At 37.0% G+C, this 55,828-nt stretch carries 70 protein-coding genes and 1 riboswitch (1 of these 71 cut by a window edge); of the genes, 21 read left to right on the forward strand and 49 right to left on the reverse strand.

Annotated features, from left to right (window positions below; all coding sequences use genetic code 11):
* Nucleotides 1-210: 210 nt before the first annotated feature.
* Nucleotides 211-552, forward strand: coding sequence for a hypothetical protein (locus PI85_RS07670; protein ID WP_036126457.1), 342 nt, complete (start codon nt 211-213; stop codon nt 550-552).
* An 84-nt stretch (nt 553-636) separates the two neighbouring features.
* Here PI85_RS07670 and PI85_RS07675 read toward each other — a convergent pair whose 3' ends face one another.
* Nucleotides 637-1,005 carry a DUF6713 family protein gene (locus tag PI85_RS07675; protein WP_036126459.1) on the reverse strand — a complete coding sequence of 123 codons (369 nt, stop codon included), beginning with the start codon at nt 1,003-1,005 and terminating at the stop codon, nt 637-639.
* Nucleotides 1,006-1,183: 178 nt separating this feature from the next.
* Here PI85_RS07675 and PI85_RS07680 point away from each other — a divergent pair, with 178 nt between their 5' ends.
* Complete coding sequence (locus PI85_RS07680) at nt 1,184-1,384, forward strand: hypothetical protein (RefSeq protein ID WP_036126461.1); 201 nt, start codon at nt 1,184-1,186, stop codon at nt 1,382-1,384.
* Between the two features lie 109 nt (nt 1,385-1,493).
* Here the strand turns inward: PI85_RS07680 and PI85_RS07685 are convergent, their stop codons facing one another.
* Nucleotides 1,494-2,576, reverse strand: coding sequence for a DNA alkylation repair protein (locus PI85_RS07685; protein ID WP_036126462.1), 1,083 nt, complete (start codon nt 2,574-2,576; stop codon nt 1,494-1,496).
* Between the two features lie 203 nt (nt 2,577-2,779).
* On the opposite strand from PI85_RS07685, the gene PI85_RS07690 reads away from it, so the two are divergent.
* Nucleotides 2,780-3,727, forward strand: a complete 948-nt coding sequence (locus PI85_RS07690) for a YafY family protein (protein WP_036126463.1) — start codon at nt 2,780-2,782, stop codon at nt 3,725-3,727.
* A 69-nt stretch (nt 3,728-3,796) separates the two neighbouring features.
* Here PI85_RS07690 and PI85_RS07695 read toward each other — a convergent pair whose 3' ends face one another.
* The 5 genes from PI85_RS07695 to PI85_RS07715 all read right to left on the reverse strand — a co-directional run bounded on the left by PI85_RS07695 (nt 3,797) and on the right by PI85_RS07715 (nt 6,495).
* Nucleotides 3,797-4,270: an N-acetyltransferase gene (locus PI85_RS07695; RefSeq protein WP_036126464.1), complete on the reverse strand. Its 474-nt coding sequence runs from the start codon at nt 4,268-4,270 to the stop codon at nt 3,797-3,799.
* A gap of 64 nt (nt 4,271-4,334) precedes the next feature.
* Nucleotides 4,335-4,676, reverse strand: a complete 342-nt coding sequence (locus tag PI85_RS07700) for a hypothetical protein (RefSeq protein ID WP_008177296.1) — start codon at nt 4,674-4,676, stop codon at nt 4,335-4,337.
* The gene (locus tag PI85_RS07705; protein WP_036126466.1) at nt 4,669-5,007 is read right to left on the reverse strand and encodes a YolD-like family protein; all 339 of its coding nucleotides are present in this window, start codon (nt 5,005-5,007) and stop codon (nt 4,669-4,671) included. Before PI85_RS07705 ends, PI85_RS07700 begins: the two co-directional genes overlap by 8 nt.
* A gap of 10 nt (nt 5,008-5,017) precedes the next feature.
* The gene (locus PI85_RS07710) at nt 5,018-6,277 is read right to left on the reverse strand and encodes a UV damage repair protein UvrX (RefSeq protein ID WP_036126469.1); all 1,260 of its coding nucleotides are present in this window, start codon (nt 6,275-6,277) and stop codon (nt 5,018-5,020) included.
* Nucleotides 6,274-6,495 carry a transcriptional regulator gene (locus PI85_RS07715; RefSeq protein ID WP_036126472.1) on the reverse strand — a complete coding sequence of 74 codons (222 nt, stop codon included), beginning with the start codon at nt 6,493-6,495 and terminating at the stop codon, nt 6,274-6,276. The genes PI85_RS07710 and PI85_RS07715 overlap by 4 nt, the downstream gene beginning before the upstream one ends.
* 294 nt (nt 6,496-6,789) lie before the next feature.
* On the opposite strand from PI85_RS07715, the gene PI85_RS24405 reads away from it, so the two are divergent.
* The gene (locus PI85_RS24405; protein ID WP_158499486.1) at nt 6,790-6,963 is read left to right on the forward strand and encodes a hypothetical protein; all 174 of its coding nucleotides are present in this window, start codon (nt 6,790-6,792) and stop codon (nt 6,961-6,963) included.
* Nucleotides 6,964-6,977: 14 nt separating this feature from the next.
* Here the strand turns inward: PI85_RS24405 and PI85_RS07725 are convergent, their stop codons facing one another.
* The gene (locus PI85_RS07725) at nt 6,978-7,415 is read right to left on the reverse strand and encodes a carboxymuconolactone decarboxylase family protein (protein ID WP_036126476.1); all 438 of its coding nucleotides are present in this window, start codon (nt 7,413-7,415) and stop codon (nt 6,978-6,980) included.
* Between the two features lie 324 nt (nt 7,416-7,739).
* On the opposite strand from PI85_RS07725, the gene PI85_RS07730 reads away from it, so the two are divergent.
* Nucleotides 7,740-8,240: an Rrf2 family transcriptional regulator gene (locus tag PI85_RS07730; RefSeq protein WP_036126478.1), complete on the forward strand. Its 501-nt coding sequence runs from the start codon at nt 7,740-7,742 to the stop codon at nt 8,238-8,240.
* A 93-nt stretch (nt 8,241-8,333) separates the two neighbouring features.
* On the opposite strand, the gene PI85_RS07735 is transcribed toward PI85_RS07730, so the two are convergent.
* Together PI85_RS07735 and PI85_RS07740 are read right to left on the reverse strand one after the other, a co-directional pair.
* The gene (locus PI85_RS07735) at nt 8,334-8,960 is read right to left on the reverse strand and encodes a nitroreductase family protein (protein WP_036126480.1); all 627 of its coding nucleotides are present in this window, start codon (nt 8,958-8,960) and stop codon (nt 8,334-8,336) included.
* 24 nt (nt 8,961-8,984) lie between these two features.
* Nucleotides 8,985-9,389, reverse strand: a complete 405-nt coding sequence (locus PI85_RS07740; protein ID WP_036126482.1) for an Ohr family peroxiredoxin — start codon at nt 9,387-9,389, stop codon at nt 8,985-8,987.
* Nucleotides 9,390-9,507: 118 nt separating this feature from the next.
* Between PI85_RS07740 and PI85_RS07745 the strand changes: the two genes are divergently transcribed.
* The 4 genes from PI85_RS07745 to PI85_RS07760 all read left to right on the forward strand — a co-directional run bounded on the left by PI85_RS07745 (nt 9,508) and on the right by PI85_RS07760 (nt 13,483).
* Nucleotides 9,508-9,984, forward strand: coding sequence for a MarR family winged helix-turn-helix transcriptional regulator (locus PI85_RS07745; protein WP_196244017.1), 477 nt, complete (start codon nt 9,508-9,510; stop codon nt 9,982-9,984).
* A gap of 287 nt (nt 9,985-10,271) precedes the next feature.
* A complete protein-coding gene (locus PI85_RS07750; RefSeq protein WP_036126485.1) occupies nt 10,272-11,090 on the forward strand; it encodes a MerR family transcriptional regulator in 819 nt (272 codons plus the stop codon).
* 62 nt (nt 11,091-11,152) lie between these two features.
* A complete protein-coding gene (locus PI85_RS07755; RefSeq protein WP_008177274.1) occupies nt 11,153-11,824 on the forward strand; it encodes a DUF554 domain-containing protein in 672 nt (223 codons plus the stop codon).
* A 258-nt stretch (nt 11,825-12,082) separates the two neighbouring features.
* The gene (locus PI85_RS07760; protein ID WP_235318467.1) at nt 12,083-13,483 is read left to right on the forward strand and encodes a VanZ family protein; all 1,401 of its coding nucleotides are present in this window, start codon (nt 12,083-12,085) and stop codon (nt 13,481-13,483) included.
* A gap of 429 nt (nt 13,484-13,912) precedes the next feature.
* Here PI85_RS07760 and PI85_RS07765 read toward each other — a convergent pair whose 3' ends face one another.
* From PI85_RS07765 to PI85_RS24410, 4 genes are all read right to left on the reverse strand, one after another.
* Nucleotides 13,913-15,193 (reverse strand): Na+/H+ antiporter NhaC family protein, encoded by a 1,281-nt coding sequence (locus PI85_RS07765; RefSeq protein ID WP_036126489.1) that lies wholly within the window; start codon nt 15,191-15,193, stop codon nt 13,913-13,915.
* 104 nt (nt 15,194-15,297) lie between these two features.
* Nucleotides 15,298-15,401: riboswitch (SAM riboswitch) on the reverse strand.
* A gap of 119 nt (nt 15,402-15,520) precedes the next feature.
* A complete protein-coding gene (locus PI85_RS07770; RefSeq protein WP_036126491.1) occupies nt 15,521-15,754 on the reverse strand; it encodes a DUF3953 domain-containing protein in 234 nt (77 codons plus the stop codon).
* Between the two features lie 37 nt (nt 15,755-15,791).
* Nucleotides 15,792-16,292: a hypothetical protein gene (locus PI85_RS07775; protein ID WP_235318468.1), complete on the reverse strand. Its 501-nt coding sequence runs from the start codon at nt 16,290-16,292 to the stop codon at nt 15,792-15,794.
* 33 nt (nt 16,293-16,325) lie between these two features.
* Nucleotides 16,326-16,496: a hypothetical protein gene (locus tag PI85_RS24410; RefSeq protein ID WP_161792553.1), complete on the reverse strand. Its 171-nt coding sequence runs from the start codon at nt 16,494-16,496 to the stop codon at nt 16,326-16,328.
* 221 nt (nt 16,497-16,717) lie between these two features.
* On the opposite strand from PI85_RS24410, the gene PI85_RS07780 reads away from it, so the two are divergent.
* Nucleotides 16,718-17,452 carry a bifunctional 2-polyprenyl-6-hydroxyphenol methylase/3-demethylubiquinol 3-O-methyltransferase UbiG gene (locus tag PI85_RS07780; RefSeq protein ID WP_036126493.1) on the forward strand — a complete coding sequence of 245 codons (735 nt, stop codon included), beginning with the start codon at nt 16,718-16,720 and terminating at the stop codon, nt 17,450-17,452.
* Between the two features lie 686 nt (nt 17,453-18,138).
* Here PI85_RS07780 and PI85_RS07785 read toward each other — a convergent pair.
* Nucleotides 18,139-18,645, reverse strand: coding sequence for a hypothetical protein (locus PI85_RS07785; RefSeq protein WP_036126496.1), 507 nt, complete (start codon nt 18,643-18,645; stop codon nt 18,139-18,141).
* Nucleotides 18,646-18,830: 185 nt separating this feature from the next.
* On the opposite strand from PI85_RS07785, the gene PI85_RS07790 reads away from it, so the two are divergent.
* Nucleotides 18,831-19,745 (forward strand): class I SAM-dependent methyltransferase, encoded by a 915-nt coding sequence (locus PI85_RS07790; protein ID WP_036126497.1) that lies wholly within the window; start codon nt 18,831-18,833, stop codon nt 19,743-19,745.
* A 164-nt stretch (nt 19,746-19,909) separates the two neighbouring features.
* On the opposite strand, the gene PI85_RS07795 is transcribed toward PI85_RS07790, so the two are convergent.
* Nucleotides 19,910-20,287, reverse strand: coding sequence for a VOC family protein (locus PI85_RS07795; protein ID WP_036126500.1), 378 nt, complete (start codon nt 20,285-20,287; stop codon nt 19,910-19,912).
* A gap of 181 nt (nt 20,288-20,468) precedes the next feature.
* Here PI85_RS07795 and PI85_RS07800 point away from each other — a divergent pair, with 181 nt between their 5' ends.
* A complete protein-coding gene (locus PI85_RS07800) occupies nt 20,469-21,641 on the forward strand; it encodes a Ger(x)C family spore germination protein (RefSeq protein ID WP_036126502.1) in 1,173 nt (390 codons plus the stop codon).
* Between the two features lie 48 nt (nt 21,642-21,689).
* On the opposite strand, the gene PI85_RS07805 is transcribed toward PI85_RS07800, so the two are convergent.
* Nucleotides 21,690-22,445, reverse strand: a complete 756-nt coding sequence (locus PI85_RS07805; RefSeq protein ID WP_036126504.1) for a class I SAM-dependent methyltransferase — start codon at nt 22,443-22,445, stop codon at nt 21,690-21,692.
* 263 nt (nt 22,446-22,708) lie between these two features.
* On the opposite strand from PI85_RS07805, the gene PI85_RS07810 reads away from it, so the two are divergent.
* The 3 genes from PI85_RS07810 (at nt 22,709) to PI85_RS07820 (ending at nt 24,762) form a co-directional block, all read left to right on the forward strand.
* Nucleotides 22,709-23,575 (forward strand): effector binding domain-containing protein, encoded by an 867-nt coding sequence (locus tag PI85_RS07810; protein WP_036126506.1) that lies wholly within the window; start codon nt 22,709-22,711, stop codon nt 23,573-23,575.
* Between the two features lie 16 nt (nt 23,576-23,591).
* Nucleotides 23,592-24,182 carry a GNAT family N-acetyltransferase gene (locus PI85_RS07815; RefSeq protein ID WP_036126508.1) on the forward strand — a complete coding sequence of 197 codons (591 nt, stop codon included), beginning with the start codon at nt 23,592-23,594 and terminating at the stop codon, nt 24,180-24,182.
* 142 nt (nt 24,183-24,324) lie between these two features.
* Nucleotides 24,325-24,762: a hypothetical protein gene (locus PI85_RS07820; protein ID WP_036126511.1), complete on the forward strand. Its 438-nt coding sequence runs from the start codon at nt 24,325-24,327 to the stop codon at nt 24,760-24,762.
* A 227-nt stretch (nt 24,763-24,989) separates the two neighbouring features.
* Here the strand turns inward: PI85_RS07820 and PI85_RS07825 are convergent, their stop codons facing one another.
* Entirely contained in the window at nt 24,990-25,835 is an 846-nt protein-coding gene (locus PI85_RS07825) for an alpha/beta fold hydrolase (RefSeq protein WP_036126513.1), read from the reverse strand.
* 596 nt (nt 25,836-26,431) lie between these two features.
* Between PI85_RS07825 and PI85_RS07830 the strand changes: the two genes are divergently transcribed.
* The gene (locus PI85_RS07830; protein ID WP_036126515.1) at nt 26,432-26,917 is read left to right on the forward strand and encodes a M48 family metallopeptidase; all 486 of its coding nucleotides are present in this window, start codon (nt 26,432-26,434) and stop codon (nt 26,915-26,917) included.
* 38 nt (nt 26,918-26,955) lie between these two features.
* Here PI85_RS07830 and PI85_RS07835 read toward each other — a convergent pair whose 3' ends face one another.
* The 5 genes from PI85_RS07835 to PI85_RS07855 form a co-directional block, all read right to left on the reverse strand.
* Nucleotides 26,956-27,168, reverse strand: a complete 213-nt coding sequence (locus PI85_RS07835) for a DUF3955 domain-containing protein (RefSeq protein WP_036126517.1) — start codon at nt 27,166-27,168, stop codon at nt 26,956-26,958.
* Between the two features lie 331 nt (nt 27,169-27,499).
* Entirely contained in the window at nt 27,500-28,543 is a 1,044-nt protein-coding gene (locus tag PI85_RS07840) for a phosphotransferase family protein (RefSeq protein ID WP_036126520.1), read from the reverse strand.
* 12 nt (nt 28,544-28,555) lie between these two features.
* Complete coding sequence (locus tag PI85_RS07845; protein WP_036126522.1) at nt 28,556-29,332, reverse strand: SDR family oxidoreductase; 777 nt, start codon at nt 29,330-29,332, stop codon at nt 28,556-28,558.
* A complete protein-coding gene (locus PI85_RS07850; RefSeq protein WP_036126523.1) occupies nt 29,329-30,564 on the reverse strand; it encodes an acyl-CoA dehydrogenase family protein in 1,236 nt (411 codons plus the stop codon). The genes PI85_RS07845 and PI85_RS07850 overlap by 4 nt, the downstream gene beginning before the upstream one ends.
* 158 nt (nt 30,565-30,722) lie before the next feature.
* Complete coding sequence (locus PI85_RS07855; protein ID WP_036126525.1) at nt 30,723-31,616, reverse strand: LysR family transcriptional regulator; 894 nt, start codon at nt 31,614-31,616, stop codon at nt 30,723-30,725.
* A 140-nt stretch (nt 31,617-31,756) separates the two neighbouring features.
* Here PI85_RS07855 and hutG point away from each other — a divergent pair, with 140 nt between their 5' ends.
* Both hutG and gltS read left to right on the forward strand, forming a co-directional pair.
* Nucleotides 31,757-32,725 (forward strand): formimidoylglutamase, encoded by a 969-nt coding sequence (gene hutG, locus PI85_RS07860; protein WP_036126527.1) that lies wholly within the window; start codon nt 31,757-31,759, stop codon nt 32,723-32,725.
* Nucleotides 32,722-33,906, forward strand: a complete 1,185-nt coding sequence (gltS, locus tag PI85_RS07865) for a sodium/glutamate symporter (protein ID WP_036126528.1) — start codon at nt 32,722-32,724, stop codon at nt 33,904-33,906. Before hutG ends, gltS begins: the two co-directional genes overlap by 4 nt.
* 204 nt (nt 33,907-34,110) lie before the next feature.
* Here the strand turns inward: gltS and PI85_RS07870 are convergent, their stop codons facing one another.
* From PI85_RS07870 to PI85_RS07910, 9 genes are all read right to left on the reverse strand, one after another.
* Nucleotides 34,111-35,379: a polysaccharide deacetylase family protein gene (locus PI85_RS07870; RefSeq protein WP_036126529.1), complete on the reverse strand. Its 1,269-nt coding sequence runs from the start codon at nt 35,377-35,379 to the stop codon at nt 34,111-34,113.
* Nucleotides 35,380-35,653: 274 nt separating this feature from the next.
* Nucleotides 35,654-36,049 carry a VOC family protein gene (locus PI85_RS07875; RefSeq protein ID WP_036126531.1) on the reverse strand — a complete coding sequence of 132 codons (396 nt, stop codon included), beginning with the start codon at nt 36,047-36,049 and terminating at the stop codon, nt 35,654-35,656.
* 43 nt (nt 36,050-36,092) lie between these two features.
* Nucleotides 36,093-36,542, reverse strand: a complete 450-nt coding sequence (locus PI85_RS07880; protein ID WP_036126532.1) for an N-acetyltransferase — start codon at nt 36,540-36,542, stop codon at nt 36,093-36,095.
* Nucleotides 36,543-36,650: 108 nt separating this feature from the next.
* On the reverse strand, nt 36,651-37,487 hold the full coding sequence (locus tag PI85_RS07885; protein WP_036126533.1) for a D-alanyl-D-alanine carboxypeptidase family protein: 837 nt from the start codon (nt 37,485-37,487) through the stop codon (nt 36,651-36,653).
* Nucleotides 37,488-37,587: 100 nt separating this feature from the next.
* Nucleotides 37,588-38,199: a histidine phosphatase family protein gene (locus PI85_RS07890; protein WP_036126535.1), complete on the reverse strand. Its 612-nt coding sequence runs from the start codon at nt 38,197-38,199 to the stop codon at nt 37,588-37,590.
* A 56-nt stretch (nt 38,200-38,255) separates the two neighbouring features.
* Entirely contained in the window at nt 38,256-38,675 is a 420-nt protein-coding gene (locus PI85_RS07895; protein WP_036126537.1) for a DUF3995 domain-containing protein, read from the reverse strand.
* A 105-nt stretch (nt 38,676-38,780) separates the two neighbouring features.
* Nucleotides 38,781-39,287 (reverse strand): TetR/AcrR family transcriptional regulator, encoded by a 507-nt coding sequence (locus PI85_RS07900; RefSeq protein ID WP_036126539.1) that lies wholly within the window; start codon nt 39,285-39,287, stop codon nt 38,781-38,783.
* Nucleotides 39,288-39,559: 272 nt separating this feature from the next.
* Complete coding sequence (locus PI85_RS07905) at nt 39,560-40,051, reverse strand: DinB family protein (protein ID WP_036126542.1); 492 nt, start codon at nt 40,049-40,051, stop codon at nt 39,560-39,562.
* Nucleotides 40,052-40,201: 150 nt separating this feature from the next.
* Entirely contained in the window at nt 40,202-41,890 is a 1,689-nt protein-coding gene (locus PI85_RS07910) for an AAA family ATPase (protein WP_036126543.1), read from the reverse strand.
* Nucleotides 41,891-41,983: 93 nt separating this feature from the next.
* Here PI85_RS07910 and PI85_RS07915 point away from each other — a divergent pair, with 93 nt between their 5' ends.
* Complete coding sequence (locus tag PI85_RS07915; RefSeq protein ID WP_036126544.1) at nt 41,984-42,415, forward strand: hypothetical protein; 432 nt, start codon at nt 41,984-41,986, stop codon at nt 42,413-42,415.
* 179 nt (nt 42,416-42,594) lie between these two features.
* On the opposite strand, the gene PI85_RS07920 is transcribed toward PI85_RS07915, so the two are convergent.
* From PI85_RS07920 to PI85_RS07930, 3 genes are read right to left on the reverse strand one after another with little or no spacing between them, the layout of a single operon-like run.
* Nucleotides 42,595-42,909 (reverse strand): YbjQ family protein, encoded by a 315-nt coding sequence (locus PI85_RS07920; protein ID WP_036126547.1) that lies wholly within the window; start codon nt 42,907-42,909, stop codon nt 42,595-42,597.
* A gap of 17 nt (nt 42,910-42,926) precedes the next feature.
* Nucleotides 42,927-43,400: a nucleoside 2-deoxyribosyltransferase gene (locus PI85_RS07925; RefSeq protein WP_036126549.1), complete on the reverse strand. Its 474-nt coding sequence runs from the start codon at nt 43,398-43,400 to the stop codon at nt 42,927-42,929.
* A gap of 10 nt (nt 43,401-43,410) precedes the next feature.
* Nucleotides 43,411-43,845, reverse strand: a complete 435-nt coding sequence (locus PI85_RS07930; protein WP_036126551.1) for a GNAT family N-acetyltransferase — start codon at nt 43,843-43,845, stop codon at nt 43,411-43,413.
* 244 nt (nt 43,846-44,089) lie between these two features.
* Between PI85_RS07930 and PI85_RS07935 the strand changes: the two genes are divergently transcribed.
* A complete protein-coding gene (locus PI85_RS07935; RefSeq protein ID WP_036126553.1) occupies nt 44,090-45,124 on the forward strand; it encodes a YdcF family protein in 1,035 nt (344 codons plus the stop codon).
* Nucleotides 45,125-45,221: 97 nt separating this feature from the next.
* On the opposite strand, the gene PI85_RS07940 is transcribed toward PI85_RS07935, so the two are convergent.
* From PI85_RS07940 to PI85_RS07965, 6 genes are all read right to left on the reverse strand, one after another.
* A complete protein-coding gene (locus PI85_RS07940) occupies nt 45,222-45,698 on the reverse strand; it encodes a DUF4259 domain-containing protein (RefSeq protein WP_036126555.1) in 477 nt (158 codons plus the stop codon).
* A 128-nt stretch (nt 45,699-45,826) separates the two neighbouring features.
* Nucleotides 45,827-46,627 carry a hypothetical protein gene (locus tag PI85_RS07945; protein WP_036126557.1) on the reverse strand — a complete coding sequence of 267 codons (801 nt, stop codon included), beginning with the start codon at nt 46,625-46,627 and terminating at the stop codon, nt 45,827-45,829.
* A gap of 16 nt (nt 46,628-46,643) precedes the next feature.
* The gene (locus tag PI85_RS07950; RefSeq protein WP_036126559.1) at nt 46,644-47,339 is read right to left on the reverse strand and encodes a DUF4274 domain-containing protein; all 696 of its coding nucleotides are present in this window, start codon (nt 47,337-47,339) and stop codon (nt 46,644-46,646) included.
* Nucleotides 47,340-47,352: 13 nt separating this feature from the next.
* Nucleotides 47,353-49,020, reverse strand: coding sequence for a DUF6138 family protein (locus PI85_RS07955; RefSeq protein ID WP_369794240.1), 1,668 nt, complete (start codon nt 49,018-49,020; stop codon nt 47,353-47,355).
* Between the two features lie 51 nt (nt 49,021-49,071).
* Nucleotides 49,072-50,133, reverse strand: coding sequence for a suppressor of fused domain protein (locus PI85_RS07960; protein ID WP_036126563.1), 1,062 nt, complete (start codon nt 50,131-50,133; stop codon nt 49,072-49,074).
* 250 nt (nt 50,134-50,383) lie between these two features.
* Complete coding sequence (locus tag PI85_RS07965; protein ID WP_036126564.1) at nt 50,384-50,932, reverse strand: hypothetical protein; 549 nt, start codon at nt 50,930-50,932, stop codon at nt 50,384-50,386.
* A 473-nt stretch (nt 50,933-51,405) separates the two neighbouring features.
* Here PI85_RS07965 and PI85_RS07970 point away from each other — a divergent pair, with 473 nt between their 5' ends.
* Nucleotides 51,406-51,849, forward strand: coding sequence for a hypothetical protein (locus PI85_RS07970; RefSeq protein WP_036126566.1), 444 nt, complete (start codon nt 51,406-51,408; stop codon nt 51,847-51,849).
* A gap of 116 nt (nt 51,850-51,965) precedes the next feature.
* On the opposite strand, the gene PI85_RS07975 is transcribed toward PI85_RS07970, so the two are convergent.
* From PI85_RS07975 to PI85_RS08005, 8 genes are all read right to left on the reverse strand, one after another.
* Complete coding sequence (locus tag PI85_RS07975) at nt 51,966-52,256, reverse strand: cation:proton antiporter regulatory subunit (protein WP_191967679.1); 291 nt, start codon at nt 52,254-52,256, stop codon at nt 51,966-51,968.
* Nucleotides 52,257-52,346: 90 nt separating this feature from the next.
* Nucleotides 52,347-52,784: a hypothetical protein gene (locus PI85_RS07980; RefSeq protein ID WP_036126569.1), complete on the reverse strand. Its 438-nt coding sequence runs from the start codon at nt 52,782-52,784 to the stop codon at nt 52,347-52,349.
* A gap of 21 nt (nt 52,785-52,805) precedes the next feature.
* Nucleotides 52,806-53,483 carry a hypothetical protein gene (locus PI85_RS24850; protein ID WP_225316151.1) on the reverse strand — a complete coding sequence of 226 codons (678 nt, stop codon included), beginning with the start codon at nt 53,481-53,483 and terminating at the stop codon, nt 52,806-52,808.
* Between the two features lie 454 nt (nt 53,484-53,937).
* On the reverse strand, nt 53,938-54,969 hold the full coding sequence (locus PI85_RS23560; RefSeq protein ID WP_052323494.1) for an Ig-like domain-containing protein: 1,032 nt from the start codon (nt 54,967-54,969) through the stop codon (nt 53,938-53,940).
* 123 nt (nt 54,970-55,092) lie between these two features.
* Nucleotides 55,093-55,374 (reverse strand): hypothetical protein, encoded by a 282-nt coding sequence (locus PI85_RS24520; RefSeq protein WP_144422577.1) that lies wholly within the window; start codon nt 55,372-55,374, stop codon nt 55,093-55,095.
* Nucleotides 55,375-55,420: 46 nt separating this feature from the next.
* The gene (locus tag PI85_RS24215) at nt 55,421-55,549 is read right to left on the reverse strand and encodes an N-acetylmuramoyl-L-alanine amidase (protein WP_144422576.1); all 129 of its coding nucleotides are present in this window, start codon (nt 55,547-55,549) and stop codon (nt 55,421-55,423) included.
* Nucleotides 55,550-55,588: 39 nt separating this feature from the next.
* Nucleotides 55,589-55,735 carry a hypothetical protein gene (locus PI85_RS24415; RefSeq protein WP_161792554.1) on the reverse strand — a complete coding sequence of 49 codons (147 nt, stop codon included), beginning with the start codon at nt 55,733-55,735 and terminating at the stop codon, nt 55,589-55,591.
* Nucleotides 55,735-55,828 carry the 3' end of a phage holin gene (locus tag PI85_RS08005; RefSeq protein ID WP_235318469.1) on the reverse strand. It continues 113 nt past the right edge of the window, so only the last 94 of its 207 coding nucleotides appear in the window; its start codon lies off the right edge, out of view; its stop codon occupies nt 55,735-55,737. The genes PI85_RS24415 and PI85_RS08005 overlap by 1 nt, the downstream gene beginning before the upstream one ends.

Raw genomic sequence — 55,828 nt, forward strand, 5'->3', positions numbered from 1 at the left:
AACTTTTATGGGGCAGTTCATACTATCTAATCAGCTTTTTTCTATGTCTATTCCCTCTTCATTAGTTTGATAAATCTTCTACTAATTTACCCATCTATTTTTTAATCAAAAATGGATGATGAATACAACTAGAGAGTGTAACAAGGAGCTACATATTATATCAAGGTAATCTGCAGATTATATATTTTATAGTTGCAAGGAGGTGAATGCATGCCTTTAACTACTGGTCCTATTGAAAACACAGGAAATCAACCAGCTAATGCAAGTAGTGTTCGTGTCAAAGTTCTTAATCTCACTGGAGGTTTGCTAACTGGCGTAGTAAGAGTTTTTAGACTAAATGGTTCAAGACAATTATTGTCCACTACACCTTTTGCGGCAGTTGCTAATGGTTCTACTTTTGTAACGCCAGGTGTTGGAAGTTCACCACAGTATGAAGTTGAAATTGTTCCCAATCAAAATGGCGGAATATATAGCGTCTATGGACGCACAGCTTCTGGTACTGTCATTGCTGCCCAACGGTTTGTAAATTCGGAATTAACACAGACTTTCTAGATTTTAGTTCATGCCGAAAAGCCTTATACATTCTTATAGTATAGGGCTTTTCATTTTTCCATTGTACCAAAGGATCGTCTTATTTTAAACATTTATTAAAAAGAATAAGTGGATGGCTGCAAGAATTCCCATCGGATAAATGATAGCTCTTGAAAACGAGTTTTTAAATCCATTTCGAGGATGTCTTTCAAATAATAGGTGTAGGATTGTATGTATGATTAAGAATATATCCAGAACCCAAAATGTTATGGTTTGATAGGGGCTGAATAGTAAGGAAAGTATAATGACATAAAGAAAAAGATGAATCCCTGTGAATACTTGATAAGCCTTTGAATCTTCCATATCTTTTAATACGATAAATAATCGCCACTCCGAGCGCCTTATTGCATCCATTTCATGTAAAAGAAATATAGATAGGTTTAATAAAAAAAGGATTAGCAATAAATTAGGCATATAAAACCTCCTCCACCTTTATACACCCTATGTTACTATAAAACCATTTTTCAAATTTCAAATAAATCCTCTAAAATATGTCGATATAAAGTCGCGAATCGTGTTGAAATAGGAGTTAGAATGTCAAATTCTCCTTTTTATGATACAATTTACATATATTACATAACGAGGTGATGGCGTGGAAGATAAAAAGTTAGTTTGCAAGTCCTGTGGTAGTGATTCTTTTACGATTGGACAAGTTGGTGGCGATTTTAATCAAGGCAATGTTAGGCCTATTGATTCTGTCTTTTCAGTTGGCTCCCCGTTTATTTTTAACTTTTGTAAAGTCTGTGGAGAAGTAGCCTCCATTAAGGTGGAAAAGCCACAATTTTTTAAATAATCCCTAGTTAAAATAGGGTCACTCCCATCTCAGTGACCCTTAAATGGTTTATTAGCCCCTATATTTCTCTCCAGTACTTTCATTAAAATCGCTCATCCAACCTGTATGCTTAGCGTTCAACGCAAAATTCTGTTGTAGCTAGCTCTTTTCCATTTATTATTACCGCTAGCTTATGTTGACCTGGATAATGCTTTCGGGTTGTTAAATCTTTAAAATGGTGATTCCGTGTGTATCGGTGACTCTCTTTTTCGAAGGTGCGTTCCGTTATTTTGAATAGCTTTCTTGAGGTCGCTCCATTTGCTTTAACAAAATCTATCGCATATTCGATTCGAAGCTTCTGTGGTGCTGTAGAAGTAGTTTGAATCGTAAATGCAAAATCAAGGGTTTGTCCAATCGCCAACCTAACTTTTCCTAGCGCTAACTCATGGATTGTTACATCTGGAGAGTTGTCAAAGCCGAACAAGAAAAGCACCTCAGCATCTCCTTTTCGCAATAAACCTCGACATCCATGCTTAATAATCCAATCTGTGATTGAGCTCTCTCCGTGCCATTCACGAGCAAGTCGTTTCACTAGTTCGGGATGATCCTTGGCAATATCATTTAAATTATTAGCGACACTTTTCTGTACATAGACAGATGGATCCTGTTTGAGCAGGTTCAATATCGGTAAGATTGGTGACGGGTCCAATTTGTATATTCCCAATGCCGATGCCCAAGGTAACCTAGGGCGACACCCCTCACTAGCTAATCGTCTAATATGAGGATTAGCATGGTTCGCCCACTTTAACATTTGATCCATCATCTTCTGAGGATCTTTTAAAATAAAAGGCCGAACAGCAAACTCTGCGCTGGAGAATTCCGTTAACACCTCTAATCCATGAATGGAAGCCTGCCAATCATCTAGTCCATATACTTCTACAAAATCAGGCAAAAATAAATATTCCACTCCCTTACATGTAGGTGCAATTTTTATCAATATTGATAATGCCTCACAGTAGGATGTCGGCAAAGTCGTCCGTAAAGAAGTACTGATATGCCTAATACGCTGTTTGAATTTTTTCATTTCCCAATCGTCATCATGGATTAAATTCATGAACTTATGTGAATCAAAGGCAGGGTATTCAGCCTGTACGATATTGATAAATTGATGAAAAAAATCTATTGTATATTTACCCTCAAATGTGTCAGCCATGATCCATCCCCCTTTTCGTTAACATAACTTCCACTTCAAAGTTGTGTTTGTCTTGTGCCATTTTTTTCTCCTTTTATGCTCTTCATGAGGTGGTCAATGTACTTTTTATTAAAAATTCATAAACATTGACTTCAAGTTTTACTATACGGGATAATGGTGACAACTACTGTCACTATTAATTTTGTTTGTAAGGGGGAGCTTGGATGCACAAGGCGCAAAGACTTATTCAGCTCATGATGAAGGTCAATGAACGTAAAAAGTTTACCATTCAGGAGATGGCTGATGAATGTGGTGTTTCACGCCGAACAATGATTCGTGATTTAATGGAACTGAGTGAACTAGGTGTACCGCTTTATTCCGAAGCTGGGCCAAATGGTGGCTATCGTGTTTTGCGTGAAAAAGTGCTACCACCTATCAGCTTTACCGAACATGAGGCAATTGCATTATTCTTTGCTTGCCAATCATTACATAATTACAAAGCTCTCCCCTTCAAAAATGAAGTAAATACTGCATTGGATAAATTTTTCTACTATTTATCAGGTGAACTCAAGCAAAAGATTGAAAATATGCAGCAACGTCTTTTATTTTGGGTACCTCCTCATGAATTAGAAGTGCCCTTTTTAAAGGAATTACTGGAGGCTGCACTTGAACAGCAGGTTGTCACCATCTTGTATGAAGCGGCCACGACTAAAAATAGAACGATTCAACCTCTTGGAATCTATACGATGAACGGGCTATGGTACTGCCAGGCTTATTGCTTCCTAGCTGAGGATTATCGAGTTTTTCGCATAGATCGGGTGAAAGATTTTTCTTTAGCTGAAGATCAAAGCCTGAAATTGGACATGACAAATGAGCACATCAAGTCATGGATCGTGCCAGCGGATGAAGAACATATGTTAGATCTTGAGGTAGAGTTAACACCAGAAGGAGTAAGACGTTGTCAATCAGAACTATGGTTATCTCAGTGGATGGAGCTTCGTGAAAATGGATACGGGAAGATATTCGCAAAGGTGAACTCTTCCTTTACACCATGGTTAGTCCATTTTTTTCTCGGCTTAGGCATGGAGGCCAATGTCAAACATCCCCCAATCGTACGGGAACAAATTAAAAGTAAGCTACAGGAACTGATGAAGCAATACAATGAAGAATAAAAACCAGATTCTCAGTTGAGCTGCCCCCCGTCAAGTTGAGCACCTGGTTTTATCTTTTTTGCCGTAGCTTCAAATATTCATGCTCATTTTTCTACTTATCCCCTTCATTCCTAGATGCTCATAAAATGCAATGGCGTTGGCATTAAACTCCCAAACATTTAATTCTATAGATGTGGCTCCCCTTGCTTTTGCCCATTCCTTACAACCTGTAAATAATAATCCTCCAACACCTTGCTTTTGTAGAGCCTTTCTCACACCAAAATCATGAATATAGCCATATTTACGTCGTACTAAAGATTGAAATGAAGGCGAATGTTCAATGCTAATTATTGCAAATCCTACAACTAATTCATCGTTCTTGGCGATAAAAATATGACTGTTTTGATCTTCAAGTAAGTCTTTAAAATAAGATTCAGGCATAACCGATTCAACGCTTTTAAAAATGGCTGGTTCTTCCATAACATGCTCTTCGTGCCCTTCTCCCACAAGGCTATTCACGGCATAATAATCATTGCTAGTAGCTGTACAAATAGAAATGCTCACAGTTATCCTCCCCAAAAATATCCCTTTTGGTATATCGTAACTTATGACTCATTTTGAAAACCAATCATTTATCGAGATAACGAATGACGAGCTTTTCCACCTGTGTTTTCAATGCCTGGTTAGCATAGCGGAGGACTACATCATTACCTGCCGTTGCAATTTGGACATCACTAAAATATTCGTCCACACGATGCCAGCCTACCACTCGTATATGTTGCTGGTTAAGCTGCCTTTTGAGATCAAAATATTCTTGGCGTAAATCTTTTAATAATGCATCCATTAAAGGTACAAACGCGATTTTCATTTTAAATTGTTCAGCAAATCGGTAATCATGCTGTACCGATTTTACAGCTAATTCCAACAATAAATACTTGTGTAATAGCTGGCGTTGTTCCGCTTTAATCATAATAGTCAGCTTCTAGTTGAGCTGATTGAATATGCTGGATTGGAACACGTCTCGTTGTCAGTAGTGTTTCAAGTAACAGTTCGTTTGTAGATAGGTTAATGGCATGAATGATTCCCGTCCAATGCATGATTTTTCCATCGTTCCAAACATTTAATTGAACATCTTGCTGCTGATGATAGGCTATATCGATGGTTTGCTGTAACTCTTCCAGTTCCCATTCTGTCAGCTCTCTTGGTTGCGCTGTATAGACTTCTTTGCATTCCCTTAGCAGGTCCAAATGTTCCGGCATCATCATAGATGCCCATTTTATATTACCTCTGTCTTTTATCATCCAATCACTCCTATGCCAAATGACCACCAACTAAGCGATCACGCTTGATGGCTGTCCCTGCCCCAGTAAACGAAACTGCTCGTAATAACGCTGTTGCTCCAAACCTGTTGCGTATGGCATCCATTGTAGGTCCGATGAGCTGCCGTTGTGGTTTTCTTTCATCAAATAAATCCAATTGGATACTATGCTCTCTCTCAAGATTAGATATCCTTACCGATAACTGCCTTGCCGGCTCTCCCGCAAAGTGTTCATCCAGCAATTCTATACACGTTTTATACATGACAAGTGTTTCATTTGTTGGTGTATCAATCGTTCTAGATCGATGAAACCCTTTGGTCATCGCATTCCGACTATATGAAAGACCCAAGCTAATTGTACGACCAACAAAACCAGCATCTCTCGCCCGCTTCATGACATCCTCACACATTTCTAATAGCACTACTGATAGATCTTTTCGTGTATGATAATCTCTCATTAACATTTGACCCTTTCCAAAACTTAATGCTCCATTCGTAATTAACGGTTCCCCTAGCTTTGATAGATCGATTCCCCATGCATGATGATATAGCTGATTGCCCATCACACCAAATTGCTCTTCTAAATCATTCAAATTTGCATTGGCCAACCCACCAACTGTTTGAATCCCCAACTTATTTAGGTTGGCTTCCATCTGTTTGCCGATTCCCCACATTTCGGACAAGGGTCTGACTGGCCAAAGCTTTTTCGGTATATCATCATACGTCCATTGAGCAAAACCCGTTTTCTTTGCTTCAAGGTCCAATGCCAATTTAGCCATTAGCATATTGGGACCTAAGCCAACAGCGCTTGGTACATTATATTGATCCAAAATAGCGGCCTGTATTTCTCGAGCCGCTTGTTCAGGGGATCCCCAAAGCTTTTCAGTACCTGTTAAATCGACAAAGCTTTCATCTACACTGTAAACATGTATGGCGTCTACAGGAACATAATTAGCGATGAGCTTAGTAATCGTCATGGACATCTGTATAAAAAAGGACATTTTAGGTTCAAATAATTGGATATCGGGATGTTTCGGAATTTCGTAACGTCTACTGCCGGTCTTGATTTTATATTTTTCCTTCATCAATGGTGAGGCAGCAAGGACTACACTGCCTGGTTGATCGAAATTGGCTACTACAGCGACAGGTGTTTCTAAAATATCGATTCCATGTAGCATGGCGATACAGCTGGCATAAAAGCACTTCATATCTATACACATAATAGGTCTATTTGGCATTTCCTCATAGTTCATACAACCTCACGCTCTTTTCGGAAAACAGGAGTAACCGCGAGAACATTTTTGGTGATAAAGGAACGCTTTGCTTGCCTCGTAAAACAAAATGCTTGAAATGAATCGCCAACAATTTTAATGACTCTTACACGTCTTTTTGTTACGGAACCATTTTTGGCTATATACATAATGTCCACTAATTGATTGCGTTGCATAGCTTTAATCAATTGCTCTCTCATCGTAGTTTCCTCCACTATCTCTCAAAATTTGATTTGATGTACCTTTCATTTCCATTCCTACACCTGTGCCTTTTAGTAACAAATTTACGAATAGATTTCCCTTCACTTATCATACGTAAGAACACTTGTTTGTATACATATTAGAACAAACGTTTGCTTTTTGGCAAGATTAAATTTTTGGAAACAAAAAAATGGAAAACTAAAATTTTAACATTCATTTTAGTTTGTAAGATGATACAGGGATTAAAGGTGAAATTACAGCAAATAACATGGAATAAAAGAAGCGATAGTAACGTGGAGATGAAACGGCACTGGAGTTCACCATTTGCTCAACACAAACATGTGACGTGGAAAAAGAATGGACCATCCATCCATTCATTAGATCATATCGTGAAGGCTAATTTTCAATTAAATAAAAAAGTAGAAATGCTGGTACCAACATTTCTACCTACTATTGATTCATTTTGAACAAATCCTTTAAATTATTCTGCGAAGTTGCCCATAGCAATCGAGATTCTATTCCAGCTGTTGATTTGGTTAATTAGAATTACTAAATCTACATATTCTTTCTCTGTATAATAATTACGAACTCGTTTATATAAATCATCAGGTACACGCATTTCAGACACTAAAGTAATGTGTTCGGTTAACTCTAAAGCGACCTTTTCTTCTTCTGAATAGAATGTACATTCTCTCCAAGCACTTATACAGAATAGACGCTGTTCAGTCTCCCCCATTTTTTTGGCATCAGCGGTATGCATATTCAGACAGAAGGCACATCCATTTATTTGTGAAGCACGGATTTTAATGAGCTCACGGAGCTTTCTATCGATACCATTCTTTTTCGTGTATTTCTCCATTTCCATCATGATCTGCATGGCATCAGGTGCAATATTATAATAATCTATACGTTGTTCCACGTTACATTCCTCCGATTCAATTAAATTCCTTGATTGATGATAGTTTAGTAAAATTCATTCTTATTTCATCATGCTCTTCCTTAGGCATGATGAATTTGAAAACCATTTGTTCCGATTAAATGATCATACTGCCTCCCCCATACGAAATTAAAGACAAATATAATCGTCGATCAACTTAATCGTTGATTATATTTGTCTTTAATATATGCTTGTTTTTAATTTTTGTCAAATTGATTTGATTTAATTTAGATGAAGTATTTATGAGGTATGATAATATACAAGATACATGTAAGTTTTCTAAAGGGATTAGAAGTAGGTGAATAAATGAAATATAGTGTCATGGTAGAGTACGCATTACACAGCCTTGTCTATTTAATAGATGTACCACCAGAGGAAAGTATTGGAATCAAGGATTTATCAGAATTTCAAGGGCTATCAGAAACCTATTTATCAAAAGTATTAGGTAAGCTATCTAAAGCCGGGATTGTCAGTTCAGTATCTGGTGTTAAAGGAGGATATAAGCTTAGTAAAAAGCCTGAAGATATTTCTTTTTGGGACGTTGTAAAAGCTGTAGAGGGTGAAAGTCCCATATTTCAATGTAAGAACATCAAAGCAAATTTTGCCAACCAAACTGAAAATTGTGATTCCTGTGCATCAGGTACATCCAATTGCACCATTAATATAGTGATGTTAGAAGCTGAAGAGCAAATGCGGAACTATTTACGAGGTAAAACAATTGCCTGGTTAGAGGAAGAGCTTAATCGTACGTTGCCAAGTGAACGTATAGCAATGGCAAAAGAATTCTTCCACAAGAAAAATAATTAAATCAAAAAGCACCAATACCAAAACAAAGCACAGCCTCTTAGCGACTGTGCTTTGTTTTTTTATTCATCCCGCAATGAGCGAACTGCCTAAAAATTATTGATTAAACCTTACAAGGCGATCAATTGGAAGACGTGAAGAACCGTAAGCAGGTGCCGCCGCTTCACCAATTGCTAATAATAAAATAGGTATTTCATTTGCAGGTAATTCCATGTACTCCGCAAACTTAGCTTTATCAAACCCACCCATTGGAACTGTATCATAACCCATTTCTTTCGCTAATAACATAATTTGCATCGTTACTAGGCCAGCATCAAAATGGACGATATTCTCTAATGTTTTTGTCGAAGCTGATCCATACATTGTTAATGCGTCCTGTGCAAGTTTTTTCGCAATCTCTTCTGGCATATAGCCTAACTCCACATTCTTTGCATAGATTTCCTCAGCGTTTACATACATCTCAATATCTCCAATGACAGCAATAATAGCAGAGGCTGTTTCGATCTGCTCTTGATTAAATGAAAAGAAATTAATATTCTTTTGGATTTCCTTATCATCAATGACGATAAATCGCCATGGCTGCATATTGCTCGAAGAAGGCGCTGAAATAGCGTCTTGTAGTAGCTGCATAATGGTTTCACGAGATATTTTAGTATTCGCATTATATTTACGAACAGATTTACGTTCCTGCATAATTTGTTTTAATGTTGAAGTTGATAACATATAATTCCCTCTTTTTCAAAAAATTTAAACTGCTTTAATTGTTACATCAATATTTCCCATTGTCGCTTTTGAATAAGGACAAACTGTGTGTGTTAGCTCTAATAATTGCTGTGCCTCTTCCAGCGTTACTCCTTCAATATGTCCTTCGATATTCACCGCAAGTACATAATCAAAAGTAGCTTGCTCCATTAACTTAACGGTAACTTGAATCGTTGATGCATGTTTAAGCTTTTTTTGGCGCTTAATCAAATCTAACGCACTATTAAAGCAGGCACTATACCCCGCAGCAAATAATTGCTCTGGGTTTGTCACATTATCCAATTTTGAGCCTGGTGGTGCAATTTTTAAAGATAGGGATTGATCCTCTGCATAGGATGTGCCACTACGGCCACCCTCATTAATCATAGTCGTTGAGTATAATTCTTTCATAATCGAAAACTCCTTTTCTATATCCTTTATTTTAAATTGTGCACAATTTAATTTTTACAAATTGAATTGTACACAATTTAATTGCGTTTGACAAGTAGGAACTTTATTTTTAATATAAATGTTAATAGAAGAACATAAAGAGGGGATTTTTATGCCTAATCATTTAGATAATCAACTATGCTTTCTTTTGTATGCCACATCCAAGGAAATCATTAAACACTATACATCATTATTGAAGCCATATGATTTAACTTATACAGGCTATATCACCATTTTAGCGTTGGAGGAAAACGAACAAATAACGGTGAAAGAATTAGGACAACGCTTATTTTTGGATTCAGGTACCTTAACACCATTGCTGAAAAAATTAGAGGTAAAGGGTTATATTTGTCGTGAGCGTTCCAAAGATGATGAACGACAAATGCAAATCTATTTAACAGAGGTAGGCAATGATGTTCGTCGCAAGCTACCTGAGGTATCGCGTCAAGTCATGCAACAATCGAATATTTCAGAGCAGCAATTTATACAACTAAAAAATGTTCTTCAAGACATCATACACAATGATTGGACCATGAAAGAAAAAAATAAACAATGAATAGTATCACCTAAAACTTTTGATTCATGCTAGTGACAATCATTTTATACCATTAACAGATAGAACCGTAATTGGACACTGCATCTCATCCAACTACGGTTCTTTTAAACATCTATGGGCAATTTGTAAAATACATTCACGTATGTCCCAGCTCTTAATTTGCCGAAATACTGGCTTCTTTTTTGTCAGCTTATCGCTGCTCTCGTAAAATACCTGATTTTTATTGGGCTCATGGACAAAATCAAGTACTATAATGATAATAGGACGTTTTTTAAAGGAAGATATACATGAAGAATAGATTTTCAATTGGAGAAATGGCTAAGCTCCATAAAACAACTATAAAAACCCTTCGATATTATGATGAAATTGATTTATTAAAGCCTATGCATACGGATAAAAACAACGGCTATAGATACTATTCAACAGAACAATTTGAGCAATTAAATACTATAAATTATTTGAAGGAATTAGGTTTTTCATTAAAGGAAATTAAAGGACACTTAGAGCACAGGGATATCGACGACTTTGTGCATCTCTTAGAGGAACAGAAACGATTAACCGAAGAAAAGATTCACGAACTGGAACGAATTAATCGCAGGTTCCAAGATCGAATTAAGGATATTAAAATGGCACGAGAGATAAAGGCATTGGGAGTCCCATTCATCATGGAAAAACAAGAGCGAAGAATCGTGCGATTAATGGAAAAAATCAGTTCCGAGCCTCAACTGGAAGTTTCTCTGCGGCAATTAGAAAATTTGTCGAATATGAATTCTTCTATATTTATTGGAGGTGTTGGCCTAACCGTAAGTATTCGCCATCTATTAAATGACCAGTTTCATGAATACAATTCGATATTTATTTTAGTCGAGGAGGAGGATAGTCAAAGTCCTTTATTGGCCTCGCTTCCTGAAGGAAAATATGCCTGTATTTATTTTAATGGCAATCATAATCATTCTCCCGCACATTATAAATCCTTACTGAATTTTATTAAAGATCAAGGTTTCCAAGTGATTGGAGATTCCATTGAAAGAACCATAATTGACCATTACATTTCAGGGAGTAAAGAAGATTATTTGACAGAAATACAAATACCAATAAAGTATTGACCCTCCCCTTACTGGAGGGTTTATTTTTTTACGTAAGGACAATTTTTTAAGGAGAATGAATTATGCTAGGAACGATATTTAATACAATGATGATTATAGTCGGAAGCATCATTGGAAGTATTTTTAAAAATGGGATAAAAGATGAATACCATCAAATCCTCATGCAGGCCATGGGATTAGCAGCGATGGGATTAGGAATAAATGCTCTAGTTCAACATTTACCTTCCAGTAAATATCCGGTACTTTTTATTGTCAGTCTAGCTATAGGCGGATTATTAGGTCAAAAACTTAATTTAGAATCGAAATTTAATGCTTTAGTGAATAAATACTCTAAGGGGAATTTAGCTGAAGGATTATCGACTGCGATTTTATTATTTTGTATTGGGTCATTATCTATATTAGGTCCTATAGAGGCTGCATTAAAGCAAGATTATACATATCTGCTCACGAACGGCATATTGGATGGAATTACTTCGATTGTTTTAGCCACTACATTTGGTATTGGGATAGCTGTTGCAGGTATTGTATTATTTCTATGGCAAGGTTCCATTTATTTAATAGCTAGTTTAATGGAGAATTCCATCAATAATGATCTTCTAAATGAATTGACGATTATAGGAGGTATATTGATATTAGCATCCGGTTTAAGTATTTTAGGCATAAAAAAATGCAATACCTTAAATCTTCTGCCCTCATTAATAATCCCTATTATTGTATTTTTATTTATACATTAAAGAGTGATCTAAATCCTCATGAACAATCCAATTTATTGTCTAATTATACGAACAAGTTAACTGCCCAAGCACAAAATAATTACGTGCTTGGGCTTTCCCTTTTCTTAAGAAATCTTCATAAATATTCTCTCTAATTATTAATAATTTCCATTTACAATAATGAAGGTCGACATTACTGAGAATTCTCTCATCTGGCATATAGCATTTGAAAATCATCATCAGAAAAAGGAGCATCACACCTTGGGAATTACTGAAATCATGAGCAACATCAAAATTTTGATGCTGCCCGTCATCATAATTATTGGCCTTGAATTTTTACTGATTGGACTTTATTTCTTTTATTATCAAAGACGACGATCCGATCAACAAAAACAAATTCCTGTAAAAAAGCTTCTGCTTGGCGCAATTTTTATCGGATATATTGTCTTTGTTTTGGAGCTAACAGTGATTGGTCGTGGCACTTCACATTTCATGCAGTTGAACCTTCAGCCATTCAGTGGTTATATAGACGCGTGGAAAAAATACTCTTTACGTGATCTTCAAAATTGTCTATTTAATATATTAATGTTTGTGCCATTAGGAATATTTCTACCTTTACTTATGGCTAAATGTAAAGAGTTTAAGTGGCTTCTTCTAGTAATTGTAGGTGCAACAGCCTCCATCGAAACGTATCAGGCACTTTCAGGAGCAGGGATTTTTGAGCTTGATGATTTAATCAATAACTCACTTGGCGGTATTATTGGCTACCAATTATACAAACTTGTCGCTTCTATTACCCATAACAAAAAGGTAAAGATGAAAACTCTGATTGGAAATCTTGCCATACCTCTATTGATGGGCTTAATCTTTATCGTTATGAACATTGTCTACGCCCAACAGGAGTTTGGTCATCTAGCAATAAACGCATATACAAAATCAAAAATGTCAGAGGTTCATGTATCCACATCATTGGAATTAAGCGCAGCACCCATTGTTGCTCCTGTCTACAAGAAAATCATTCAAGAAGGTGACGTAAAAGACCTATTACAACAGAAACTAGGATTATCAGAGATGAATGCATCTGATGCCAAGGACAATGACGAAACGCTAGTGGAAGATCGAAATGGGATCGCGTATACATTGGTTACCAATAATTCAGAGGGACAATGGTGGTTAACCGAGAATAATTATACACCGGAGCAAACTTCAGCTGTAGAGCAAGAAGAAAAGGCGAAGTCATTGATGGATGAACTTTCTATACTACCTCAAGATGCAGAATTTACTGTACAGGAGAATGGTGAATTTGAATGGACCTTACCAGACCGTCCTGATGTAACTAAAGATTACTGGACTGGAGATGTCAGTCTTGGCCTGAAACCGGATGGTCACATTTATTCGTTAACCTACAGTCTTCATGAAAATCAATTTATTCGAGAGGTAAACATACTGTCTCCTGCAGAAATATATGAACGAATAAAGGATGGCGATTTCCCTCAAATAAAGTATAACGCACTCGTACAGGAGGAAGACCTAATTATAAAAAAAGGAGACCAAATTGAAATTGAATCGATTGAGCTATCGTATATGTATGATACAAAAGGCTTCTATCAGCCCATATACAATGTTTCTGGCAAGTTCAACGACAACGATTGGTTTACTTTAATTCAGGCAAGAAAGTAACAGCTCGTTCAAAATACTTAAGCAAAGCCCAGACTCCCATTAATAGAGCAACTGGGCTCTTTTATTTTCGACTGTAAGGGGCTCCCCTTTTTGAATGAACTATCCCCCTACCCCCTAAAAAAGTAGACTGCTCCCCTATTTTTCTACTATTATTTTTTTACCTAATACCATTAGCGTTTATTGTTTGGTTCTTATTGAAATTTATTAACTTTAAAATAAAGTAAAGCCGTTGATTTCCACTATGGGTGGGCGCTTTTCATGAGCGGGGTCCAACTGCTTCCCGCCCTTCGTTCCAATTAGGGGTAGATATTAACTGCACCACAAAAAATGCTCCCCTTAGATAAACAGATTTTATTTTTTAATCTGTCTACCTAATAGGGAGCATATCAAACTACTCGATGGCTTTTGTCTACTGTCTGAATGTAAAGTTTAGGCTTTCTTTTTTTTCGGATACCCAATGAATATCGCTATCATACCACAAATACCAATAAGAATTGGGTAGAAAGAGTACGGCAAGATACTCACTGGCGAAATTTTGGCTACACTTGCGGCTACAAGGAATTGGGCTCCGTATGGGAGAAGACCTTGGACTGTACAGGAGAAAATATCTAAAATACTTGCGGACTTTCTCGGCTCAATCTCATACTGGTCAGCAATATTTTTGGCAAGCGGCCCCGCAATTAGAATAGCAATTGTATTATTGGCCGTAGATAAATTAGTTAGACCCACAAGACCAGCTATACCAAATTCAGCACCCTTCTGCGATTTAATCCTGCTCGTTACAAGACGGAGTAAAAAGTCAATTCCCCCATTAAATTTAATAACCTCCACCATTCCAGCTATTAATATAGCCAGAAAGGCGATTTCATACATCCCTTCCATTCCTTCACCAATCTTTTGTATAAGGCTCATTATGTGATAGCTTCCATCTGCTAAGCCAACAGCACCGGCGAGAACAATCCCTAATGCAAGAACGAGGAAAACATTCATTCCAGATAACGCTAAAATAATAACTAAAACATAAGGAATAATTTTTATCCAATTATAGCTTAGATGCTCTACTTGGGCTGTCCCCCCGGATGTCATAAACCCTAAAATAATACTTGTAAGAAAAGCTGCCGGCAATACAATCCAAAAATTGACCTTAAATTTATCCTTCATTTGCGCGCCTTGTGAACGAACGGCGGTAATAGTAGTATCTGAAATAAAAGATAAATTATCACCAAACATCGAACCGCCTACAACCGCTGCCATCACTAAAGCAATAGGTAGCTCCGTAAGATCGCTTATCCCAACTCCAATTGGCGCCAGCGCAACAATCGTCCCCACTGATGTGCCCATGGATAGAGAGATGAAGCAGGCAATGATGAATAGGCCTACGACAAGCAGGTTTTGCGGTATAACCGATAAAGCAAAGTTAACAGTGGAATCTACAGCCCCCATCCCCTTCGCTACCTCTGAAAATGCCCCTGCTAATAGAAAAATAATAACCATCAGCATGACATTTAAATTTCCAGCACCTTGGCAAAAAATATCAACCTTTCGGGAAAATGATTCTTTTCGATTCATGGCTAGAGCTACAGCACCCGAAATGCTGATGGCTACAATGACAGGAAAGGCATAAAAATCACCCATTATAATCCCTGAACCAATAAATAAAATCATAAAAATAACAAATGGGATTAGCGCCCATGGATTCTCTTTCTTCATTGTCTACCTCCAAAAATTAAAAATCAGCCATATTTTTTATTTTTTCACCATAAAAAAGACCTCATCTTGAAATAACAAGAAGAGGCCTTATAGTTAAAACGCTCCTCTTATCTATCAAGAACATTGCTTGCTGGATTTGGCACAGTAACTTAATAGTTCCGCTGCCGAGATTTCATCGGGCCAGTCCCTCCATCTCTCTTGATAAGAAGAAAAAATATTATATTTTTGACACAATATTAAAATACTAAAATAAAACATCCATAATTGCAACATGTTTTTAATTGTGAAAAAATTACAGCACTATCATCAAGTGCGAAATTCAACTTTTTATACGAATATGAAGCTTTGAATGGACACATAGACCGAAAATATAAATGCCCCGACTAAAAACCAACCATATAATTTTCTCTCTCTCCGAAATTCATTAATTCCTAATGTTAACATAAATAAACCTAGAAAAAGGATCATTAAAAAGTTTAGCCGATAATCATGTGTCATAAATCCGTAAATGGAAAGCGTGATGCCTATTATTGATAAAATAATTTGTACTGTTTTTAACAAAACGATTCCCCCTTTTTGCTTGAACGAATACTTACAGTTATCTAACCTTTTTTGAATAAAAAAATTCTATGATGGGTGCGATGACAAATGCAAGCCCCACAACTAAAATCAAGGGATAATTTTTCATGTCATTTAAATTGGATACACCCTCTGATACAAATAAAATTAAACAAGCTACGATCATTAAAGCATAATAGCCAATCTTGGCACTGTGTGCTTCAATATGTTTATCTAGTTCATCTTTATCTTCTTTAATACCGTTATGGTTACCCGAATTCAGCCAATTGAATAAAAAGGATAAGGAAATAAAGCTAATTATTATAGAACCCCCATCAATTATTCCGAAACGAACCCATCTATACAGGGTAAAACTAACAAATGCACAAAAAAACACAATGACTATAAGACCGATTAATTTTTTTGATTGATTCATTTTCTTTTTATCCTCCATAGTGACCTTTAAAGCTATCACCATTTCAATATTGATATTTATAACTTTAAAAATCCAATAATACCCATTAAAACAACCATCTGTCAAATTTAGTTCACTCAGAAAATCCACCACTAGACATCAACCGATTGGTGTTTGGCTAGTAGTTTCTGCACTGACTGCAATTGTTTGGTTCGCAACGGTTGGTGGAAGTATAGTAGGTACAACTGGACATTGAGCTATTGAAAGCTTACTTCCCTTCTTCTTCGGATTTATTACCGTTTTAATCTTTTTGGGGGCTAATCCTTTCATATTTAAATAGCATCGGTGGTAAAATAATGGGGAAAAAGCTTATGCAAATAGTTTCGTTTATTTCAGGATTACTCTTTTTGTACTTTACTTTTTATGTATTCTTGAATGGTTTTGAAAAGCAATTATAGGGGTGAAAACCATGGTTAGAAGAAGATAGCTAGCCTCCTAGGTAACCAAGCGTATGTAGGAGGCTATTTTAATCTATAGGAGATGTTTAAACGATGAAGCAAAATAAATATGATGATATGCAATTCTTTTCTGCTTACGAAAAAATGCCACGTTCTGTTCAAGGGCTGGACGCTGCAGGAGAGTGGCATGTATTAAAAACACTTTTACCTGATTTGAAAAATAAACACGTGCTTGATTTAGGATGTGGCTTCGGGTGGCATTGTCGATATGCGCGCGCACAACAGGCAAAATCAGTGATTGGTGTAGATATATCTGAAAAAATGCTGGAAAAAGCTCAGGAAAAAACGGATGATCCTTTTATTTCCTATTTGAAAATACCGATTGAGGACATTCAGTTTTCCGCTTCTCAATTTGATGTTGTATTAAGTTCCTTAGCTATTCACTATTTACAAAACTTTGAAGCACTATGCAAAAAGGTTTATACCTATTTAAAACCTGGCGGATCTTTCGTTTTTTCAGTGGAGCACCCTATTTTCACATCCCGCCATGAACAGGATTGGTACAATGATGAACAAGGAAACCGACTGCATTGGCCAGTGGACCATTATCAAACAGAAGGCATACGCGAAACAACCTTCCTTACCGAAAATGTCATTAAATATCACCGTACATTATCCACTTATATGAATGATCTAATACAGGTTGGATTTACAATACGTGCTGTGAAGGAACCTATGCCATCTGAGGAAATGCTACAAACTATTCCAGGTATGCAAGATGAACTACGAAGACCTATGTTTTTAATGATAGTGGCAGAGAAAAAATAAGCGTTTATCCGTGTGATTATATCTGTCACATTAGCACATTTCGTTGCTTCATATTCAATGAGGCAGCATCGCTACAGCTGCATAATGCCTGCCAAATACTAGTAGTGGTGATAGAGGGCTAGATTGTCCCATAAATTAATTCTCTGAAAATCTCAGATAAAACAAAAAACCAGATGCTCCTCATAGAAGAGCGCCTGGTTTTATTGTGAAAGTGAATCTTACTAATTTACTTAGTTTTGATTCGTATTAATACTACGCTAAGTTGAGGCGTGGAACAAGTTAAAATATTTTCCATTCAATTTTTGGTAGGAATTTATGTTTTTTCGAGCATACGAGTTACTCATGTCCTATTTATTTTGCAAGTAGGAATCTAACAAAAAAGACTAGATACCTACATAAATTATGTAAGTTCTAGCCTTTTAAGTGAAAGTGAATCTTACTAATTAATATTGCTTAGCTTTAGATTCATTTATGAATACGAATAAACAGCTAAAAGGTTTCATTATTTGTCCTATTTTTCATAAAAAATAAGATTACCCGCACAAAAAGACCAGGAAGTCACGAAATAAGTGAATCCTGGTCTTTTTGTGAAAAGTGAATGTTACTAGCTTGCTTTAGTTTTTTGTATTCTACTAATAAGGTAGACGGTTGATGTTGCAATAAGTTACATAAAATTTAAAAATATTTTAATCGATTATTTGAATGGCAAAATCAAATACACCCTCTGCCCCATCAGCAGTAATGATGGAAATGCTATACACCCCTTCTGACATCGTATAGCTATCCTTTTCTAGTATCGTTGAATATTTTGCTCCTGCATTTACGTTTTTTTGAGCCCATAGTTTGGCATCTGCATTATAAATTTTTAAGCTAAATGGTTGTGTCCCCTTATTCTTTATATCATAGTGAATATCAAATTCGTGTGGAGAATGTTTGCTGTAAAAAGAGTTATGAAATTCACCATTTGCAGTTGTAGCATCTACATAATTCAGTGGAAGTCTATGATGCATGTCCATTTCCTCAGTGCTTGTCCTGGCCAATACTCTTTCCTGTAGCTGGGAATCTTTTCGTTTACTTGCATCAAATTCATCCGATGTATTTGTAGAGATGTTGTCGCTACCAATTAGGGCAAATTCAATCATCAGTACAAGTAAAATGAGTAATTTCCATATGTTCAGAGCGCTCACCTCCACTTACAAGTAATACCTAATTAGATATTATTTTACCATTTAAAAGATCATCATTCAAATTGTTAACCATAGATAAAAACTTGACAAAAAAAGTTATTTATGCTATAATTTACATTTAAAATATTATCTTATATAATAGGATTCTCCTGGCCAGGGGAATCCTATTTTTTATTGTAAGGAGTGTTCGGATGAAGAAGCAGGAATCTAGTATAACTTCATTAATAGCCGCCTTTAGCAGAGCCTACCATAGCCAATTTGATACGCCGAAAATATTTGATGATTATCTAGCACAGGAATTAATCTCCAAGGATGAATTTCAGAGCATTGAAGACAATATGGTGCAAGGTATTGAATTTTTTAATAAGGAAATTGCCGAAAAATATAAAGGCAATTCGAGAAAATTATTAAAATGGATTACGCAAGTTCAACTAGCGCCGACTCCCTTGGCACGTGCCGCATACTGTGAAAGAGTCTTACAAAACGAAATACAGCTCGGTGTTGAGCAATATGTTATTTTGGGTGCTGGTTTGGATACATTCGCTTATCGACACCCTCATTTAGAACGTGTATTAAAAATATTTGAGGTTGATTTCCCAACTACACAAGCATTCAAAAAACAAAAATTACAAGAAGCGTCAATCAGCCGCACCAATAATGTACATTTTATAGCGATGGATTTTACGAAGCAATTTCATAGTCAACCTCTTTTAGATCAAGGCTTTCAGTATAAGAAAACATTTTTTAGTCTCTTAGGTGTCTCCTACTATTTAACGAAAGAAGAACTGGCTAGCTTATTAGACCATCTGTTTGCGCTAGTTCCAGCAGGTAGTTCCCTTGTCTTGGACTATGCTGATGAATCGTTATTTAGTGAAAAAGGCATCTCTAACAGAGTAGATCATATGGTGAAGATGGCGGCCGCTGGTGGTGAACCCATGAAATCGTGCTATCATTATGAGGAAATGGAGAAGATGGTAGCTCAATCAGATCTACTTATTTATGAACATCTATCTCCATCTACAATTCAACAGCTTTATTTCCAGCATCGAACAGATTATCTATCAGCTTTTGAAACGATCCATTATATGCACATGGTTAAAAAATAAGATGTAATCCATTCATTTTTAAAATAATTCTCAATTTTCTATCTATTTCCTAGGCAATTAACTATTTCAATATAATAATTGTGTATATGATAGTAGTGTAAAGCTAATTAGCCTTACACCTCCTAGATTTGTTACTAGGGTCACTGTTTATAACAGTGACCCGCTTATGATTGGCAAACCCCTAATGGATTTCCATCTAAATCATAGAAGGTGAAAAATTTTGTTTGCCCTTCTCCTCCCAGAGGATTTACGTTCACTTGTTGCTCCACTAGTGAATGGTAGGTCTCTTCAATTGATGAAGAAAGAAAATTGTAGTATTTCCCTACCCCAAAATGATTATCTGGGAAATGTAATGGTTGATGATTTTCCGTTTTTACTAAGCATACAACCGTAGCAGAACGTTCGGCTATTTTCATGACCGCTGCGTCTTCTTCTATATATAAAAGCTTAAATCCAAGCTTTTCCTCATACCATTTAGCTGATAATTGAGGGTCTTTTATCGGGATAAAAATGGCCTCTACTCCATGTAATAATGATTGCACCTCTTTTTCCTCCTTTTTAAAATGATTGCTATACTTTTTCTGTATATAAACTTAAATGTCCTCTAAAAAATTACACCCTTACATTTCTTCTTGTTTAGTTTTCCTATTATTTGCTTATCCTAATTAGTATCGGAAATGTCTTTGCCCTTTTCCTAGAGGAGGTGCCAATATTAAACACACGGTGTCATTTTTTCTCCTACTTCTAGTCGTTTTGTTATTAACTGGGTGTTGGAATAAGCGGGAGTTAAATGAATTAGCCATTGTCACAGCTGTTGGAGTCGATAAAACGGACGAATTCATAGAAATTTCCGTTCAAATTGTTAACCCGAGTCAAATTGCGCCGAAAAATTCCACAAGCTTTCAAGTCCCTGTTTTTACCTATCACGCAAAAGGGAGAACCTTATTTGAAGCCATCCGAAAATTAACAACACTGACGCCAAGGAAACCTTATTATGCACATGCTCAAGTTATTATTATTGGTGAAGAGATGGCTGAATATGGTATGAATAGTATATTAGATTTATTTCAAAGGGACCCTGAGGGAAGAAGCGATTTTAATATTATTGTTGCTCATGAATCAACAGCGCAAGATATTTTAAGTATTTTAACACCATTAGAAGATATTCCTGCCAGTAAAATGTTAAAATCCTTAAAGGACTCTGAGGATGTATTGGGAACCACGGAATCAGTGATTTTAGACGATTTGATCGAGTCTTTAGGAAGTATTGATCATAGTGCTGTTCTGCCCTCCATTCATATACTTGGAGATGCAGATGCCGGAAAAAATAGCTCCAATATAGAAAAAATGGATAGCCCCGCCAATTTAAAATACAGTGGACTTGCTGTTTTTAAAAACTATAAGCTTATAGGCTTCTTAACAGAGGAAGAAAGCAAATACTACAATTTCTTACACAACCATATAAAAGGGACCGTTCAAAAAGTGCCTTGTTCGGAAAAGGGGAAAATATCAGCAGAGGTTTTAAATTCCTCTACAAAAGTTACTGGCAGCATAAAAAATGACAAACCCTCCATCCATATTCAGGTTGATCTTGAACAAAATATAGCGGAAATAAGTTGCCCAATCGATATAACAAAGCCCGAAACGATTGATGTTATTAATAAAGAAACAAGTAAATTAGTTCAAGAAAATTTAGAACAAACACTGCATACGATTCAAAAAACCTATCAAGCTGATATTTTAAAGTTTAGTGAGGTACTTCATCGTGAAGACCACCAAGCATGGAAACGTATCAAAAAAGATTGGGACACGCTTTACCCTAATCTACCGGTGCAAATTGAGGTAAATGTGAAAACAAAAGGTATTGGTACAGCTAGAAAATTAAAAGTAGATTAAACAATTAAAAATGACCAGACACTCCTTGAGAGTGCTGGTCATTGCTAATTAACGTGAAGCTTCGAATGTAATAAATGATGAAGCTTCATCAGGCTGTTGCTGAAATGTGTAATTAGCAGAGCATGTAATATCCGAAAAGCCTATGCTTTGTAAAAGCAGTTTAAATTCCTCTAGACCGTACCAGTGTAATAAAAATTTTTGTAGCTCTGTATCAATCAATGTACCACGCTGCCATTTCTCATATTTTAAAACTGATAAAGTATACTGCTCCATCCAGTTGATCGCAATCGATTTCCTCTCAATCGAGATCCCTCCATCTTCGGAGGTTGGATGATAACTTGTAGTAATTTCTCCAGTTTTCCAGTCTGTCGGTACGATTAAATCTACTAGAATGCGTCCGCCTGGAGCAAGGTGATGATACATATTTGTTAAAGCTGACACGGCATCTTGATAATTTTCTATTAAACAGAAAGATCCTGCTGGCATGATGATAGCGTCATATTGTTGATCTACTGTAAAATGGCAAACATCGCCTTCATAAAGAACGGGTGTAAGTCCTCTATCGAGACATCGTTTACGACAGGACGCCAGCATTTCTAAAGAATTGTCAATCCCTTCTACATCAAAACCACTCTCCATGAAAGGAATATAGAAACGACCTGAGCCGACACCCGCCTCAAGAATCTTACCTGTTAGTCCCTGTAAACGTTCCTTATAATATTCAATATCCCCGCCAATAGAATATCCTACTGGTTTTGTTAAATCATAAAGTTCCGTACATAACGGTCCATAATTACTATACATATTGTCTCCTCCGATTATTTGCGGAAGAAAAATCCCTTTTAATTCTTCCACACCTTCATATTATTTAATGGAAAATTAGAGCTGACTATCATTATGGATCACTCGCTTTCTTGTAAATTTAAATAAATTATACCTATTTTTGTCATTCATTTCAATATTTCTATTGATTTCGTTTTCAGTCCACTATATTGTACAAATTAGCAGAAATTATCAAAAAATATTTCCATGTAAACGGTACGATGAGAATAAGAAAGGATGATCGTATGGATTATTTTGAAAGAATACAAAACGCTATAGACTATATAGAGGATAACTTACAAGAAAAAATGTCGATCACAGATATTTCTTCGCAGTCGTACTGTTCAGCCTTCCATTTTCAACGACTGTTTCAGGCGATAACTGGATTTTCCGTACAGCAGTATATTCGTAAAAGAAGGCTTTCTGAAGCGGCCGTTCTATTAATAACAACCTCTCAAGCAATACTTGCAGTGGCGATTAACTTTCAATATGGTTCTCAAGAAGCTTTTACAAGGGCTTTTGTTCAATACTTTGGGATATCACCGGCTAAGTATAGAAAGAGTGCAAATTCTATACCCTTACAAAACAAAATAAACTTTTTGGATTATAAAATGGATGGTGAGCTCCCTATGCAAAAACCAAAAATCGTACCTGTAGGAAAAAAATTAATCACCGGCCATCCCTATCAAACATCATTACAAGATGAGAGGTATTATGCTGAAATTCCAGGCTTTTATCATGATTTTGGTCGCCAGCACTATTATGAACGTATTTCACAAAAAGTGGCACCTAATATGGCCTATGGAATCTCTACAAACTTTCAGGAGAATGGTGAGTTTTCTTTTGTTGTTGGTGAGGAAGTCCGAGTATTTGAGGAGCGTGTTCAGCAAGAGTTTATCCATGTAGAATTACCTGCTGGTCAATATGCTGAATTTATCTTGAATAGTAGTGCAGAAGGTATACAGAATACAAGACGTTACATTTACGGGGTATGGTTGCCTAACTCTAATTACGAAAGAGATAGGGGTCCTGATTTCGAAATAACAGATGTTATGCAATCTATCTATCCACATAATATGAAAATGAAAATTTACATTCCTATTAAAGGTTAAGAAAGGAAGCCAAAAAATGATGATTGAAAAGGTTTTTACTCAATTTCCTCTGCTACATTCGTCTAGTCTACTATTGAAGAAAATAGAAGCGTCTCATGTAGAAGAGTTGTTTGCCATTTATGATAATACAAAGGTTTTCGAGTTTTGTGGTATTATCCCAAAACACAACTATCAAACCGTACAAAAAATGATTGAGCATTTTGAAAGAGACTTTAAGAAGAAAAGTAGAATAAAATGGGGTATTTTTGAAGCGTCCCAAATCGAGAAATTAGTGGGTATTATTGAGGCTATGGACTTTAATCAAAAAGTAAATATGGTGACAATTGGATATTACTTAGCGGAAGATTTTTGGGGAAAGGGCATTGCTACGAAGGCCGTTGAAATGGTCGTGAACTATTTATTAGAGGAGGTTCAGGTGAATCGAATTCAAGCTGAAGTCATGCCATTAAACGGGCCCTCGAAAAAAGTACTACTAAAGAATGGTTTTATAAAAGAAGGGTTATTACGACAAGCAACATTATGGTCCGGCAAAGGCGTTGTTGATCTAGAAATATATGGATTACTGAAAGAAGATTATGTAGATTATGTAAACCATTCAAAAGACTAGACTCTATTTAGGAGTCTAGCTTTTTCTTTTATCTGACAAGTAGATGGACAGAATACCAACTCAAGATAGCTCTTTTACATAGATTAGAAATAGAAGACTAGCGTTAGAATTAACATTTAAACCATAAAGGAGCGTTTCAAAAATGGATGAAAATCGATATTTAACACGATTGGATAGAAATTTAAATAATTATCATAAATTTTCTAAATGCTATTGTGACTCGAAGAACTATTGCACAGGTTACTATTATGGCACGGATGATATGGCAGAAGAAGATTCATATCGCATCAAGTATTATAATAGTTCTCAGGATGGGAATAAACAGTCGGAGAGCCACGTAAGAAATAAAGATAAAAAACATTGTGAAGGCTGTATTTGTAGTCAGTTAGAATGTTTTGACCCAGGGACATTAGTAGATGTCTATCTTTCTGATGGCCATTGTTTTTGCGGTATTTACTTTATCTATCTCGATCCACATAGCTGCTGTGCCTTTTTCCTTCAAATCGATGACATGGCTAGACCCGTTATTATTGACTGCCAGCAAGTGAATGCTATAAGCAAAACGAATACGGCAAGCTAGTGCATGGGCTCTTCCCTTTGAAAGTAGCCTGTTGTTTAATCATGATCTTTCATCTACTTAGATTTCTGGTGATCAGCAGGTGTACAACGAATGATTGGACTCCCCTATCTAACCAAAGGGCGAAAGATTTTCACCGTTAACGGCTACCCCCTTCTTATTTCTACATGAAAAAAGAGCAGTATGATAACATATACATGTTACCAACTACTGCTCTAAGTTTTAAAAAATTATCCTTCGTTTATCCAACTAATGAGCTGTTCATCAAATAACTCTGGCTCTTCAAACATAGGGTTATGACCACTTTGTTCAAATATAACTTTCTTAACCTGAGAAGTATCCTCTATTGCCTCCCATAATGAAACAGGGGCAACTAAGAAATCATATCTACCTAGTCCAACAAAAACTGGTTTAGGGAAAGATCGAGTTAGTTGTAAAAGATCCTGCTCAGCGAAAGCTCTCCCCCACAGATAATCTATGACTTCCATATTCGTATAAACGCCTTCCCACATAGCTGTAGCATTAAACGAATAATCATAGAAACTATGTGCGCCCATGCGAATACACATATGAACAAAGCGTCGTTCAGGTTCCTTCTTTAAATCCTGCGCTAAGAAAGCAATATCTCGTTCAAATTGTTTTTTTCGCGCGACACTGGCATTAGCATCAAAAAAGGACAGACTTTGCTGTTGTCTTTCTTGGCTATTTGTTGTAGCTGTATTTAATAGAATCACCTTCCGAACATGCTGAGGGTATGTGTTAGCATACGCCATCGCCATAAATGCATGCCCTGAGTGCCCTAAAATAATGAAATGTTCCAACTTTAACAATTGTCGAGCTTGTTCAATATCATCGACAATTTTCTCTAAAGTATAATCCTCTTGCTTTAAAGGACGAGGAGGCTTCACAAATCCACGATGATCTAAAAAAATAAGCTGAAAATGCTGGGAAAGGTTTTCTGAGAACAATCGCGGGTAATACACACTGCTTCCTACGACTAAAATAGGCTCACCCTGTCCCTTTATACTATAGTGCAATTCAAATCCGTCACAAATAATCTTTTGGTCTCTTGTCATTTTATATCCTCTTTTCTTATTAATCTATCACTCCCTTTCCTCTTTGCATTCCCGTGTCTTTTCCATCGAACGCTCTAGCATTCTATTCACCTCATGGATTTACTTTTACACAAACAATACCATTACTACTGGTTTCTAGCAAATTATTGATTATATAATAAGGGAAGCATCTAAAAAAGGGTGGGAGGAAATGAAAGAAAGTTTATTAGAACGTTTGAAGGTATTTCTACTCAATAAGGAACACCATACATGATAGATGAGGAAGAAATTATCTATGCTCAACAGAGGCTCGGTGTACAATTTGATATTACGTGCAGTACATGCTTTTTCTAGTCGTTCCAGTATGGAAATGAAACAGTCATCGATTTAACACTGGCATTTCGTCAACCATTCAGTGAGTCCTTTCTTCAACTAGCTATGTCATTTCAATTGGATGGTGGAGGGAACCCCATTTTTATGGACTCATCAGGCAATATTTTCCTTTGTGATCATGGAACAATGCAATTATTGGCTGAATCTTTCGAGCAGCTGTCGAAAAAAATTTTTTGAACGGTAACCCATATGATGCGAAACATTACAAACAAGGGGCTTAATCAATGGATAAACAATTAGAGCAAGTTCTAACATTAAGAGAAAATGGCCAGCTTAAGGAAGCCAACCAATTAATGGTGGCATTGGTCAAAGAAGAACCTGAAAATGCTTACTATCAATTTCAATGTGCCTGGACCTACGATTCTTTAGGACAAGAAAAGGAAGCTGTTCCCCACTATGAAAAAGCCATTCAATTAGGATTGGAGCCAGCTATTTTAGTGGATGCCTATCTAGGTTTAGGGAGCACGTATCGGACATTGGGGCTGTACGAACAAGCAAAACGGACATTGGAACAAGCTATACACGAATTTCCTGAAGCCGAGCATGTAAAGGTTTTTTATGCCATGACACTTTATAATCTTGGTGAACATGCAAAATCTATGAAAACATTATTGAATACATTAGTCAGCACAACCAACCATCAGGGCATTAAGGATTACAAAAAAGTTATTCATTATTATAGTGACAAGCTCGATCAAACATGGTCTTAACAAAAAAACAGGCTTCTATGAAAAGCCTGTTTTTTGCGTTATTTTGCGATATTTTGTTTTTTAAGCGTTGAAAAAAAGATCAATGTTAGTATACCGCTAAAGAAAAATAAATAGCTCAATGGGATTAAAAAGAAGTTCTTCTCCACAATTACTCCGTTTGCTAGTACCTCATCGCCAAGAATTCCTTTTATAAATAAACATAAAACACCTATCATCATAGGTATTGTTGCTAATAAATATTTCTTCATCATCTTTTCCTCCATATAATTTGTCTATTGTAAATGATCCATTTCCAAGCATATCGTCTGATTTGCTATAGCTATAATAATCCCCAACACATCTTAAGTCAATATTTTTTTATCGAAAAACAATAAATCATTATTGTTTTCAGTTTTAACAAAATGATAGAATCCAAGAACATACATTCTATCTCTCTTAATTCTTTGACGTGTGGTAGTTGAGTTATTTGAATCATTTTTGTGCGAGTGGCATTCAATAATTATATAACCTAGTGTCGGATAATCTGTTATACGATTATAAAAAAACAGCTACTTCAACGAAAAGTAACTGTTTTTCAAACGGTTAAATAGAAGCTGAAGCTTGTTTTATTAAGGCAGCGACCATTTTATCCATTTGAGCGAAGCGATCATCCTGGGTTTGCCCTTTCGCATAACGAAAATAGATTTGCTGACAAATGACTGCTAATTTGAAATACGCAAATGTACAGTAATATTGAATGTCTGACATATCTCGCCCACTTTTTTCAGCATAGCGTTCCATAAATTGCTGACGGGTATAAAATCCCGGCAATACCGTAACAGGTGGGTCGCCTAGTGCATGTAATAGCATTTTTGGATCATCCGCTTGCATCCAGTAACTCATTGCGACACCTACATCAGCAAGTGGATCCCCTACTGTGGTCATTTCCCAATCAAATAAACCAATCATTTCGGAGTAGTCCTCAGAAAACATAGCATTATTCAATTTATAGTCGTAGTGAATAATGGTTGCCTCCTCATTATGAGGAATATGTTTTTTTAACCAATCTGTTAAAGCTTTTACTTCAGCATACTCTGCTGTTTTAGCCTTATCATAGCGCTCGATCCAACCATGTACCTGTCGTTCCATAAATCCGTCAGGCTTCACCATGTCCTGTAACGGCGTGTTCTCATAAGGAATTGCATGGAGTGCTACTAATGAGTCAACCATTTTTTCAGACAGCTGACGGGCTAGTTCCTCCGTCGGTTTTATTCCTTTTGGAAAAAAGGTATCGAGGACGATACCCTTTTTTCGCTCCATTAAAAAGAAATCACTGCCAATAATGTCTCGGTCCTCCACATAAACATAAGGTTTTGGAACCACAGGTAAAAATGGATGCAAGGCCGATAAAATGGTAAACTCTCTCTTCATATCATGGGCCTTCTTGGCAACTTGGCCAAGTGGCGGTCTACGAAGGACCACTTCAAAATCAGCTATTTTCAAGCAATATGTTAAATTGGAATGACCAGCACTAAATTGTGAAATTTCCAATTGCCCCTGCGGTAGTTCAGAAAAATGGCTTTCTAAAAATGCGCGCAATTTGTCTACATCTAGGCGTTCACTTGCCCTTACTTGCATTGTATCCATCTTATCCCTCCTTTAAATAATGGCGCTCATGCCCCCATCAACAACAATGACATCCCCTGTCACATAATCTGATGCTGCCGATGCTAGAAATAACGCCACACCCTTTAAATCATTTTCGGAGCCAAGTCGTTTTAATGGTGTAGCGCCCATCAAATAATCTTGACCACGTTCAATTAATACATTGGACATTTTGGTTGGGAAAAACCCAGGGGCAATGGCATTGACATGGACACCATGAGGTCCCCATTTGACGGCTAAATCCTTCGTTAATGTTATAACAGCCCCTTTGCTGGCATTATAGGCAATGGTATCCATAAATGCAGGTAGTGTACCACCAAGCCCTGCGATGGAAGCAATATTAATAATTTTTCCGCTTTTCTGCTCTAACATGATTTTGCCGACTGCTTTGCTCATTAGGAATGTTCCATTCACATTGACATCAAATACTTTTTGCCAGGCTTCATACGGCATATCGATAGCAGGTGTTCCCCATGAGGCCCCACTGTTATTGACTAAAATATCAATTTTGCCGAACGTAGTCATCGTTTGTGCCACAACATCGGCAATATCCTCTGGTTTTGTCACATCACAGGCTAACGCTAATGTTTGAACCCCTAATTTTTCAAGAGCTGTAGCGACCTCCTCACATGCTTCCACTTTTCGCGAGCATAAGACAACATTGGCTCCAGCCTCGGCAAAGCCTTGGGCAATTTGTGCACCGAGTCCACGTCCCCCGCCTGTCACAATGGCTGTTTTCCCCTGTAAGCTAAATAACTCCATTACAGTCATTTCACCAGCTCCTTATGTTTTTTCGCGTGCTTTTTTAATTCCAGCTTGGCAACTGTATTGCGATGTACTTCATCTGGCCCATCTGCTAAACGCAATGTTCGAGAATTTGCCCACTGTGCAGCTAGTGTTGTATCAGGCCCTACACCAGCAGCTCCAAATGCCTGGATCGCTCTGTCTATAACTCTCAGTGCCATATTTGGCGCAACTACCTTAATCATTGCAATTTCTGCTTTTGCCTCTTTATTGCCAACCGTGTCCATCATATAAGCAGCCTTTAATGTTAAAAGTCTTGCTTGCTCAATATCAATACGTGACTCGGCAATACGTTCACGCATCACACCTTGATCTGCTAGAGGTCGATGAAACGCATGCCGCTCCTGTACCCGTACACACATTTCCTCTAATGCCTGTTCAGCCGCGCCAATAAGACGCATACAATGATGAATTCTTCCTGGGCCCAATCGACCTTGGGCAATGGCAAAGCCTTTTCCCTCTCCCCATAAAATATTGTCTACAGGTACGCGTACATTCGTAAAGGTAACCTCTCCATGTCCCTCTGGTGCATGATCATAGCCAAATGCCGTTAACATGCGCTCCACTATTACTCCTGGCGTATCCATTGGTACAAGAATCATAGATTGTTGCTCATGAATAGGCGCCGTTGAATCTTTATGTTTACCCATAAAAATAGCTATTTTACAGCGCGGGTCGCCAGCACCAGTTGTCCACCATTTATGACCATTTAAAATATATTCATCGCCATCTCGTTCAATACTTGCCTCAATATTCGTAGCATCACTCGACGCGACTGCAGGTTCAGTCATCGCAAAGCAAGATCGTATTTCCCCACGCAATAACGGTTCCAGCCATTGCTTCTTTTGTTGTGTGGAACCATAGCGAACTAGCACCTCCATATTACCTGTATCAGGTGCATTACAATTAAACACTTCCGGTGCCAAAAGAGAACGTCCCATAATTTCACATAATGGAGCATATTCTAGATTTGTTAAACCCGCTCCATATTCACTATCTGGTAGAAATAAATTCCATAAGCCTGCTTCCTGCGCTTTCTGCTTTAGCTCATCCATAATGGGCGGAATCGCTCCCCAACGATCCTCCATCGCCTCGATTTGTGCAGCATAAACGGCCTCATTCGGGTAGATGTATTGCTCCATAAAATTCGTCAGCTTATCCTGTAACTTCACAACTTTTTCACTATAGGAAAAATTCATTGGAAGAAACCCCCTTTGCTTGAACTCCGAAAAAAATGAATGATTGTTCATTTTTATTCTTACATTAAATGTTACCGCTATTTTTCTAGTAAATCAATTCCATTTCATGAATTTTCTAATTAAAAGGAAAATTTCATGTATAGAACAATTGGATTAGTTTACATTGGTTTCGTTTCGAAAAATTGCAGCACATCTTTCAGTAATTGACGGATAGCAAAAGGTAAATGGCGATTTTTTAAGTACACCAAATACACATTCCGACATAGATTCGCTCCTTCAATTTCCTTTTTAACAATGGTTTTAGCTGTCGGGCCTTGTAAATAGTTTTCTGGCAAGATGGTTATCCCTAAATTTTCTCTTACAAGAGATACAGCCGTTTCAAAACGTTCAATTTCAAATTGAATATCAATGCTCTTCCCTGCTTGTTCAAAAGTATTCAAAATATCACGTCTTGTTTGAAACCCCTCTGTACTTATAATAAAAGGCTCTGCACTAATGTCTGAAATCGATAAAGTTTCTTTCTTCGCTAACGGATGATGTAGAGGTAAAACAGCTACTAAACGTTCCTCATATAAGGTCTTAACTTCAAGCTCAGGATCATCCATTAGCTGATTGGTAATAATTAAATGGGTTTTATAGCTTTTCAAGGATTTTTTTACACGCTTACTGCCTAAAATATCTACCAAATGGATTATCATTTGCGGATAGTCTTTTTTATAGTTAGCAATTACTTTAGGAAGCCAATGCTTGATTGATTCCATCACACCAATGGTAATTTCACTCGTGCCATGTACAACGACTTCATCCATCTCTATTTTTAACACTTCCATATTTTTCACAATAACTTTTGCACGTTCAAATAATACCTCACCCGCTTCCGTTAACTGCAGATTTCTAGTATTTCTGTCTAACAAGGGCGTGCCAATCTCATGTTCTAATTTTTTGATGGCATTGCTTAAGGAAGGCTGCGAAATATGCAGTCTTTCTGCGGCTTTTGAGAAATTCATATGCTCTGAAACAGCAATAAAATATTGTAATTGTTTAATATCCAATACGGTGATCCTCCCTCATTTATAGTTTAAAGCTATAGATTAATATTAATTATATATTAGTAATTATAATTATGTGAATATATAATGAATTACAACAATATTTTTACTACAATAATATTTGCAATGGGGATGATAAGATTATGTACACAATGACAGATCAAAAACAATGGAAAGGCCGTATAGATTCAACAACAAATAAAAGCAGTTTCCGTTTACACCAACAAGTAAAACGAATCGCGATTAATGATGTAAGCGCTTCAGATAAGAAAAGTGCTGCAATGGTTGGCTTTATTTGCGATGAGGGTGTACGTCGAAATCAAGGTCGAGTAGGAGCAGCAAATGGACCAAACGCACTACGTGAAGGACTTTCTAGTTTACCGTGGACGTTTGAGGAGGAGCAACAAATCATTGATGTAGGGAACATCATTTGTCTCAATCACGCACTAGAGGAGGCACAGCGAGAGCTTGGTGATGTTGTTAGCACCCTCCTACAAAAGAAATTACAATGTGTCGTGCTCGGTGGCGGTCACGAAACACTGTATGGTCATTATTTAGGTGTTCGTGCGGCATTACCAAAGGAAGCGAAAATCGGCATTATCAATATCGATGCTCATTTTGATTTACGACCATATGACGAGCAGCCTTCTTCTGGTACAATGTTCCGTCAAATTTTAGAGCAAGACCCATATGTCGATTATTTTGTTGTTGGAGTACAACGCTATGGCAATACAAAAGAGCTGTTCGAAAAAGCGGATGAGCTACAAGTGAAGTATGTAGTAGAAGATGACATGACATCATCGGCCAATCTTCAGCCATTAATGGATGATTTACAAAATTATATGGATCAACATGATTATGTGCTTCTAACATTATGTATGGATGTATTAAGCGCAGCATCGGCACCAGGCGTAAGTGCACCTTCACCGTTTGGACTTGAACCGACAACTGTGCGTACGATTCTTCAAAAGGTAACTTCGCATCCACATACACACTCTTTTGATATTTGTGAGGTTAATCCGTCATTAGATGAAAACGGACGTACGGTGAAATTAGGTGCTTATTTTGTCTATGAAGCACTGAACAACTTACTTGGGGGGCAAGGTTCATGATCGAAATCAATCAAATTACAACGGTGTTTCTAGCCGTTGCACTCTTTGCATTAGGTGGCTTTCTCATTAATAAAATTGGATTCTTAAAACGTTTTTGTATTCCAGCACCAGTGGTCGGTGGCTTGCTGTTTGCTGCACTTGCGACCATTTTAAAGACTACAGGAACTTTAGAAATATCACTGGATACATCATTACAAAGTTTATTTATGATTACGTTTTTCACAACTATCGGCTTAGGAGCAAGCTTTAAGCTAGTTAGACTTGGTGGAAAATTACTTATAATTTACTGGCTAGCATGTGGCTTCCTTGCCCTCATGCAAAATGTCATTGGCGTTTCTCTTGCGTCACTAATGGGGATTCATCCTCTCATCGGTATGATGGCCGGTGCTGTGTCCATGGAAGGCGGCCATGGTGCTGCAGCAGCATTTGGACAAACATTAGAAGATTTGGGTATTTCCTCAGCAATGACAATCGGTGCTGCGGCTGCAACTTGTGGTTTAGTAGCTGGTGGTTTAATTGGTGGGCCAATCGTGAAATATTTAGTTAGTAAATACAATTTAACACCCGATGAACAAGAGGCTGAAGAAATCGAATATGAAAATAAACATGAACAAATTACATCTGATTCATTCTTTACACAAGTCTTATTAATTACTTTCTGTATGGCTGTCGGTACCTATGTTGGAACATTATTCTCTGAAGCGACAGGATTCGTTTTGCCAGGCTATGTAGGAGCTATGTTCGTAGCAGTCTTAGTCCGCAATATTATGGATAAATTTAAACCAGAAGCAATCAATATGAAGAGTATCTCATTAATTGGAGATGTAACATTAGGTGTTTTCCTTTCAATGGCTCTAATGAGTATTAAATTATGGGAAATTGCAGATTTAGCACTTCCATTATTTATCATCGTCTTTGCGCAAGTATTCTTTATTGTTGTATTTAGCACTTTCGTCTTGTTTAAATTACTCGGCAAAAACTATGATGCGGCCGTGATGGTTGCTGGTTTCGCAGGACATGGTCTAGGAGCAACACCGAATGCCATGGCCAATATGTCAGCCGTTGTCCAACGCTTCGGTCCTTCTAAAAAAGCCTTTCTCGTTGTACCAATTGTAGGCGCATTTTTAATCGACGTGTTTGGTATTCCTATTATTATTACAACTATTAATTTATTTAAATAAAAACAAGCCGTACTTTGGTCTCTAAAAGACTAGTACGGCTTTTTCTATGATTATTCCGCTTCACGTAAACTCAACTCTAAAAGTTCTTACTGCTGAAATTACTAGCTGAGCGTCGCCCCTATTGTATACGGGGTTCACAGAACGGATTCATCGAAAAAAATCTAAGTCAACAAAATATCAGACTTAGATTTTAGGTCGTATATATTATTGTAAAATTTCACTAACCGTAACAAATTCATAGCCTTGCTTTTGTAAGTAGAGAAGGACATTATCTAAACCATTGGCAGTCGTTTGATGGATATCATGCATTAAAATAATACTGCCGTCTTTTACAGATGCTTTCACATACGCTAAAATTTTATCTGGATTATGATGCTTCCAATCAAGCGTATCAATTGACCATAGGATCGATGGAATTGTCATTACCGAACGAACTTGATCATTTGTCGCCCCATATGGTGGACGGAAAACAGTTGGATACTGACCAATTGCTGCATAGATGGCATTGCTTGTGCCATTTACTTCTTGCTTGACACCAGCGATGGATAATGCAGTTAATTTTTTATGGTTGGATGTATGATTGCCAATTTCATGCCCGGCATCATAGATATGCTTGACGATTGTAGCGTTTTTTGCAACATTTTTCCCTACCATAAAAAATGTTGCCTTTGCATCGTATTTTTGTAATGTAGCTAAAATTTGTGGTGTTACTTTGGCATCTGGTCCATCATCAAAGGTTAACGCTACACGTTTTTTTGAACCCTTTGGTGCTGGCACCCCTTTATTATAAACTTTATTATTAGTAAGCTGGATATTGGCTAATTCAGAAGCTTTGACATACCCTTTTTGGTCGCCCGCTTCTACATAAGCCCAACCCGCCAGCGTTATGTAATGCTGCACAGTCATCTTATTAGCAATTGTTCCTAGAACTTCTCCATTTGGACTAGCCGTCAAGCGTAACTCAGCACCATTTGGAGCATTAATTTGTTTCTTTGTTGGTACAGGTTTCTTTAGGGCAATTGTTGCTACATAGCCTATATCCTCTCCATATTGGACGAAAGACCAACCACCGGGTGCTGTACCATAGACATAAACCATGCGTCCTTCATATAGTTGACCAATATGCTGAGCATTTTGACTTGGTTCCGTAAATAAAGTAGTGCCACCCTGCTGAATAACTAAGTAGCCCTCAGACTTTACCTTCACTAAAACGTCAGATGTTACATAGCCCGCCAGCTCTGGCGTTTGAATATGTGTCCACCCTTTACTTGCTTGTGTCACTTGGACGAAGCTACCTTTCGCAACTTCACCGATTTCCGCGCTATTTGTGGATGGCTCCTCGTAAATAACCGCATCTTTATTGATCTTTTGAATCTTCACTGATCCTTCAGCACTTGCTGACAGCTGCCCTACCATTAAGCCTAGTAAAAACGTCAAGCAAAAAGCATACACATAAGGTAAAGATTTTTTCATTATTCTACACCGCCCTTGATGTCTTTCCATGTCTGTAAATTGCTAAGATTTAACTTTAATTATAGAGGAATCGTCTATACCAGAAAATAGTTATAATCAACCAGATTCCAAATTCAAGTTTGTTAGAAAGGCATGGATACAGTACTCCTACCCTATTTTCTATAAAACTAGTCATCAATCAAGTTGATTTCAGTACCATGTGTGTTGCTTCGATAAAGAATAGTGATTGCCTCTAGTAGTTGCAATTCGAATAAACCTGCCTTAAGCACAACAATTACGGTGCTACTAATTCAACCTTTATTCTATCAGGGTCCTCAAAATAAACAGCGTAATGCTCTTCTCCCCCTCCAAATGGATGCTTATTAGCATAAAGAATAGGAACGCCCTTTTCTTCTAATTGCTTTGTTATAGCATCAACCTGTTGCCTCGAACTTGCATGGAATGCCAAATGATTTAAACCTACACGACTTCGATGATAAGCGATATCCATAAACTTTTCGTTCGTTTGGACAAAAACAATATAGGTGTCGTCTATTTTCCAGCTCCGACCACTTTCCCATTCCTGATAAGGTTGATAACCCAATTCCTCTAAAAACCATCCCCAAAAATGTATGGTGTTTTTCAAATTAGAAACATTTATTTCTATATGGTGAATAAGTCCTTGTGACAAATGGATAACCTCCTTTTCAACAAAGTTTTGAACTGCTAAATTTTCATTTATCTATCCATTCATATTGAATATCTGGTAAATTCTCTTCATTTTCATGTCCTCTTCCAATGATGGTAAATCCATTCTTTTCATAAAACAGTTGTGCGTTTTTATTTACTTCGAACGTAAATAACGTTAATCTTCCACTTGATTGTTTTTTTACATGGTCTAATAATGTTTGGCCTACTCCTAATCCTTGATAATCAATATGAATATAGAGCTGACTAATCTCCTTCTCGTTATAAGCAATCATTCCGATTACTTGATTATCCATGAACGCTAAATTGATTTGAAATGCTTCAAGTAATATATGGTTTAAAAAATAAATGTGGCTTTCCATGCTATGCTGTTCTTCCTGCCCAATAGCCTGTTTCTTGCTGTCTCGCCACATCAACACTGTTTGTTCCGCATATATGGGATCATATGGGATGATTTTAAATGGGTGTTGGTTCACTACGACTCTACCTCCATAGCATTTGGTAACTGCTAGATAATTTCTTCCATTCCTTGCAAACATGTATAGTTTAACATAAATAGCCAATCATTCGTGAGTTATGCCCTATTAAAGAGCATCGTAGGCTGTCAAAGCATCTTCGATATGTGGGGGTGGTGTCCAAGCATAACCTGGAGCATTTGTCGTAATGAATAGAAATTTACGTCCATCTTTTTCCATTAATGATGCTAGACATAACCCTGCTTCTGGCGTATATCCCGTTTTTCCACCCAAAATTGTTCCATCCATGCTAGGCATTCTCGTAAATAATGAATTTGCTATTAGCAATTCTGTTGGAACATGTGTCGTGTAAGCTTTCGAAGTAAAAATTTGATAAAAGGTCGGGTTTTCTAATGCATAACGGAGAAGCTTACTCATATCCTGTAAGCTTGATACATGTGCCTCATCATGTAGGCCGCTTGTATTGACAAAATGCGTTGCGTCCATGCCAAGTTCCTGTGCTTTATTGTTCATGTAAATGACGAATTCATCCTCGCTGCCAGCTATGGCTTCAGCCAGTGTAGCCGTTGCATCTGCACCTGATGCAAGCAATGTGCCGTATAACAAATCTTCAATCGTGACAAAATCTCCTGCATGAAAGCCTGCCATAGAGGCATTTTGAGCGGTGTATTTGGCAATTGTTTGAGGTTTGACGATCGTTTGCATTTGTAAATCATCCGTCATTTCAATTGCAACAATAGCAGTCATAATTTTTGTTAATGAAGCAGGATATATGATGGCATCCGCATTTTTTTCATATAATACATCGCCCTGTTCATTAAGTAGCAAAGCATTTTTACTATGTAAGGACGGTAGCTCAAGATGTGCAAACTCTTGTGTTTTGTTTGTATCATATAATACGAAAATCACGATAACCAAACAGCAAAATAAGACCCATTTTTTCATAAAAAAACGCCTCCTACACAATTATAATAGGCGGCAATTTTGAATATTCCTTAAGTTTGAATAAAAGCAAAGAAGGAAAGGCTCCAATACGCTTAATCCGTTAATAGACATCTTCGAAATTAGAACAAATTCTTGTCACTTCTTGATTAGCTAATTTAAAAAACACATCTTGAGAAACCTCTAATTGAAGTGCATCTTCTTTATGAAGTCCTGCATAAATCCCTCGTAAAATACGACCTGTTAGACCGTGTGAAACAACGACTACCTTTGGATGATGTTGAATCTCTTTAAACCAAGAGGACAGTCTGCTCACTACCGCTTCATAACTTTCCCCATCTGGCGCATGGAAATACCAATTAAAAGCATCTGTGTTTGTCAATAAATCTGGCCACGTTTGCTGAATGTCTGACATTTTCAAACCAGCCCATTGCCCAACTGCCACTTCTGTTAATCGTTGCTCAAACTCCACCTGATTGTAATCGTAGCCAAGCGTTTCACAAAGTATTTTTGTGCTCTCCACGGCTCTTCCGAGTGGGCTTGAAATAATTTTCCAATCATGAGCATGACCAATGAAGGTTTTCAGCATACGAGCATTTTGTTGCACTTGCTCACGACCAAGCTCCGTTAGTGGCGAATCTAGCTGTCCTTGATATCTTCCCTGCGTATTATATTCAGTCTCGCCATGACGAAGTAAGTAAATCATTTGCTGCATTAATTGGTTCCCCCTATTCATTCGCTTACTCTCATCATATTAGAGGATTCATTCTTTTAAAGCAATAACATGATATAGACGAAGCTCAAAAACAAACATAAGGGGCTGTATAGCTTCGTATCATTTTTAGCGAATGGAGAATGCTTGATTGTTTTAAAAAAACCAACATATTTAAAATCACCAATTGCTCGTATACAAAAAACAATAGCACAGGCGATAGATCCTACTTTAGAATAGGTAGAGGCAGGTAAAGCTGTCATATAGCCCCCTTGGACAAGAATGATAATGCTGGCTAATAGAACTAGCAAAGCCACACAGAGTGTTTCCCCTTTTCTAGGACTAAAAGCTGCTTGTAGACTGCCTTCTTTGCTGGGGATAACTGCTCCAGTCCCCCATTGCCCACCGAATGCCCAATACACATGAATGATACTAATCAGCCATAATAGACACACTGAAACTAATGATAAAATAAACATAATTAGTTCCTCCTTTCCCATCAACAACATACGCCACCGTATGTTCAGGGGGTAAATAGGGTCCCTAAAGAATTGATATTGACTCTCATAGGGACATCCTAATTTCTATAACAGTAGCTTCACCATTTTCTCTAAATCAAAATGGGGGTTGGCTTCATATCGAGTCATCCAGCCAACATAGCTTAAATAAGCTAGCCTTGCTCGATCGATTGCTTGTTCACCATCCATCCCTTTTTTTTGATAAAGCTTGGCGACACAGTCAATTCGTTGTTCTTCAATTCGAACAATTCGAGTAGCGACATGCGCATCATATTTAGACCAAGCATAGATACCCATTTCTACTTTCTTATCTTTATGAAAGCTTATGCGTAGGAGCTGCTCCAAAGTAGCCCCTTCCTGCTCCATACTTTCAATAATGGCTTTTGTCGCATGTGTTTCCCAATAATCAAACATGGCATCTAATAGTTCTTGATGATCCCGAAAATAATGATAAAAGCTGCCTTTACTAATGTTTAAGGATCGAGCTAGTGCCTCGATACGTACTTTATGTATACCGTCTTCTGCTAATTGTTGTAGGGCAGCTTTTATCCAATCATCTCTCGTTACTTGCATGCTCATTCTCCTTAAAAATACGATGGCGTATGTTTTGTCTTATATTACCATCTTATTTTTAATTCTTCAACTTTTCTCGCCCTTATGATGTACATTGATATGATTATTCACCGTAAAATTGATGGTGATTACACGTGGTAAGATAGCACATACTAGCATAATAGCTATTAGCTTTTTCATTTATTTCCACCTTTTTTTCGGAATTGTTATTGCTCTGGTATAAAATATAGGAACATCCGATTTAGACATTCCTATTCTCTACAGAATCCTTTTTAACAGTCACGTTGCCCTGGCCAAACATCCTGCATTTTACTTAGCAAGACAATTTGCCCAATATGATAGGCGTCATGCATGGCTATACTTTTCAGCTCAAGCACTAATGTTCGTTCTCCACGGACCTCTCTATCTAAATCCTCTTGTGCTGACTTTGCTAGTATTTTTTCAAGTTCGCGGTGTATATACAAATATTCCTCTTTTGTTTCCTTCCAATTTTGCAACGTCAAAGTTGGTAAACGGAAAGTAGCGTCATTATTTTCTGCCTGCGGTTCATTCTCTGTTTCATCAAGATATCGCATGAGAAGTCGCTTTTTAAAGAAAAGTAAATGACAAACTATTTCCCAAATGGAATTCGTTGCCCCCTCAGTTGGTTTCCAAGTCGCCTGTTCAAGCGTAATATCCTCTAGCACTTTTTCAAGCGGTGGAAACCAGTCTTCTTGATCTAAGCAGCTAGTCCATTGTTGCAATAAAAGCGTCTTTACATCCATTTTCTTGTCACTCCCATTTGGTATTTAGTATACGAGACTACGAATTAAGTTTTTTTACTTTTGCTCATCACACTTTACACTAGCTAAGGCTTTTAATTTGATTATCCACTAGCCGACTTGCTCTAGAGCAGACGGTCAACCAGACTATCTTTAAAAAGTATTATCAAATAAATTTTCTGCCATGCCCAATAAGATATCATGCTCCTCAAATGTCATCAGCTGTTCTTTTGTAATCGATGCCTGTTGAATTAGTCGGTTTGATTGGATGGTTACCAGTTTTTCAAACAAGTTTCGAATATAACGACCGTTCGAGAAATTAGGGATGCTTTCAATTGGTATTTGATCTAGCTGCCTTTTCATATGATGTGCAAAGGATTCACCATATTGATAGTCATTCGTATGACAAAGCATAGCAAAAATCTCATAGAGTTCCTGCGTAGTAAAATTATCAAATTGTACAAAATGATTAAAACGTGATTTAAAGCCTGGGTTGGATTGTAAAAATTCCTCCATCAGCTCTGTATAACCGGCAACGATGATTACTAAGTCATCTCGTAAATCTTCCATAGCTTTTAATAAACTATCAATGGCTTCCTTGCCAAACGCATCTTGTTTATCATTGATCAAGGAATAGGCTTCATCAATAAAAAGAACACCTCCTTTTGCTTTATGGACCACTTCTTGAACTTTTAACGCTGTTTGTCCCACATATCCTGCCACAAGCCCTGCACGATCTGTTTCCACAAAATGACCGCTTGATAGGACACCAAGATGTTTATAAATGTGACCAATAATACGTGCCACTGTTGTTTTACCTGTGCCCGGATTACCAGAGAAAACAAGATGATAGGTAATAGGAAAACTTGTTAAGCCATGATCCACCCGCAAACTTTGAATTTTAATAAAATTGATTAAATTATGCAATTCCTTTTTGGCATTGGGTAGACCTACAAGGCTATCTAGCTGCATTTGTAGTTTCTCTATCTCCTGCTCGATTTCAGGTGTAATCCGCAGCCGTTCATCATCGATAAATTCGCCACTGTAAATGATCTTTCCTTCTTCGTTATAAAAGTCCCCACGTCCATGCTTTTTGCCATGCACCAGCTCTCCTATATAAGAGGCTTGTCCATTTGCATAATAAAGTACCCCTTGTCCGGTCATCGCATCCTCTTTAAATTGCCCCTCCGCTTCTAGAACCCCTTGCCGAGAATAGATTTTCCCTTTACCATGCTTCATATCTTCAAAGAAGTAGCCATCATAGCGGAGCGCTGTCACACCAATGGAAAGCTCCTCGGCTGTCGGTGATTCAGTAGGATAATAGAGCTTCCCTGCCCCCTGCATATGATGCCAAATAAAATCACCCTCGTATTGTAAAAAACCATTTGGATAGTATTGTTTGCCTTTGCCCTTTTTCATGCCATGAACAAAATCACCCTCGTACTGTGGCTGATTTAAATGAGGATATTGTTCGCGCAAAGCTCGATAAGGGGCAATAAGATCCTCTTCATAATATAAAATACCGTAACCATCCATTAAATCATTCCGAAAATGACCTTCATAATGAATGGAACCGTCCTTATATAAAATGCCATGACCTTGTTTTTTATTTTGAATAAATTCGCCCTGATAAATAAGTTGCCCTTTTAAATACATAATGCCATTTCCTTGTTTCATATGATTGACGAATTCACCCTCGAATAATCGTTCACCATCTTGGTCAAATAATATGCCCTTGCCATCATAAATATCGTGGCCGAAATCATTTTTTTTGACACCACCTTGATACATGATCGTTCCATCTGGGTAAAAAAGTTCTTTTTCTGCATGATTATGTGCCATTTTATTGCCTTCCTTTGTCATTTCAGTATATGCTCAATTATAGCGTGGATAAGAATACATATGTGCGAATTTTTAGAATTTAAGGAGAAGAGCATGAAAAAAAGATATAAAATACTTCTAGGCATTTTACTACCTCTACTTATTCTGTATATCTCTACAATGCTGTTAACGCGTGATACGGATTTTTCAAAGGAGGTTACGGAACGTCTTGATGTAGAGGAAATTAAGTCGATTGAAATTATTCGTGCCTCAGATGAAAAAACAATAATGATAACAGATGAAGCTGAAATGAATCAAATCATGCAGCAATTAAACGAGCAACCATTAAAAAAGGTATGGTTTACTAAATCTAATTTTAAAGAGGCATATTGGATCACTTTAGCCATTAATGGCGACCGAGAAGTTGGCTTACGTTTAGATGATGCCGAGCATTTATTCGTTTATTTATATGAGGAAAATTACATGAAGGATTACAAGCTTACTAGTGATTTCGATACGTCATTCATGGAACAGCTTTTTCAATAACATAAACATAGACAACACTCCATGCTAATGATGATTCATGTCAAAGATATACGTTCAAATACCTTTTTGAAGGTTCATTAAACAAAATAGGTTGAATTTGTGACATAATCAACAAAAATTTTACATTAATGCGGAATAAAAAAGGACTTTAATCCATTCGATTAAAGTCCTCTTACAATTTATTTTAATTTGACAGCCGTGCCATATACCAATACTTCTGATGTGCCATCCATCACGGAAGACGTTGCATAGCGTACGCCAACAACTGCATCTGCGCCTATTTGTTTGGCCTCTTCCTCCATTGCCTGTGTGGCAATTTCACGGGAGCGCACTAGCATTTCAGCATACTCTTTCATCTCTCCGCCCACAATATTTCGAAGACCAGCCATCATATCACGCCCAATGTTTCTTGACTGTACAGAATTCCCCTTCACTAAACCTAATGTTTCAACCACTTCTTTTCCTGCCACCACATCGGATGTTGCTAATAGCATCGTTTTTCCTCCTCATATTACAATTTTTGAATAGCTTCCACAGCCCCTTCAATAGAAGCTGTAATAACTCCATTACGTTTAATTAAGCCGATTACAAATAAATTACGGTAGACAAATTGATTCTCAAGCCCATCTCGTACCAATGCCTCTATTTTTTGCATATTGTCACGCCCTTGTTGACGAACATCTGTCAGTACACCAATAATAGGACGATTCAGCATAGAAAACGCCCCAATTTCAGCGGCTACACCAGAATCAATCTCAACCCCATCTAATACGGCAATTAATACATCACTATTTTGTAGCATTTCTAAGTCTGCCTGAGCAATCGCTAAACTATCCGCATAAGCTGATTTATCATTAATAGCATCATTCTCCTGCGGAACATATAAGGCAATGCCTGGTACTGCTTTACGAATTGCTGCGGCTAGTTGTTCATTTACTAAACGATCTCCTAAAGAAAATAATCCATTTGCTAAATATGCTTTCATGTTGAACTCCTCAATCTATTGTTTTTTCAAAAATGATTTTATGTCTTCCCTTTTCATCCACAAATGTGGAAGCAATATCAAAACCATGCTTGAGATTGGCGATGAGCATGGTTTTGAATGTATTTCTGCCATATGTACGAACTTTGTCAAAGCCTAGTGTTTTAATATGTTCATGCTGTTTTTTCATTAATTGGCTAGCTATCCCCTGACCGCGCTTCGTGACATGAACACCACCCAACCAACTATAAAATACACCATCTGGATGTGGATATCCTAGTTTAAAGCCGATGACACTTGCATCCTCCACCGCCAAGAGGCAAAGGAGGCCCTCTTTCTTCGCTAACTTTTCAACCGCTAGCTTAGCACCATCAAAAACATGGGCGTGAAGTTCTTGCAATGAGTTGAGCCAATCATAGGGTAGACCTTCTATCGTCACAATATACATGTTCATCACCTCTATCTGTTTGATAGTATAACAGAAATACTTTACCTTCGTGATACTTGAACAAACAGAGCGAGAGCAAGAATCGTTTGTTCTGGATATACTTTTCAAGAAATCGATGCTATGCCATTCCATCTTGGAAGGGTCTAAGGCATTGCTCATGCTGGAAGTTAGTTGATTTCAGCTAATAATTCCTTATAATAGAAAGATATCATCCATCCACAACATCACTAGAGGTGTATTTTTTATGTATTTTGGCATTATTCCACTAATTTTATTGTTCATTTTTCTCTTTTCTTATTGGAAAGATCCGAGAAAGATGATGAACGGACTACTATTTAATATGTTTGTCTGTTCATTTCTGTTATTCTGCTTCATTGTTTCCTTTTCATCGGATCTTTACTTTTTAAGAATGGCTGTCGTTATTCCACTAATTGCCCTTTTTCTCCTGATTCCCTTTGCAATTATTGCTTTAATGTTTGGCCTGTTTTTAAACGCTAGAGTTTTAATGAAACGGGAAGGTAGACGCTTGGCTAATTCATTAACCTTGCTAGTAGCCATTGGCATTTTATTATTTATGCTGTTACCAATAATCAATCCAGCTAGCTTATTTTCAAGCCATCTCCAACCGATATTTGCTGGTATATCGCTTATTACATTTTATTTCTTTATCCATTTATCTAATTTCTTATCAGCTTATTTTCTCTATCAATTTAATCGTCCCAAGTATAATCAAGATTTTATCATTGTACTGGGAAGTGGCTTAATTAATGATAAGGTACCGCCCCTGTTAGCTAGCCGCATTCAAAAAGCAATCGATTTCTATCATAGACAAGCTGCAGTAAGTACTCCTCCAACGATCATCTTGTCTGGTGGTCAAGGAGCTGATGAGAATCTACCTGAAGCAGAAGCCATGCAAAGGTATGCGATTGAAAAGGGGATTCCTATTGAGCATACGCTACAAGAAAATCGTTCTGTCAATACGTATCAAAACATGTTATTTTCAAAGCAAATTATGGACGATATCAAACAAGGCGAGGCATATAACAGTATCTTCACAACCAATAATTTCCACTTATTTCGTGCAGGAATTTATGCCAGACTTGCTGGCTTAAACAGTCAGGGCATTGGCGCGAAAACAGCCTTTTACTATTGGCCTAATGCCATGATTCGTGAATATGTAGCGATTGTTGTTTTAGAACGGAAACGACATATGAAACTGATTGCCCCCATCATTATTATGACCATTTTATTAGCCCTATTCAGCTTTTTCTTTGTCTAAACTGTTGAAAGGATTCAATACGTTTACGTATTTGAATCCTTTCATTGTATTTTTATAGCCAGCCTATAGAAGCTCTTTATCTTGTAAAGGTTATTTTCTATCGGCTCATTTGTTGCAAGCGGCTAATATCTAGCTCTACTCTCTGTATAAGATAGGCAAGATTAGATGACCATTCCAGCCAATTATCAGACTCACGCCATAGTTCTATAATTTCTCTTTCTTCGTATTGATCTGGAATCTCATTCTTAATGTCTTTCAGATATTTTAAAATAAATGCCAACGAGTCTTCATCTGGCAGCAGTTGCTTTTGTGAATGAACGCTTTTATGACCACAAAATTCTCCACTATCGAGATAGTCAATATAAAGCTCTGCTAACGCCATTGCACTAACATCAAAGAAAAAGTCAATATCATCTAAGGTCTCTCCAAAAAATCCTTTACTCTTCATTTTTTGTACAATGTTCGATAATGGTACATACTTTGATTCTTGATGATGTTCTATATAATCCCGTAACATGCCAACTACATCTAAACCTTCATCGCATTCCAACGCTTTATAGCCCCATGCACCCATCGTGTAGCACCTAGCCCTTCATATAGGATATTTTTGTAATTGTTAAGCCGGTGAATCCGTTATTAAAAAGAACCACAGCAAACAACGAGCTCGGAACCACTCTATATGCATTGCAAAAAAGCTCCTTTTTACAAATAAGAGCCAAAGTAGAAATTCACTTTTTCATCTGAATAGCCGTCCTGACCTCTCCAAGTTGCCATAGCCATAAAATCAGTTCCCCGCCCGCGTTCCTTGCGATAATCATCTGTCGATACTAGCAGACCAGCATACCCCCATATTTCCATAACGGCATCTCGCTCATATTGATTGGACTTGAAAATGTCCTTCCAACGCTTTTCTAATTGTCTAGCAGCATCCGTATTTTTGCAGGACTTTATAGCCTCTAGCATCTGTTTGAAAATCTCTATATCTGCTTCACAAACGATTAATGACTCTTGTTCTTGTATTAAACATTCTAGATCGAGCAAACAATACACTAGCCAGTTTAAGCGAACACCTCCCCACTTCACTCGTTCAAAATTAAGGACATTTACATCTTCGTTTATATAGTTTTCATTCGACATTATTTTATGTTCATTACAATAGCCACAGGCACTGTAGGATACTAACTCTTCAGGTCGCTCATGATACGTATGGATCGGTAGTTGTGCAGTAAGAGCCCAGCTTGATAACGCACTCCGTAAATATACTTTACGGGTCGAGAGGCTGTGCAAAAAAGCCTTCACCACAAGATCCTTAGTTAGCATGTCATCATGAAGCTGTCGCAGTCTTTGTATACATTCATCATGGGAAATCGTTAAGCGATCAAACATCAAGCCCATCCTTTTTGCATACTGAAAATCCTCCTCTGTATACGTATACTTCCCATCTCTCCATCTACCAGATTGCCAATATGTTTGCATTAAAATTTTCTTTGCCTTTTGATCCATTAAAAACTTCCTCCTACTAAAGTTCTAACTTGACCTTTAGATTCTCCGCCATCTCTCTCCACTGCTGCTTCCAAGGCAAGCCATCCAGTTCAACTTCTGCTTGCGCGAGCCAATAATCACCCTCCATTAGCTCAAACATATCCATAAAGGTTATCACCGCACATACTGGATTGTTTAATGCCGCTATCATCGGCTCCGGCCCATCATCCCAGTTGTAATGATTGACAATGGCATGCAAAATAATAGACGAGGAAACCTTGCTAATTTGTTGACACATCTTATCGAGATTTTCTTCATCAAGGATGGTATCCACTTGTCGCTGTTCTTCCGAATTCAAGGTCAATCTGATGGCGCCTGGTGTATCCAACAATAAATCGGCTATTTCGCTTTGCGCTCTTGCGTTATACCAGGCAGTGGCTGTCATTCCTTCTGTAGCCTGTAAAGAAACGCCTCTAGCAAGGAGTAATGAAATAACTTCTTTTTGCTTAAATTTCACAGCTTTTTTAAGTGCCGTATCACCCAGCTTATCTCGTACCTCCAAATCTATATTTTGCGCAAGTAGAAGCTCAATCCCTTCCATTGACATCCGATTTGTGATGAAAAGCATTAACGGTGTTCTTCCTCGCGCATCGCATTCATTTACATCAAGCTTGTTCACTGCTTCACGCACCGTCTCCAGATTTTTGGATTGACTAACCTCCGCCCATTCCATTTGGCTTTCCCTCCTAATTAACCCATTGTTGTAATTTTTCTAGCACTTCCTTCCTTTCTGAGGTTTCTTGTTTTATACGCTGGGCAAGCTTCTTAGCACCGCCAAATATTCGGTACAAAACAAATTCACGCTCATAGCTTTCTTTCGTTTCTAACTCCTGAACTAGCGCCTTTAGTAGTTCTACTTCCATATTTTCAATCCCTTTTAGCGGCTTTGCTGATTCATTAGCTCCAAGAAGAATGGTTACAAACACAGGAATAAGCTCTACCGATAAGCCGTGCGCTTCAATAAAAGCCTCCCCATAGGAATCCTGTACAGACTGATGCTCAGAATCGACGAGGTTCATATAGCTTTGCACAAGCGGAAAATAATCCTTACTAAAAAGCCCTAAGCCTAAAACCGCATAGGTTCCAGGCATCGCTGATTTTTCACTTGGCTCTACATCCTGGTACCATGCATATTCCTTCATTGCCACCTGAGCATAGTCTGCTAATAAAGGAAAAAGACTAGGATAAGCTAGGCAATTAGCAAAAAACTGATGAAGCTTCGATTTGGCTAGCTTTTTAAGCGGAAGGAAATTTTTCACTTTCGTCTTTAAAGTCATTTTATAGCCCTTCGGAAAGCCTTCCTGTAAAAGATGAATGATATAATGAAGCGCTTCACGATAAGCCGCTTCCTCTTCCTTTTTTATTTGTATATCAATCGTTTGCAAAATATCATTGGCTCTGCCCTCAATAAAATCACTTTTGCACTTACTTTCAAAACGTCCACTTCCCTTTTGTAAATACTCCGTTGCCTGCTGTGAGCCAAGCTGTTTTGCAAGACTGAGGTATTGCAAACGAGTAGCTGGTTCCTTATAACCGATTTTGACCGCCACATAGAGAAAGAAATCTAGCTTTTCCTGCTCCATAGAAGGCTCGATGTCTTCGTTTTTAAGTATCCACTCATTGGTGTAATCATCTGTTTGCTCAAAATAGCTCTTTAAAAAGTGGTCTTCTGCCCAATGTTTAAAAGCATTTGTAAAATAATAGCTCCACTGATCTAAACGCTCTTTATTCCCCAGATGTTTTTCCTGTAGCTGACGAATAACTGGTTCGATCTCCTCTGCTGTTTGTTGAAAAAAATGTGGATTGACTAAATGCTGTGCTAAGAAAAACTCATCATTGTCATTTGGACGCACAGGAAGCTCTGCCATAACTTTCGTTTCAATAAAAGATGCTAATTCCTGTTTCATGAACGCTAGCTTCTGTTCATTAAGCAGCTCCTTTTGAAATGCCCACATCGTCTCACCATACTCAAATTCAAGCAACACCTGAAAATGATAATCAAAAAATCGAGAACCATATGGCTGTGCCTGAAACATTTGCTCCATCTTTGTACTTAAAGCCGAAAAAAGATTCTCCACATAGTTTTGTTCTATAATTTCCTGTATGTATGTCCCTGCATCCACCCTATAAGCACTATCACTCCAACTAAATGGTTCATAGATATCAATATAAATAGTCCCGTATTGACTTTTGCCTTTTTTCCATGTGATTTTTAAATAGTTAAAGATACCTGCTTGTAGTCGGCTTTGTTGTTGAATACCTTCAAGACGTTTACTCTCTTGCTGATAGACGGTGGTAAGCTGACCCCACACATCCGCTAAAAAATAATCTATAGACTGCTGCATCTGCTCCATCCTTTCTTAGAGAAAAATCTCTCGCTAACAAATATTTAGCGAGAGATTACCTTATCCGATTGTTTTCACAACCGCTCCTTCTTGATTCTTTATATGTGTTTTCATAATTTGAAAACTTACCCCTTCTAATGAAGATAGGGCAAATTGCTTTTCTTGCGGCACTAAATTTTGACTTAACTCCTCAACTGCCTCTTTGTTCAATGTAATGGTAATTTCCTGTTCATTTTCCTGATAACCTACTTGATGACCTGGTTTAAATACTATAGTTAAATCTTGACCGACTAAGCTAAGATTTCTGTCCTTTACTATTCGTCCACGCAATAATTTGCCAATGACATCTGCCTGCTTCGCTCCTAATTGAATAACATGGGATTGTTTGTTAAACCAGCCCTTTTTCCCTGCCTGCCAAGCCAGCTGATCGACAAATAAAAAGCCTGTACTTGAACCTTCTTCCATCATTCCTCGCTCTACCGCCTCTACAATCTCAGGGTTTTGTAATAGCGAGGAGCGTGTTAAATCAGTTATATAGCTAGGAATTTGGTGAATACCCGCCTGTAGTACACCGAGAGTTTTCCATGTCTGCATTGCTTCTAGTTCATCCTCTGTAATGCCTACCATTTGGATAAATTCCACCTTACCATTCGGCGTATCCATTTCAGCAAGCTCAGAATCATGCGTAAAGGCTAGTGCTGTTAATTGCGTATCAGCATCTAGACAGATCGGACCATTTGCATCCAAATAATCACCTGCTCTAAAAACATTCCCACTATTAAAAACATATCTACCCATATTCTGTAATAGATTCAACGCCCACGCTGGTGGTTCTTCCTCATCTTCGGTGCGCACTAAGCGAAACGTCAATTCAAATCCATAACCACTAAAGTCTTTATTTTCAAGCTCTTTTTCATATAGCTCCGAGAACCCATATGTGACAAAATGCCAATGGGGGACTGGAGTTTCACTTTTATAGGCACTTATACCATCCAAAGGGTCTTGTCCACCTAATGAATAAGGAATCATGGTGCCGTAATGCTTTGGCTCCTGTTCCCCGTATACCTGTGATATAGCTTCATCAATCGCATCCCAGCCTACCGCCATAACCTCTTCACTCATTTACGCTTCCTCCTTGCAATCGTCGCTATCGACTCTACTAACCTATTCTTTATGATACCAATTTTATGGTAGCTCATTAACAGCATTAGGACTCATTTTCACCTTTCGTGCAACTAGGTTTATTTTCATTCCACATGAGGAAAATATGACTAACGCAAAAAATCAGGCCATCTTCTGTATTCCAAAAAGATCACCTGAATAGCCTACTATTCTGCCATTTAAATTTATACATTCTATCCATCGAAATAGGTTAGCCATACATCATAGCTGGCTCACGCACAACATGTAAATAATCTGCCAGCTTCCCTGCAAATACTTGCTCTAAATATGGTAGTTGTGCGAGGCAGTGAGGCGTCATTAATGCTGGATTTTGATAAATCTTTAAACCGCCCACTTTTAATAGCGTCGCGACAAACTGGGAGCAAAAATAAGCACGTTCTCTCCTTACTTCCTTTTGCATCATCACACCGAAAAGCCCGATAAAGTTGTATTTATAACGATCTCGATTCCAATACATATAACGCACAATTTTAGCCATTTCTAAATATTGATAATGAGAAATTCTGCAACGATAAATGACACAATCCGCTGACTCAAATAGCCCTCTTTCCGCATCCTCTCGCAAAAAACCACCGCTTAAAGGATTATTTAATTGCCTACGTCCAAAGCTAAACATTTCGTATAGCCCATCATCAAATGCGATTGACGCATGATTCATCTCTTTACCAGTATACATACCTATCGCTTTCGATAATAATGTCCCTGTTTTAGTTAATACTATGTAAATCGTATGTGCCATTACTTCACCTACTCCAATATTCTTTCTACAACTACCAATACGTTTTAAATCTTCAAATGGTTTCGTGAATTTCCTATTTTTATAAGTATATACGATAAACTTAAATATTTTCTTAGTAGAACCTGAAGAATTTCTTAAGATTTAGGTTTGTTTGCTAGTATGCACAGTTAGCAAACTTGGAAGATATCAACTTTTGAACTACCTTTATTTATATGCTGTTAATTGGAATCATATGTGGGATACTTTTGGGGTGCAGAAGATTTTTTCGCTGGGGTACTTGGAATACAGAAAAATAAACGGACAGGTATCTATTGAATCTGATAACTTTAGTTTTATATAAGTTGAAAAATCGCTCATTCTTTTTAGATGAGTGATTTTTTAACAAACAGATTCCAGTTATCACTTACAACTCATACCAGTATTGATACAATTTTATTGTATTGCCAACATGTATTAGGAAGGAGGAAATGGAATTGAATTTACAAGAACAAATTAGAGATTATTTAAAGCGGGCTGGTAAACAGGTGATTTCACTTGTTGAAGAAGATATTGAATTCCCCTCGTCTCATATCGAGAGTGATAAAAAAATTATTTCTGCAACCACAAGTTGGAAAAAAGCAACTTTCTTCTTATACTTATTAACCTCAAAAAGGATAATTACACCCGAAAAAAATAAGAAAAAGAAGAATCGCATTTCTTATGATCTGAATGCTAGTAACCTAATTGTAAATAGAAAATTTTTATCTGTAGAAGTTGTGTTTACTCATCTAAAGAATGCGATAAAAGTCAAACTAAACAGCGATGATGCCACAAAAAATTTTGCTAATGAATTAGAGAACATCTTTGGCATTCCAGAAAAAATAATACCACAAAAGAAAGAAAAAGCACCTAAAGCAATCAAGCTAAAAACTAGATAGAGATGGTGACGGATTAGCTTGTGATAAATAATTTAAATAAAAAACCAGGTACTCATTCGAGCGCCTGATTTTTTTGTTTGCTATATTATATACCTAAGCTAAATCAACATGTTCTCTTAGTCATTTAAACTTGAGAACCTTGCTAAATCACTTCTTTTATCAATAGTTACTAATAGATCTTCTCGTTGCAATAATTCCTCAGGGGATGGAGATACGATAATATCTCCAGTTCTAATAATTGCGATTACACTAACATTGAATTTAGCACGAATGTTCAGCTCTTTTAAGTTCTTGCCAACCATTTTTGAAGGGATAATAGTTCCTTCTATATTATTATGATCCTTAGAAAGTTCAATATAATCAAGAGTGTTTGGTGAAAGAAGTTGATTGGCAACTCGATCTCCCATGTCCCTTTCAGGATAGATAATCCAATCCACTCTTCTAAAACTTGACCGTGACGTTTTCCAATAGCTTTTGCGATAATTAAGCTTATTACATTACATCTTCACATGTGGCATTGTTATTCTCACTGCTAATTCTACTATTGGTTTTGAAAAAGTACTCGGAATCATAGGACTTGGTAAATCTCCATCATGGTTTGCAAGCCCAAAGGATGCTTCTCCTATTTGAATCCAATCTAAATCATCTGTACCTTGAATAACGCCTATAAAATGATAATCTGCAGTATAAGTATCAAAGCCATCTTCATTAGGAATAGCTCTCCAAACTTCTGCTTCTTTTGTAGGATCAACACCAAATTGTTCAAAGAATTTCAAAACATCTGGACTCGTATTTAGAATTTGCATAGCAAAAAGTTGACAATCCTCGCAACCACAATGAGCTTTTTCGGAAACTTTCGGAAGTTCTTTATATAATTTAATAGTTTTTTCTCTATCTATTTTTACAATATAATCGTTTAAAGTAATTTCTTCCATAAAAAACACCTCAATTACAAATTAAGATTGTGGAACTAACCAAATTACATTTCCGGCTTCTTTCTTTGAATGATCAGGGAAAGCGTTGAAAGACTGTAGCTTGCCATCTTTTACATAAAAACGAATTTCTAACTTTTTATCACCATAAAAAGTTTTAATTGAATTATGGCCATCTTTTATTAATTTACCTTCATCAACACGTCTAATATCTTCAACAATATATTTAATTAACTTATCCATATCTCCATAATCTTTAAATCTATTCTTAGCATTTATATGTTTATTTACATCTACTTCTAATTTCCCGTTTCTTACATCCTTTATTTTATTACCTTTACTAGTCACTTTCACTACGTAATTAACGCCACTTCTCACTACTGAAAACGCAAGTCTAAAAAGATTGAATTGCTCTACAGAGGGATGATCATTTGAATATTGGTTTTCCAGAATTTTATTATTGAATATTGTTAAAGACTCTTCATCAGAAAGAGGGTTTTCAAAATCTCCTATTCCAAGTAGGAAATTATTAGTTAATTCATCAAAATCGAGCTCATCAAAACCAGTTTCTTCGTGATTTAAAGAATCATTAATTGGTAATTCCTGAAGTTCACTAGCATTTGCAAGTGCTGGTGACATTACACTAAATACTAACATAAAGCTTAACATAAAGATAAAACCTTTAAATAGGTTATTTTTCATAATTAATTTTCCTCCAAAACTTTGTTTAAACTTACTATAGTAAATTAAATTCCCTCGATTTACTATTATCCTATCATTGGAAACTTTTCCACTTCAATTGTTGAATCACGCCATCTTTTGGCGTGAAATTTACATAAAATTTACAATAACCGCCACATTACGCCTTCAAAACGCCATTTTTTTGGCGGTCCTTAATCAATTTTTCGATACTAAAGTTTCATTTCGAACGTTTTGTAAACATATTGTTTGACCTTAATTACAATTTAGTTACTAATCATTTTGTAATCATAAATTAACAATTTGTACTAAAATATCTATTGACAGTAAATTGACTTGCAGATAATCATAATAAAAATGCCCAGGCTCAAATTTTATTGAGTACCTGGGCTTTGTCAGAAAGATCCTATGCAATTAGCCTTGATTAAATTATTTATTTAATCTATAGAGATGACTATTATTTATAATTATCAACAGTAAAACTAACAATTTTGTCATACATAATATACTCTGTTCTTGAAATAATATTTCCAGTCGTTACATTTAATTTAAATTTATAGTACGGTTTCCCTTGTCCAACTTCACGACCATCTAACCAATTCATAAACTGATCAATTTCTGGTAAAGATAAATCATACTCATGAATATCTTTATTAGTCATAGTAAGTCTTAAAATTGCTCTAGTGCCAATTTCTCCAGTTTCAGGTTCTTTTACTGTAACCTCAGCTGTTGCTGTTAAGTTACTTCCATCTGTAGTCGTGGCAGTTATCGTTACTTTACCAGCTTTCTTCCCTATTACATTGCCATTATCATCCACTGAAGCAATCTCTGAATCGCTGCTTGTCCATATAACGTTTTTGTTTATTGCATTCTCTGGTTCAATTGTTGCTACTAAAGTTTCACTAGAACCTATTGTTAGTACCAGTGTTTCTTTGTTTAGTTTTAATGATTCAACAATTCCTTCTGTATCTGGGTGAATAAGTGTACCATTAGTATCAATGTCTATTGCATCTAAATTTATACCTTTCGTATAACCTTCTGCTACACGGATTATTGCCTTATGTCTTTTATTTTCTAAACCTGTTACTTCAGCTATTAACGTCTGATTTTGAGTGGGTCCATGTATAGAAAATGTTTGTTTTACTTCTCCATCTATAACCAATTCTACTTTTTCAGCGTAATAATTACTTGTGTTCCATTTACGCACAATAATTCCAACTTTTTCTCCTGTGAAATCAAATAATACAGGTTTATCATTTGCAGGTGTATAAGAATAACTACCGTTATAATAATCACCCGGATTCGCAGTTGAGTATCCTTTTTTTATAATAGCTTCATGAGAATCGTCGTATCTTTTCCAACCAATCTCCGGTTCCTTTAATTGTTCTCCAATAGTAGCTGCTTTAGCTTTGTTTCCCTCGATATCTAGAAGTGAGAAACTAAATAGTATAGCTATAGTTGCTGATACTATCATTAAAATCTTTTTCATAGTAATCCTCCAAAGTGATATTAATAGATTAATTATCCTATTTTAAAAACAATATAATCGACTTAATTATTATTCATTTTATTACATTTTTAAACATATATTTCATCAAATAACAAATGTAGGTTAATACTTTTCATTAATACGCTGAGCAATAATGATTTTCAAACCTTCAAAATCACCACTTGTCATCGTACCTTGATCGAATTTATCAAGCCATGACTTATCGATTTTATTTTTATCAACTGATTGTTTAATGTAATCACGTACAGCAGCTTTAGTTGTGTCATTTGTAAATTGTATTTTATCATCATCTTTTTCAATATTATTTGGGATAGAAGGTTGCAGATTTGATTTAAACATTTGTAAAAAGCTGCTCCACGGAATGGGCGCACTTGTGGAACGCATCTCCCTAGGACAATTTTTTCCGCTGTAAAAGTTGTGTTGTAACACATCATTGATTGTCACCGTCAACATTCATACACATCTCGATATGGATTGCTTCGTTATTCCCCTTTGTACTACCTGCCGCCCAACATTGCCAATCGTGAGTAAATGATTGTACAGCTTCTTTGTCATCCACAGACCAATGCCAACTTGTTTGACGACTATTGCCGTTAGCTTACAGCCGAACGTGGTTGTCTGCTCCACTACCTTTCTTGGTATTGTTAGTTTCATGGATACATATTTTTCTACGAGTGTTTTTACGTCCTCCTGTTACTTTAATAGCAACGGCTGCCGACACTAAATGTTGTCTGATTTGTACCATTATTTATCACCCTTTGGTTTGTCATAATCCAATGCTTGCTCTGAGGTACCTTTTGAAGTCGGGTCGATAACAATACCAAGTAAACCTAAAATG

It is taken from the genome of Lysinibacillus sp. A1, assembly GCF_000801965.1.
Lineage (GTDB): Bacteria > Bacillota > Bacilli > Bacillales_A > Planococcaceae > Lysinibacillus > Lysinibacillus fusiformis.

Excerpts from the sequence above, each read along its gene's own strand:
- PI85_RS07670 (WP_036126457.1), top strand. The coding sequence starts at position 211 with ATGCCTTTAACTACTGGTCCTATTGAAAACACAGGAAATCAACCAGCT.
- PI85_RS07675 (WP_036126459.1), bottom strand. The coding sequence starts at position 1,005 with ATGCCTAATTTATTGCTAATCCTTTTTTTATTAAACCTATCTATATTT.
- PI85_RS07685 (WP_036126462.1), bottom strand. The coding sequence starts at position 2,576 with ATGGCTGACACATTTGAGGGTAAATATACAATAGATTTTTTTCATCAA.
- PI85_RS07690 (WP_036126463.1), top strand. The coding sequence starts at position 2,780 with ATGCACAAGGCGCAAAGACTTATTCAGCTCATGATGAAGGTCAATGAA.
- PI85_RS07700 (WP_008177296.1), bottom strand. The coding sequence starts at position 4,676 with ATGATTAAAGCGGAACAACGCCAGCTATTACACAAGTATTTATTGTTG.
- PI85_RS07705 (WP_036126466.1), bottom strand. The coding sequence starts at position 5,007 with ATGATAAAAGACAGAGGTAATATAAAATGGGCATCTATGATGATGCCG.
- PI85_RS07710 (WP_036126469.1), bottom strand. The coding sequence starts at position 6,277 with ATGAACTATGAGGAAATGCCAAATAGACCTATTATGTGTATAGATATG.
- PI85_RS07715 (WP_036126472.1), bottom strand. The coding sequence starts at position 6,495 with ATGAGAGAGCAATTGATTAAAGCTATGCAACGCAATCAATTAGTGGAC.
- PI85_RS07730 (WP_036126478.1), top strand. The coding sequence starts at position 7,740 with ATGAAATATAGTGTCATGGTAGAGTACGCATTACACAGCCTTGTCTAT.
- PI85_RS07735 (WP_036126480.1), bottom strand. The coding sequence starts at position 8,960 with ATGTTATCAACTTCAACATTAAAACAAATTATGCAGGAACGTAAATCT.
- PI85_RS07740 (WP_036126482.1), bottom strand. The coding sequence starts at position 9,389 with ATGAAAGAATTATACTCAACGACTATGATTAATGAGGGTGGCCGTAGT.
- PI85_RS07745 (WP_196244017.1), top strand. The coding sequence starts at position 9,508 with ATGTTAATAGAAGAACATAAAGAGGGGATTTTTATGCCTAATCATTTA.
- PI85_RS07750 (WP_036126485.1), top strand. The coding sequence starts at position 10,272 with ATGAAGAATAGATTTTCAATTGGAGAAATGGCTAAGCTCCATAAAACA.
- PI85_RS07755 (WP_008177274.1), top strand. The coding sequence starts at position 11,153 with ATGCTAGGAACGATATTTAATACAATGATGATTATAGTCGGAAGCATC.
- PI85_RS07760 (WP_235318467.1), top strand. The coding sequence starts at position 12,083 with ATGAGCAACATCAAAATTTTGATGCTGCCCGTCATCATAATTATTGGC.
- PI85_RS07765 (WP_036126489.1), bottom strand. The coding sequence starts at position 15,193 with ATGAAGAAAGAGAATCCATGGGCGCTAATCCCATTTGTTATTTTTATG.
- PI85_RS24410 (WP_161792553.1), bottom strand. The coding sequence starts at position 16,496 with ATGAAAGGATTAGCCCCCAAAAAGATTAAAACGGTAATAAATCCGAAG.
- PI85_RS07780 (WP_036126493.1), top strand. The coding sequence starts at position 16,718 with ATGAAGCAAAATAAATATGATGATATGCAATTCTTTTCTGCTTACGAA.
- PI85_RS07790 (WP_036126497.1), top strand. The coding sequence starts at position 18,831 with ATGAAGAAGCAGGAATCTAGTATAACTTCATTAATAGCCGCCTTTAGC.
- PI85_RS07805 (WP_036126504.1), bottom strand. The coding sequence starts at position 22,445 with ATGTATAGTAATTATGGACCGTTATGTACGGAACTTTATGATTTAACA.
- PI85_RS07810 (WP_036126506.1), top strand. The coding sequence starts at position 22,709 with ATGGATTATTTTGAAAGAATACAAAACGCTATAGACTATATAGAGGAT.
- PI85_RS07815 (WP_036126508.1), top strand. The coding sequence starts at position 23,592 with ATGATGATTGAAAAGGTTTTTACTCAATTTCCTCTGCTACATTCGTCT.
- PI85_RS07820 (WP_036126511.1), top strand. The coding sequence starts at position 24,325 with ATGGATGAAAATCGATATTTAACACGATTGGATAGAAATTTAAATAAT.
- PI85_RS07825 (WP_036126513.1), bottom strand. The coding sequence starts at position 25,835 with ATGACAAGAGACCAAAAGATTATTTGTGACGGATTTGAATTGCACTAT.
- PI85_RS07830 (WP_036126515.1), top strand. The coding sequence starts at position 26,432 with ATGGATAAACAATTAGAGCAAGTTCTAACATTAAGAGAAAATGGCCAG.
- PI85_RS07835 (WP_036126517.1), bottom strand. The coding sequence starts at position 27,168 with ATGATGAAGAAATATTTATTAGCAACAATACCTATGATGATAGGTGTT.
- PI85_RS07840 (WP_036126520.1), bottom strand. The coding sequence starts at position 28,543 with ATGGATACAATGCAAGTAAGGGCAAGTGAACGCCTAGATGTAGACAAA.
- PI85_RS07845 (WP_036126522.1), bottom strand. The coding sequence starts at position 29,332 with ATGACTGTAATGGAGTTATTTAGCTTACAGGGGAAAACAGCCATTGTG.
- PI85_RS07850 (WP_036126523.1), bottom strand. The coding sequence starts at position 30,564 with ATGAATTTTTCCTATAGTGAAAAAGTTGTGAAGTTACAGGATAAGCTG.
- hutG (WP_036126527.1), top strand. The coding sequence starts at position 31,757 with ATGTACACAATGACAGATCAAAAACAATGGAAAGGCCGTATAGATTCA.
- gltS (WP_036126528.1), top strand. The coding sequence starts at position 32,722 with ATGATCGAAATCAATCAAATTACAACGGTGTTTCTAGCCGTTGCACTC.
- PI85_RS07870 (WP_036126529.1), bottom strand. The coding sequence starts at position 35,379 with ATGAAAAAATCTTTACCTTATGTGTATGCTTTTTGCTTGACGTTTTTA.
- PI85_RS07885 (WP_036126533.1), bottom strand. The coding sequence starts at position 37,487 with ATGAAAAAATGGGTCTTATTTTGCTGTTTGGTTATCGTGATTTTCGTA.
- PI85_RS07890 (WP_036126535.1), bottom strand. The coding sequence starts at position 38,199 with ATGCAGCAAATGATTTACTTACTTCGTCATGGCGAGACTGAATATAAT.
- PI85_RS07895 (WP_036126537.1), bottom strand. The coding sequence starts at position 38,675 with ATGTTTATTTTATCATTAGTTTCAGTGTGTCTATTATGGCTGATTAGT.
- PI85_RS07900 (WP_036126539.1), bottom strand. The coding sequence starts at position 39,287 with ATGCAAGTAACGAGAGATGATTGGATAAAAGCTGCCCTACAACAATTA.
- PI85_RS07905 (WP_036126542.1), bottom strand. The coding sequence starts at position 40,051 with ATGGATGTAAAGACGCTTTTATTGCAACAATGGACTAGCTGCTTAGAT.
- PI85_RS07910 (WP_036126543.1), bottom strand. The coding sequence starts at position 41,890 with ATGGCACATAATCATGCAGAAAAAGAACTTTTTTACCCAGATGGAACG.
- PI85_RS07915 (WP_036126544.1), top strand. The coding sequence starts at position 41,984 with ATGAAAAAAAGATATAAAATACTTCTAGGCATTTTACTACCTCTACTT.
- PI85_RS07920 (WP_036126547.1), bottom strand. The coding sequence starts at position 42,909 with ATGCTATTAGCAACATCCGATGTGGTGGCAGGAAAAGAAGTGGTTGAA.
- PI85_RS07925 (WP_036126549.1), bottom strand. The coding sequence starts at position 43,400 with ATGAAAGCATATTTAGCAAATGGATTATTTTCTTTAGGAGATCGTTTA.
- PI85_RS07930 (WP_036126551.1), bottom strand. The coding sequence starts at position 43,845 with ATGTATATTGTGACGATAGAAGGTCTACCCTATGATTGGCTCAACTCA.
- PI85_RS07935 (WP_036126553.1), top strand. The coding sequence starts at position 44,090 with ATGTATTTTGGCATTATTCCACTAATTTTATTGTTCATTTTTCTCTTT.
- PI85_RS07940 (WP_036126555.1), bottom strand. The coding sequence starts at position 45,698 with ATGGGTGCATGGGGCTATAAAGCGTTGGAATGCGATGAAGGTTTAGAT.
- PI85_RS07945 (WP_036126557.1), bottom strand. The coding sequence starts at position 46,627 with ATGGATCAAAAGGCAAAGAAAATTTTAATGCAAACATATTGGCAATCT.
- PI85_RS07950 (WP_036126559.1), bottom strand. The coding sequence starts at position 47,339 with ATGGAATGGGCGGAGGTTAGTCAATCCAAAAATCTGGAGACGGTGCGT.
- PI85_RS07955 (WP_369794240.1), bottom strand. The coding sequence starts at position 49,020 with ATGGAGCAGATGCAGCAGTCTATAGATTATTTTTTAGCGGATGTGTGG.
- PI85_RS07960 (WP_036126563.1), bottom strand. The coding sequence starts at position 50,133 with ATGAGTGAAGAGGTTATGGCGGTAGGCTGGGATGCGATTGATGAAGCT.
- PI85_RS07965 (WP_036126564.1), bottom strand. The coding sequence starts at position 50,932 with ATGGCACATACGATTTACATAGTATTAACTAAAACAGGGACATTATTA.
- PI85_RS07975 (WP_191967679.1), bottom strand. The coding sequence starts at position 52,256 with ATGGGAGATCGAGTTGCCAATCAACTTCTTTCACCAAACACTCTTGAT.
- PI85_RS07980 (WP_036126569.1), bottom strand. The coding sequence starts at position 52,784 with ATGGAAGAAATTACTTTAAACGATTATATTGTAAAAATAGATAGAGAA.
- PI85_RS24850 (WP_225316151.1), bottom strand. The coding sequence starts at position 53,483 with ATGAAAAATAACCTATTTAAAGGTTTTATCTTTATGTTAAGCTTTATG.
- PI85_RS23560 (WP_052323494.1), bottom strand. The coding sequence starts at position 54,969 with ATGAAAAAGATTTTAATGATAGTATCAGCAACTATAGCTATACTATTT.
- PI85_RS24520 (WP_144422577.1), bottom strand. The coding sequence starts at position 55,374 with ATGCGTTCCACAAGTGCGCCCATTCCGTGGAGCAGCTTTTTACAAATG.
- PI85_RS24415 (WP_161792554.1), bottom strand. The coding sequence starts at position 55,735 with ATGGTACAAATCAGACAACATTTAGTGTCGGCAGCCGTTGCTATTAAA.